The organism is Salinispora pacifica CNR114 (assembly GCF_000514775.1).
GTDB lineage: Bacteria > Actinomycetota > Actinomycetes > Mycobacteriales > Micromonosporaceae > Micromonospora > Micromonospora pacifica.
The window spans coordinates 1-40,558 of record NZ_AZWO01000042.1; the positions used below are offsets into that span (position 1 = coordinate 1).

Annotated in this window: 39 protein-coding genes and 3 pseudogenes; 21 read left to right on the forward strand and 21 right to left on the reverse strand. The window is 67.7% G+C overall.

The window, feature by feature from the left end; translation table 11 throughout:
• Positions 1-255: hypothetical protein (locus B118_RS0121190; protein WP_028193380.1), on the forward strand; the 255-nt coding region annotated here is incomplete at its 5' end.
• 39 nt (positions 256-294) lie between these two features.
• Here the strand turns inward: B118_RS0121190 and B118_RS33725 are convergent.
• Entirely contained in the window at positions 295-498 is a 204-nt protein-coding gene (locus B118_RS33725) for a hypothetical protein (protein ID WP_028193381.1), read from the reverse strand.
• 783 nt (positions 499-1,281) lie between these two features.
• Between B118_RS33725 and B118_RS28805 the strand changes: the two genes are divergently transcribed.
• The 7 genes from B118_RS28805 (at position 1,282) to B118_RS0121230 (ending at position 12,097) form a co-directional block, all read left to right on the forward strand.
• The gene (locus B118_RS28805) at positions 1,282-2,784 is read left to right on the forward strand and encodes a TIGR02677 family protein (RefSeq protein ID WP_238324070.1); all 1,503 of its coding nucleotides are present in this window, start codon (positions 1,282-1,284) and stop codon (positions 2,782-2,784) included.
• Positions 2,762-4,120: a DUF2398 family protein gene (locus B118_RS0121205; RefSeq protein WP_028193382.1), complete on the forward strand. Its 1,359-nt coding sequence runs from the start codon at positions 2,762-2,764 to the stop codon at positions 4,118-4,120. The genes B118_RS28805 and B118_RS0121205 overlap by 23 nt, the downstream gene beginning before the upstream one ends.
• A 74-nt stretch (positions 4,121-4,194) precedes the next feature.
• Positions 4,195-8,550 (forward strand): TIGR02680 family protein, encoded by a 4,356-nt coding sequence (locus B118_RS0121210; RefSeq protein ID WP_028193383.1) that lies wholly within the window; start codon positions 4,195-4,197, stop codon positions 8,548-8,550.
• Complete coding sequence (locus B118_RS0121215; RefSeq protein WP_028189006.1) at positions 8,547-9,821, forward strand: TIGR02679 family protein; 1,275 nt, start codon at positions 8,547-8,549, stop codon at positions 9,819-9,821. Before B118_RS0121210 ends, B118_RS0121215 begins: the two co-directional genes overlap by 4 nt.
• An 89-nt stretch (positions 9,822-9,910) precedes the next feature.
• Positions 9,911-10,408 carry a hypothetical protein gene (locus B118_RS0121220; RefSeq protein WP_028189005.1) on the forward strand — a complete coding sequence of 166 codons (498 nt, stop codon included), beginning with the start codon at positions 9,911-9,913 and terminating at the stop codon, positions 10,406-10,408.
• Between the two features lie 194 nt (positions 10,409-10,602).
• Positions 10,603-11,445 (forward strand): hypothetical protein, encoded by an 843-nt coding sequence (locus B118_RS0121225; protein WP_028189004.1) that lies wholly within the window; start codon positions 10,603-10,605, stop codon positions 11,443-11,445.
• A 148-nt stretch (positions 11,446-11,593) separates the two neighbouring features.
• Complete coding sequence (locus B118_RS0121230; protein WP_028189003.1) at positions 11,594-12,097, forward strand: hypothetical protein; 504 nt, start codon at positions 11,594-11,596, stop codon at positions 12,095-12,097.
• Between the two features lie 193 nt (positions 12,098-12,290).
• Here the strand turns inward: B118_RS0121230 and B118_RS29620 are convergent, their stop codons facing one another.
• Both B118_RS29620 and B118_RS0121240 read right to left on the reverse strand, forming a co-directional pair.
• Positions 12,291-12,857, reverse strand: a complete 567-nt coding sequence (locus B118_RS29620; RefSeq protein ID WP_050592283.1) for a hypothetical protein — start codon at positions 12,855-12,857, stop codon at positions 12,291-12,293.
• A gap of 115 nt (positions 12,858-12,972) precedes the next feature.
• Positions 12,973-13,542, reverse strand: coding sequence for a hypothetical protein (locus B118_RS0121240; RefSeq protein ID WP_028189002.1), 570 nt, complete (start codon positions 13,540-13,542; stop codon positions 12,973-12,975).
• A gap of 325 nt (positions 13,543-13,867) precedes the next feature.
• On the opposite strand from B118_RS0121240, the gene fxlM reads away from it, so the two are divergent.
• Positions 13,868-15,118, forward strand: a complete 1,251-nt coding sequence (gene fxlM / locus B118_RS28815; RefSeq protein ID WP_043541735.1) for a methyltransferase, FxLD system — start codon at positions 13,868-13,870, stop codon at positions 15,116-15,118.
• Positions 15,119-15,154: 36 nt separating this feature from the next.
• Here the strand turns inward: fxlM and B118_RS0121250 are convergent, their stop codons facing one another.
• Positions 15,155-16,165, reverse strand: a complete 1,011-nt coding sequence (locus B118_RS0121250; RefSeq protein WP_238324071.1) for an ATP-dependent DNA ligase — start codon at positions 16,163-16,165, stop codon at positions 15,155-15,157.
• A gap of 520 nt (positions 16,166-16,685) precedes the next feature.
• On the opposite strand from B118_RS0121250, the gene B118_RS0121255 reads away from it, so the two are divergent.
• The 4 genes from B118_RS0121255 (at position 16,686) to B118_RS32525 (ending at position 19,432) form a co-directional block, all read left to right on the forward strand.
• Positions 16,686-17,696 (forward strand): glycoside hydrolase family protein, encoded by a 1,011-nt coding sequence (locus B118_RS0121255; RefSeq protein ID WP_028193385.1) that lies wholly within the window; start codon positions 16,686-16,688, stop codon positions 17,694-17,696.
• A gap of 383 nt (positions 17,697-18,079) precedes the next feature.
• Entirely contained in the window at positions 18,080-18,568 is a 489-nt protein-coding gene (locus B118_RS33140) for a transposase family protein (protein WP_238324072.1), read from the forward strand.
• 52 nt (positions 18,569-18,620) lie between these two features.
• Positions 18,621-19,211, forward strand: coding sequence for a group II intron reverse transcriptase/maturase (locus B118_RS28825; RefSeq protein ID WP_028188998.1), 591 nt, complete (start codon positions 18,621-18,623; stop codon positions 19,209-19,211).
• Complete coding sequence (locus B118_RS32525) at positions 19,184-19,432, forward strand: HNH endonuclease (protein ID WP_202902353.1); 249 nt, start codon at positions 19,184-19,186, stop codon at positions 19,430-19,432. Before B118_RS28825 ends, B118_RS32525 begins: the two co-directional genes overlap by 28 nt.
• A 500-nt stretch (positions 19,433-19,932) precedes the next feature.
• Here the strand turns inward: B118_RS32525 and B118_RS0121275 are convergent, their stop codons facing one another.
• From B118_RS0121275 to B118_RS0121300, 6 genes are all read right to left on the reverse strand, one after another.
• Positions 19,933-21,147 carry an acyl-CoA dehydrogenase family protein gene (locus B118_RS0121275; RefSeq protein WP_028193386.1) on the reverse strand — a complete coding sequence of 405 codons (1,215 nt, stop codon included), beginning with the start codon at positions 21,145-21,147 and terminating at the stop codon, positions 19,933-19,935.
• Positions 21,148-21,344: 197 nt separating this feature from the next.
• Positions 21,345-21,905: a GAF domain-containing protein gene (locus B118_RS0121280; RefSeq protein ID WP_028193387.1), complete on the reverse strand. Its 561-nt coding sequence runs from the start codon at positions 21,903-21,905 to the stop codon at positions 21,345-21,347.
• The gene (locus B118_RS0121285; RefSeq protein ID WP_028188994.1) at positions 21,902-22,519 is read right to left on the reverse strand and encodes a GTP-binding protein; all 618 of its coding nucleotides are present in this window, start codon (positions 22,517-22,519) and stop codon (positions 21,902-21,904) included. Before B118_RS0121285 ends, B118_RS0121280 begins: the two co-directional genes overlap by 4 nt.
• On the reverse strand, positions 22,494-22,874 hold the full coding sequence (locus tag B118_RS0121290; RefSeq protein WP_028188993.1) for a DUF742 domain-containing protein: 381 nt from the start codon (positions 22,872-22,874) through the stop codon (positions 22,494-22,496). Before B118_RS0121290 ends, B118_RS0121285 begins: the two co-directional genes overlap by 26 nt.
• Complete coding sequence (locus B118_RS0121295; RefSeq protein ID WP_028193388.1) at positions 22,871-23,293, reverse strand: roadblock/LC7 domain-containing protein; 423 nt, start codon at positions 23,291-23,293, stop codon at positions 22,871-22,873. Before B118_RS0121295 ends, B118_RS0121290 begins: the two co-directional genes overlap by 4 nt.
• 20 nt (positions 23,294-23,313) lie before the next feature.
• On the reverse strand, positions 23,314-24,609 hold the full coding sequence (locus B118_RS0121300) for an ATP-binding protein (RefSeq protein WP_028188991.1): 1,296 nt from the start codon (positions 24,607-24,609) through the stop codon (positions 23,314-23,316).
• Between the two features lie 521 nt (positions 24,610-25,130).
• Between B118_RS0121300 and B118_RS33145 the strand changes: the two genes are divergently transcribed.
• The 3 genes from B118_RS33145 to B118_RS33150 are packed head-to-tail and all read left to right on the forward strand — an operon-like array spanning position 25,131 to position 27,665.
• Entirely contained in the window at positions 25,131-26,234 is a 1,104-nt protein-coding gene (locus tag B118_RS33145) for a radical SAM protein (protein WP_028193389.1), read from the forward strand.
• A 6-nt stretch (positions 26,235-26,240) separates the two neighbouring features.
• The gene (gene tmk / locus B118_RS28835; protein ID WP_050592282.1) at positions 26,241-26,849 is read left to right on the forward strand and encodes a dTMP kinase; all 609 of its coding nucleotides are present in this window, start codon (positions 26,241-26,243) and stop codon (positions 26,847-26,849) included.
• Between the two features lie 12 nt (positions 26,850-26,861).
• Complete coding sequence (locus B118_RS33150; protein ID WP_050592281.1) at positions 26,862-27,665, forward strand: endonuclease/exonuclease/phosphatase family protein; 804 nt, start codon at positions 26,862-26,864, stop codon at positions 27,663-27,665.
• On the opposite strand, the gene B118_RS0121320 is transcribed toward B118_RS33150, so the two are convergent.
• Positions 27,662-28,249, reverse strand: a complete 588-nt coding sequence (locus B118_RS0121320) for a class IV adenylate cyclase (protein WP_238324074.1) — start codon at positions 28,247-28,249, stop codon at positions 27,662-27,664. The genes B118_RS33150 and B118_RS0121320 overlap by 4 nt on opposite strands.
• Positions 28,250-29,377: 1,128 nt before the next feature.
• Between B118_RS0121320 and B118_RS28845 the strand changes: the two genes are divergently transcribed.
• Genes B118_RS28845 through B118_RS0121335 form a run of 3 tightly spaced genes read left to right on the forward strand, consistent with a single transcriptional unit; the run spans position 29,378 to position 31,720 of the window.
• Positions 29,378-30,346, forward strand: coding sequence for an SDR family oxidoreductase (locus tag B118_RS28845; RefSeq protein WP_050592280.1), 969 nt, complete (start codon positions 29,378-29,380; stop codon positions 30,344-30,346).
• A complete protein-coding gene (locus tag B118_RS0121330) occupies positions 30,343-30,726 on the forward strand; it encodes a hypothetical protein (RefSeq protein ID WP_028188989.1) in 384 nt (127 codons plus the stop codon). Before B118_RS28845 ends, B118_RS0121330 begins: the two co-directional genes overlap by 4 nt.
• Complete coding sequence (locus tag B118_RS0121335) at positions 30,719-31,720, forward strand: pyridoxal phosphate-dependent aminotransferase (RefSeq protein WP_028188988.1); 1,002 nt, start codon at positions 30,719-30,721, stop codon at positions 31,718-31,720. Before B118_RS0121330 ends, B118_RS0121335 begins: the two co-directional genes overlap by 8 nt.
• Before the next feature lie 172 nt (positions 31,721-31,892).
• Here the strand turns inward: B118_RS0121335 and B118_RS0121340 are convergent, their stop codons facing one another.
• From B118_RS0121340 to B118_RS0121380, 9 genes are all read right to left on the reverse strand, one after another.
• A complete protein-coding gene (locus B118_RS0121340; RefSeq protein WP_028193390.1) occupies positions 31,893-33,359 on the reverse strand; it encodes a tyrosine-type recombinase/integrase in 1,467 nt (488 codons plus the stop codon).
• 93 nt (positions 33,360-33,452) lie between these two features.
• Complete coding sequence (locus tag B118_RS0121345; protein ID WP_028193391.1) at positions 33,453-33,728, reverse strand: helix-turn-helix domain-containing protein; 276 nt, start codon at positions 33,726-33,728, stop codon at positions 33,453-33,455.
• Between the two features lie 82 nt (positions 33,729-33,810).
• Positions 33,811-34,260: an XF1762 family protein gene (locus B118_RS0121350; protein ID WP_028193392.1), complete on the reverse strand. Its 450-nt coding sequence runs from the start codon at positions 34,258-34,260 to the stop codon at positions 33,811-33,813.
• Complete coding sequence (locus B118_RS33155; RefSeq protein ID WP_080678127.1) at positions 34,257-34,913, reverse strand: DNA methyltransferase; 657 nt, start codon at positions 34,911-34,913, stop codon at positions 34,257-34,259. The genes B118_RS0121350 and B118_RS33155 overlap by 4 nt, the downstream gene beginning before the upstream one ends.
• Positions 34,910-35,695 (reverse strand): hypothetical protein, encoded by a 786-nt coding sequence (locus B118_RS0121360; protein ID WP_155256589.1) that lies wholly within the window; start codon positions 35,693-35,695, stop codon positions 34,910-34,912. Before B118_RS0121360 ends, B118_RS33155 begins: the two co-directional genes overlap by 4 nt.
• Positions 35,664-36,209, reverse strand: coding sequence for a DNA cytosine methyltransferase (locus B118_RS0121365; RefSeq protein WP_028188985.1), 546 nt, complete (start codon positions 36,207-36,209; stop codon positions 35,664-35,666). The genes B118_RS0121360 and B118_RS0121365 overlap by 32 nt, the downstream gene beginning before the upstream one ends.
• Positions 36,206-37,072, reverse strand: coding sequence for an adenine nucleotide alpha hydrolase family protein (locus tag B118_RS0121370; RefSeq protein WP_028188984.1), 867 nt, complete (start codon positions 37,070-37,072; stop codon positions 36,206-36,208). Before B118_RS0121370 ends, B118_RS0121365 begins: the two co-directional genes overlap by 4 nt.
• Positions 37,069-38,061 (reverse strand): TRM11 family SAM-dependent methyltransferase, encoded by a 993-nt coding sequence (locus tag B118_RS0121375; RefSeq protein WP_028193395.1) that lies wholly within the window; start codon positions 38,059-38,061, stop codon positions 37,069-37,071. The genes B118_RS0121370 and B118_RS0121375 overlap by 4 nt, the downstream gene beginning before the upstream one ends.
• Complete coding sequence (locus tag B118_RS0121380) at positions 38,045-38,977, reverse strand: hypothetical protein (RefSeq protein ID WP_028193396.1); 933 nt, start codon at positions 38,975-38,977, stop codon at positions 38,045-38,047. The genes B118_RS0121375 and B118_RS0121380 overlap by 17 nt, the downstream gene beginning before the upstream one ends.
• Before the next feature lie 464 nt (positions 38,978-39,441).
• On the opposite strand from B118_RS0121380, the pseudogene B118_RS30925 reads away from it, so the two are divergent.
• Positions 39,442-39,666: pseudogene (locus tag B118_RS30925) on the forward strand (IS5 family transposase); the annotation flags it as partial.
• Between the two features lie 139 nt (positions 39,667-39,805).
• Here B118_RS30925 and B118_RS0121385 read toward each other — a convergent pair.
• Positions 39,806-40,219 (reverse strand): annotated as a pseudogene (locus B118_RS0121385) (IS110 family transposase); the annotation flags it as partial.
• A gap of 147 nt (positions 40,220-40,366) precedes the next feature.
• On the opposite strand from B118_RS0121385, the pseudogene B118_RS0121390 reads away from it, so the two are divergent.
• Positions 40,367-40,558 (forward strand): annotated as a pseudogene (locus B118_RS0121390) (hypothetical protein); the annotation flags it as partial.

Below are 40,558 nucleotides of genomic sequence, written 5' to 3' on the forward strand. Positions count from 1 at the left end.
AACAGGACAGGCGTGCGATGGAAACTGCATCGCGGACCCACCCGCGACAAGTCAGCGGCCTGGATCGTCTGCACCACCACAGACCGCGAGGCCCAGCTGACCGTCTGGACCAGCGGCGAAGCCGAGCTTGACCTCGCCCAGATCTCCACAGGCACCGTCATCAGTATCCANTACGAAATGTCCACCGCCGCCGATCTCACCGCCTGCCTCAACGACCTCACCCACCGGTTAACCTCAGCCCCTTCCGAGGCTTGACCAAACCCATAGGGACACCCCCCAGGCGCACTCAACCGGCTACCCGGGTACGACCTCGTGACGATATGCCTGTATCCGTACGCCATCGGCCAGCACGACCTCGACCCGACCGCCGTCGTCGGCTTTCTTACCCACCGCTCGGACGAGCTTGCCGGCGTGCTCATCAACCGGGTCTCGACCACTATCACCGCAGTCGGGCCGGTAGATCCATCCAAGATTCACAGGCTGGCTGGACACAAGCACCCTTCGCAAGTTGGCACAAATGTTCGAGCCGCGAGTCTAACCAGATCCAGGCACCGGCGATCGCGACACGTACGGTTCTGGGTCCGACAGCATCAGCAACCATGCGAGCTGGACCGGCCGCGTGGCAAAGCTCTGTTCCCTCACGTTCGCCCAGGACGCCTCGGTCAACCGGTGTTGGGCTCGACGCCCGCGGCGGCGTCAACTGGCGTGTGACGACTGCAGGGCGAGTGTGGGTTGAGCGCAGGCTTGTCGTCGCGCCCGGTCGGATAGCGTGCCGCGCCGCCGACGTCCAAAGCCGTGTACCCGTGGAGCTTCGGGCGACATTTGTCCCTGTCCGCCGCACGCACGACTTCGCTGCCCTTTTTATCCGTTGCGTATTTTGGGCTGGAAACGCTCTCCCTGGGCCTTTGACGGCTCGTCTGTCTACCCCTATATCGGACGTGCCGACGAAGTGCGAGCATCAGCACGAGCCGGGTGTTGATCACCACAGCCTGATCCAAGAGGGCCTCAAAGTGTCATTCAGGCTGCCTACCATCTGCGCTCATGCTGACCTGTGAAAATCCACCCGGCCGACCATCGATCGGCACCATATTGAAGGCGTCATCGCCGGAGTGGCAGTCTCAACAGGGCCGCAGCGCCTGCATCCGGGCCGCTGTATCCGAGGCTCTGGTTTCCCCAAGTTGCCCTCATCCCGGGTGAGGTGCCGTGTCTCTGGGCGCAGCCGATAGGGCGGCGGGTGGCAGCTTGGCGCTCGATGCCTTCGCGCTTGCCGATCGTCTCAAATTGTTCAACTTCACTCGCCGGGACGAGGGATACCTGTGGGTGTTACGTGCGGTGGAACTGCGTCGGGCATCTCATCGTCCTCGCCTGCACGTTGACGATGTCGCGGATGCCCTTGCGGAACTCGCGGCGACCCATCGAGAGATGCCGGGCAATCTCAATTTGCGGTACATGCTCGACGAATTGGTGGACGATCACGTTCTGGCGCCGAGCGACGATGCATCGCGTGCCGGAAGCCTCGCGCTCTACCGACGGCGGCATACGACCTATCAGTTCACCGAGTTGGGATACCGCGCGTACACGGCCGTAGAGGACGTGTTATCTACCCGGCTGGACGAGGTCAGCCTGTCTCGGTTGGTGTTCGCTGATGTCCTTGCCGATTTCCGCGCTCTTATTGAGGCGAACCTCGCCGGGGACGGGGAAGAGGTGTACCGCAAGCTGTCACGGCTTGACTCCGTCGTGGCGGATATGACCCGGCGAGCCGCCAGGTTCTACCTGATGCTTGATGACCTCGCCCGCGGCACCGACTCATCTCCGGAGACGTTTCTCCGGTACAAGGACGCGCTGCTGGCTCATATGGCTGATTTCGCCTCCGACCTGGCGCGGTACGCGCCGAGGCTGGCTGAGACGGTCCACCGGGTGGAGGAGAGCGGCGTAGAGGTGATGCTCGCGCGGGCGGCCGAGGCGGACGAGCGGGTCCTGGCATCACCGCAGGCTCGCCACGACGACTGGCGGCGGCGATGGCAGGGCCTGCGTGACTGGTTCCGCGCCAGCCCTGTCCAACCGAGCGATGCCGATCAGCTTCAAGCCGCCACCGTGTCCGCGATTGGCGGCGTCGTGGGGCTACTGCGACAGGTTCTGGAGGGACGCCGTGGCGGGGTGAGCCGGCAGGCACAGCTGCGCCACCTTGCCCGATGGGTCATGGCGGCGCCGGATGACGGTGCTGCCCACGCCATCGTCGCCGCCGGGTTCAACTGGCGGTCGGTGCGCCACCTCGGCGGCCGTCACGACGACCCAGAGCTGATATCGACCAGGTTGCCCTGGTGGGAGGCGCCGGGCGTGCCGGTGAACGTGAGCATGCTGGAGCACGGGCGCCGTCCCAGCCCCGGCCGCCCGGCACCCCTACGGCGAGGCGAGGGCGCCAAGGCGATGCTGCACAGGCGGCAGGCTGCGGCGCGGGCACGTGCCGCGGCGGCGGAGGCCGCTCTTGCCGATAGCGGTGCCACCGGCCGAGTACTTGGCCAGGATGAGGTGGCCGTCCTTCTTCGTCTCCTGACCCTGGCGTTGGAGACCCGCACGGTCGTGTCGGGGCGGCTGCTCGTGGCGCACGCCGGGACGGCCTCGTTGCGAATCACGCTGACGCCAAGCGCCGAAGGCTGCGTAGTCCGTACCGAGTACGGCCGTCTGCATCTGCCCGGGGTCGCCGTCGCCGTTGAAGCCGTAGTGCCGGCGGATCGTCGTGATCGGCTTGAGGGGAGTGTCGGTGAAGTCTCATCACGTCGCTGAAGGGGTATCCCCCACAGATCTGCCCGCCTATCAACGAGCCGCACGGCTCGTCTTGCGGTTTCCGCTCGTCACCGACATCTACCCGACGACCGGGGCACTGGAGTTGATTCACCGCTGGGAGGATCCCCTGGCGCGTGATCTCCGATACCTGTTCGACTACCGGCTGGACGTCAGGACGTCCCACGCCCGACTGATTCGCCAGTTCGACCGGCTCGACGCAGTCGCCCAGTTCCGCCACAATAACCGGCCCTTCGATCGCCGGCGCTACGCCTACCTCTGCCTCGTCTTGGCGGGTCTCCGTCGCTCCTACACCGAGGTTTCACTCAGCGTCATCGCCCGGCTCCTCGTACCGCAAGCCAACGCCATCGACGGACTCGGCTTCGAGCCGACCATCACCCCGCACAAGAACGCCCTCGCGGACGTACTCATGTTCCTGGAACGGCTCGGCGCCCTGCGCTGCTCCGACGGCTCAGCGAGCGCGTGGCTGCGTGACCATGACAACGGCGACGCGCTCTACGACGTGGACCACGACATCTGCGCCGCCGTGTTTCGCCCGTCGCGTTCCCTGCAAGAGCTGCCTACCGCCGCCGCGCTGCTGGCCTCTGACGTCAAGGGGGAACGCGATGCCTCACGCCTCGCCGGTCAGCGAGCCCGACGACACGTCATCGAATACCCCGTCACCTACTTCGACCAGGTCGACGAACACACGGGTGCCGCGCTGCGTCATCCGCAGCTCGCTGAGGAGCTCGGACGACTCACGGGAGGGCTCGTCGAACGCCGCGCCGAGGGCATTGCCCTGATCGACAGCACAGGCGGCTTCAGTGACGAGACCTTTCCGAGGTCGAACGCGGTCGCACGCGCCGCCGCCCTGCTGCTGGGAACAATCGCGGACGCCCTCAGCGATCCCGAGGCCCCTATCTCACGGTGGGCCCTCGCCGCGGACGCCGAGGAGCAGCTCGGGCTGCTGACACGCCTCGACGTCGCTATGCCCACAACAGACCACACCAGCACGGCTGTCGTCGATGCGACCGAGGTCTCCGGCACAACCGCGGCCAGGGCGCAGGGTGAATGGCCTTTCATCAGCGACGCCCGCCTCACCGACATGATGCACGGCCTATACGCCCGGTTTCCGATGAAATCCTTCACCGACACCTGGGCCGCCGACCCCAACGGCCTACTCCGGAACGCGATCCGATTCCTGATCGAGATGAACCTCCTCGCGCCGGCCACCAACGGCGTCTTGGTACTCCCGGCAGCCGGCCGCTACCGCACCATCATTCCGGTGGTCGCGCCAGCCAATGACCAACTGCAGCTTCACATCGCGACGCAGACGTAGCCAGCAAAAGGCCAGCGGCTTCATACCTGTCGGCGACACCCCGGCGAATACTTCAGTACAGCGAAAGGACAAACATGACCAGCGGTGACCCTGTCGCCCCTCCAACGCACGCCCGCAGCGACCGATTCCGTCCTACCCGAGCAGGAATCATCAACCTCTGGGACTACGTCGACGAGGAGTTCGTCTTCGCCGACGGCCGACTCGTGCTGCGCGGAGCGAACGGCTCCGGCAAGACGAAAGCCTTGGAAGTGCTCTTCCCGTTCGTCCTCGACGGCTCCATCGACGCCCGCCGCCTCGACCCGTTCTCCGGCGAGGAGCGCACCATGAAGTCCAACCTGCTCTACCGTGGGCAGGACGCCAGCTACGGCTACGTCTGGATCGAATTCACGCGCACAGACGAAGACGGCAATGTCCTGGAAGCGGTCACCGTCGGTGTCGGCATGCTGGCACGCAAGCATGAGACCGACGTGACACGGTGGTACTTCGTCACGGACGGGCGTGTCGGCGTTGACTTCGGCCTCCTCACCCGCAACGACGAGCCAGTGAGCAAGAAGCAGCTCACTGCCATGCTCGGCGAGGAAGCAGTCATCAAGGGAGCCAAACGCTATCGGTCCGCCGTCGACACCCGGCTGTTCGGGCTCGGTCTCGAACGCTACACCCAGATGGTGGACCTACTACTCCAGCTGCGACGGCCGTTGCTCGCCAAAGACCTCGACCCCGCAAAGGTTTCCGACACACTCTCCGCAGGGCTACGGCCACTCGACGAGAATCTGATCAAACAGGCGGCCCAGTCCTTCGACGACCTCGAGGGCGTACAGCGCGAGCTGGACACCCTCGCCGCCGTCGACCTCGCCGTACAAGGCTTCCTCACCGATTACCGCACCTACCTGCAGGCGCACACTCGGGCACGGCTACACGCCATCAGTCAACGCGCCGATACCGTCGCCGGCACTGCCCGTGAACTCGCCCGGGACGCCCGGACCGTTCACGACCTCGACCGGCGAATTTCGCAGGCCGAGCAACAGATCACCAAGGCCGGACTGGAATGTAGCCGCCTAACAGGCCACCTCACCGGCCTGAAGAACCTCGACGCCTACCATCAGCACGGTGGCCTGCTCCACCTGCGTGAACGGGTAAGTGATACGACCCGCCACGTCGGCCGCGCCCGCGAAGCCCTGCACCGCCATGACCAGCAGACCACACAGATCAACAGCGAACTCACGGAGTCCCTGAACCGGCTGGACAGGCATTCGCAGGAGGCGGGAGCCGTCGCGCGTCAGCTTCTCGACGCGGTGCAACGCGCCGGCATCGTCTGGGACGGAGACCCACTCACCCTCGACGGCGACATCGTCACTCTCACCAAGTCCCGTGCCGCTACCCGTGCCGCTGACATCCGCGCCGTTCGCGCCGAACTACTCAAGGTGGCCGAGGCGAAGCAAGCCCGAAATCACGCCAGCGAGAGCCTCTCCGCCGCCGAGGCCCAGCAGCAGATCGCGGAGTCAGAACTCGCGTCCGCCCAGGACAGCCTCTCCCGCCTCCGGGCGGAAGCCCACCAGGCGCTCGCTGACTGGGCCCGACACTGGGCATCCCCCTCAGACACCGGCCCGACCGTTGTTGACGACGACCATCAAAGCCTCGCGCAGGCGATCGACCGCATCGGTGAACCGGGAGCGGCCGATCTACCCGCCACCTTCGACACCATCACCCGTGACCGCCGTGACGACCTGGGGCTACGAGCACATCAACTCGACGAGGAGTCCCAGGCCACCCGCAAGGAACTGCTCGACGAGCAGGCCCGTCGGGACAACATCGCCGCCGAACGCGACGAGGCTCCCCTTGACAACGGGCTACGGCAAGCGTCCCGAGCCGACCGTCCCGGCGGCCCCTTGTGGCGACTGGTGCGCTTCCAAGACCACGTCGACGACACCACCGCCGCCGGTATCGAAGCGGCCCTGCACAGCGCGGGACTGCTCACCGCGTGGATCCATCCCGACACGGCCACCCCCGCCGCCGATCTCGTCGCCCAGCGACACGACAACTACCTCCTGCCCCTTCCGCCCGAAGACCGCCCCACCGGCCGCACCTTGGCCGATATGTTGTCCGCAGAAGACGACATCGACGTCGACGCCAGTACCATCGAGGCGATTCTCGCCTCGATCGCGGTCGCCGAGCACCCCGACTCCGCGCTCGCGACCGCACCCGCCCCGGCGGTCACACCACACGGCGTCTACGTCCAAGGAGTCCAAGCGGGCGCACTCACCAAGCCCACCCCCGAGTACATCGGTCCCACCGCGCGCGCCGCCCGCCGCGCCGCTCGACTCGCCGAATGCGACGCCACCATCGCCCGGATAAGCGATCGGCTCCAGACGTTGGCAAACGAGCACCGTGCGGTGAACGACGCCCTGAAGAGCCTCGTCGCCGCGCGCCAAGCCCTACCGCCAACCCGTCCACTCGCGCAAGCCGCCCGCACCGTCGACACCGCCTCGGGCAAGATCGCAGGTACTCGTCAGGCCGTCGCCGGAGCCCGCGCCATTCTCGACAAAAGAACCGCGCTGGTATCCGCTGCGGATCGACGCCTCCGCCAGGTTGCCGACGAACACGCCATGCCGACCGACCCCCAACTCATCGCGACCGTCGAGCAAGGGTTGGACGACTTCCTGACCGCCGGACCCGCCCTACACAACGCGCGGCGACGGGCCGCGGACACCACCCGCGACGTGGCGGGCCGGCGTGAGGTTCTCGCGAGACACGAAGGCCAGCGAGAAGCCCTCAACCTGTCGCTGCAGCAAGAGGAAGCGACACTCACCAAGATCACCGCCGAACTCGACGCCGCCGAAGCCGCGCACGGTCCCGAAGCCGCTGCCGTCGCCGCCCAGGTCAGCCAGACAGAGAAGGACCTGCGACTGGCGGAACAAGAACACGAGAAGGCCAAGACCGAACACACCAGGCATCGATTGGAACGAGCGGCTGCCTCCCAGGCCCTTCTCGGGCAAGAAAAAACGCTGACCAGTGCCGTCGAAGAAACCTGCCGTGAACTTCTCACCCTCGGCCCGTACACGCTGGCGGAGTTCCGTCCCCTGCTCGACGTCGCCAGCACACAGACCTGGCCCGTGCAAGACGAGTGGCCCGACCCGGCGCTCATCGCGGCGCAGGTACGCGAGCGTATCGAAGAACTCGTCTCCCGTAGCCCCGGCAGTGACACCGCCGACAGCGACGCACCCACCGTCGACATCAACAGCTATCTCCCAGACCCCGCGCGCAGCCTGCTTGCCACCTACGACACCACGCTGACCGACCGGATTCCCTCACCAACCTTCCTGCAGCAGAGCGCGTCGCGCCTCTCCACGGCCCTTCACGATCTCTCCGACCACCTCACCGCGTGCGAACAGGACTATCGACTCGAATGGGATCAGATCGAGGGCCTCATCACGGTGCGCGTGGCCGACACGGACGGCCTCGCCCCCATCGCGGTGTTCGCCGGACGCCTCGCCACTCGCCTCGCCGAGCAGGAAATCCTCCTCAACGAACGTGAACGGGCAGTACTCGAAGACGGCATCCTGACGGGTATCGCCGCCCAGATCCACTCCCGTACCGTCGCCGCTCGCGACCTCGTTCAGAGGATGGACGCCGCCACCACCAGCCGTCGTATGTCCTCCGGCGCCACCGTGGGCATCAGTTGGGTACTCGCCAACAACCTCAGCGACGCCCAACGTGCCGTGGCCACGATCCTCAAGAAGGACGCCGCTCACCTCGGCCCAGAGGATCTCGCCGCGTTGCGTGGCCACTTCCGCACCGAGATTCACGCCGCGCGAGCTCGCGACCGGGCCCAGCGGGACCGACGCAAGAGCTACCAGCAGCTACTCACCGAAGTTCTCGACTACCGCGCATGGCGAACCTTCCGACTCAAGCTCATCAGGCCCGGCGGAGCCGAGGAGGAACTCACAAAGAGTCGGCACAGTGTCCTGTCCGGTGGTGAAAAGTCGGCCTCCATCCACCTACCGCTGTTCGCTGCTGCAAACGCCCAGTACGCGTCAGCCCTGCCGACCTGCCCACGACTCATCGCCCTCGACGAGGCGTTCGCCGGGATCGACGACAAGTACAAACCCGACCTGATGGGACTCACCGTCGCGTTCGACCTGGACGTCATCGCCACCGGACACGATCTGTGGCTGACCTATCCCACCGTGCCGGCGGTCGCACACTACGACCTCCATCACGACGAGATCGCGCACGCGGTGTCCTGCATGCTCCTGCTGTGGGACGGCGGCACGCTGCACGCCGACGACGGCCACGCCAGCAGCACCGAGCTGGCCACCACCGTGCTGGGAATGCCCCCTACCCGCCATGTTCCCGCCCCGACCCTGTCCGCCCACCCACTCGGCCTCGATGACGAGGACGACTTCGACGACCCGGATGAGGCAACTTCGTGACCGGAACGGCGACAGCACGGGACCCGCTTGATCCCTATCGCGGCAGTGCCTACCAACGACTCCTCACCGCCGCTCGACGAGCCCTTGAACGAAACGGCGGCGACCTCAACACCTCGATCAGCGTCTCCTCTCCACGGGAGGACGAACGCAAAGCCATCATCGGCATCACCGGCCAGTACCGCGACGCCACCGTCAAACGTCTCACGGTCTCCCTCACCGCAGTAGACGCCGCGATGCGTCACGGGTGCGGACTCGGGCTCACCACTGTCCTCGAACGCATCCACGCACGTTCCCTCGACAACAGGCCAGCCGGACGAGCCACCGAAGCCGCCGCCCGCCAAGAGGCGCTCGACACCGCGCGCGCCAGCTTCACCGCTGACCAGCCGTGGTTCGAACAATGGCTCGACGGCATCGCCGGCGACGGCACACTCACCAAGCTCATCAGGGCCAACGAGATACACATCCTGCATCAGGCCGTACAGGTACTCGACACCCTGACCCGACGAGCCTCCGACGCGCCACCCATCCCCATCCCGTCGCTCGCCAACGACACCACCGGCTATCCCAAAACCCTCAACCAGGGCACCCTGCCCACCCTCGTGCTCCGCGCCCTCGCGCTACGCCACGACGTCCCTCGCCCACGAACCGCAGAAGAACGACGCGCCCTATGGGACCTGGCAGACGTCGTCGTTGACGACCTCGCCAGCCACGTCCTCGTCCTCAACCTACCCTGCGAAGGCAACGGCCTCGGCCAATGGCTAACCGACGCCGCCCACCACGGCATGCCGTTCCGGATAATGCTCTACCAACTGATCACCATGCCCATCACCCCCGTCGTCACCGGCCCGGTGTACATATGCGAAAACCCCGCTGTCCTTCGACGCGCGGCAGCCGAACTAGGCCGAAACGCAGCCCCGCTAATCTGCACCGAAGGCCGACCCGCCACCGCATTCCACCGCCTAGCCAACCGCGTCACCGCCGCAGGAGCAGCCCTCCGCTACCACGGCGACTTCGACCACGCCGGCATCGCGATGACCATTGCCGCAGCCGACCGCCACACCGCCACACCATGGCGCATGACGCACCAGGACTACCTGAACGGCATCACGCGCGCCGAAGACGCCAGCCCGCTCACCAAAATTCCGACCATCACCCCATGGGACCCGAACCTCGCCCGGGCCATGGCCAAATACCGCGTCGCCGTCTACGAAGAGGCGGTCGCCGACGAACTCCTCGCCGACCTCACAGCCCCCACTGCTACCAAACCCTGACCTCGCACGCCCTCGTCCGCACCAGTGACTGCACCACCAGCCGAGCAAACGCACAACCAACGACGAACCTCGGAATACGGAGGCTCCCGGTGAGCAGCGAAGCCGCCCTTTTCCCACTCGACAACCCCAGCCAGCCGCACACACCGACCTGCCGATACCCAGGATGCGATAGCAGTCCCGAACCAGCCACCGGCCCCGGTCGCCCACCCGCATACTGCGCCCGCCCAGACCACAACAGCCAAACAGCCTCCCGAGCGCGACGAGACCTCGGCCCCACCCTGTACGCCGCACCCCGAACCCTCGCCACCAGGCCAGACAATGACAGCACCGTCAACGAAGCGCTCAAGAACGCCCAGACGATCCACCAGGCGTTACTGACCGCCGCAGACGCCGCCGCCCGACTCACGGAGTACCTACAGGCCGGCGACCCTACCGTCCTGAAAGCCCAACTAAACGCCGTCACCAGGGAACTCGTCGACATCACCAGCGAGCGAGACAAGCTACGGCTGCAACTCCAAGCGCAGGACGAGGCACCGGACCAGCAGGGCGATGAGCAGGCGCCGACCGGCGAAGCCGAGCGGGACTGATCTCACTGGGGTCGTTCCGAGCCACATCAACAACGCAACCGTCCTGCCTATGCCAGGCGAAGATTTTTGATCAACAATCGCTCCGGAGATGGACGGTCGCGACCGTGCCCCCCGCGCCGGAGCTCCATATCGGTGAGAAGTAGGTGGCGTGTCGAACCACCGCCAACAGCCCTCCTGCTTCTTACGCTGCTCGCATGACCAGTCTCACCAAGCTCGCGGCCACCGCCACTGAATACGCCAAGAAGAACCAGATGACACTCGTGCCCGCCGCACCACAGCGCGACTTCGGCCCTGAAGTGTGCATCGATCCCGACCGACTGGATCTTCCCTCGTTCCTTGACCTGGCAGCCAAGATCGGGGGCGGTGTGCTGTATCTGGACGCTAACCCATTCAATCCTGAAGTCGAATCAGATCTTGGCGAGCTACCCGAGGATCTGGCCAGACGTAAAGGAGAAATTGGGCTCGTCCGACTCGCGTTCGCAGTAAACGGCATCGTTCACTTCTGGGAGCGCAGCACTCCATGGCACGAGGAGGCGGAAGAACTCAAGAACGCGGCCTCGGCGCGCCTGCCCCGTCAAGACCTCTACGCCCATGACACCGACGGCGATCAAGACGAGCGGCTCGACGAAGAGACACAGAAGCGTCTCGCCAGTGAGCTGGCGGAGAAACTCCTAGCCAACCCAGAGTTTCGGGCGGCCAAGATCGGCCATCGGCAGCGGATCGGGCAGATGGCCATCCCCGAGGGCACCCACCGCCACGTCGGCTGGGAAGCGCTACGAGTGGCCAGCGAACAAGCTGAAGACATGGCCAGGTCGCGATACGCCGAACTCGTCACCCGTCTGGACGAGCTGACCCCGCAGTTGCTCACCGACGCCACCTACCAGCAAGCCAGCTCGCCCGGCGCCCGCAAGCAGGCCGCCGAACAGTTCCTCATCCCCCACGGCGACGGCTTCCCCCCGCCAGCCTACGTACGCGACGAGCTGTACGCACGAGCCCAGAAGCTACTCAAAACCAAGGGCGCCACCAACCTGTTCTAGCCTCTGGCAGGCCCAGAGTTTGAACACGGGTTACATCGCGACCCGGATAAGGCAGGGCACGGGACCTGGCACGCCGGGTTCCCGGGGCGCCGCAACCCTCTGCATCTCCAAAACCCAGGTCGAACAGATGTTCGAGTAGAGTGTTGACGTGGATGAGCTACCGGACGACTTCCTGCCACGCGTAGAGCAGTTGCGCGACCCAACCGCGTTCGTCGATCTCATGCAGCGGCTCCTCGCCCGCCAGATGGAGATGGATCTGTGGGACGCAGCCGAACTCGACCAATCGACGCTGGCCGACGACACCCCACCCGTCGACAGTGCCCAAGCTGCGGCCTGGGCCGCCCTCGACGAGGAGACCCAGGCCCGGCTGCGCGCCTTCGTGTTCGGGCCGCCCACGGTGCCCGCGGTGGTGGCCCACCGGCACCACCTACGACTCCAGGCGCGGCAGACGCTTGTGAACGACCCGGAGTCCGCCCGGCAAGCCGCCCTGCGAGAGTACGAACGCGACGTCAACGAACTCGCAACCGAGTTGGCCGAGGCGGGGCTTCCGTTCGTCGAGGACCTGGTGCCGTTCCTGCTGCGTGGCCTCATCCGCACCCGCCGCGCCCGCGCCGATCGCCGTTGGAAGCCGCCCGCACCGCTGTACCCGTAGCCAGATTCAATCGCTACCTCCCAGCCGGACCACCGGTTCCCCGTGGGAGTACGGCCGACCCGTAGCGCGTACGGAATCAGCAACCGATGCACCCCGGGTCAGCCGACCGGTACGGGCCTCGCTCCAAACCGCCCAGACGATGCGGCCCGCCCTACCTGGACTGGAGCGGCTCAGCGCCGGAGCCCGCAGTAGCTCAGCCGACCGGGACCAACGGGATGACCCGCCAGCGTGCCCAGTCGCGCCGAGGATGCGCGTCGATGACCGTCGTCAACGACGTGGTCATGATCTCCCGCATGCGATCAGAGTTCATCTGCCCGGGAGCGCAGTCGGCGAGTTGGCGGAGCAGCGCGACGAATAGCGGTTCGGCGTGTTCGAACCTGGCGATCCCGGCGCAGCCGAGGAGCGTCGTCGGAGCGTCCAGACAGCCAGTCAGGGCGTCCACGAATGGCTGTGCGGCACCCCAGCAACAGCCGAGCACGAAGCCCGGTGCGGTCACACCCTCGCCCGCAACACGCAAGGCCGTCACCGAGAGCCGACCGACCCGCACCTCGTCGAGGTAACCATGCCCATCCAGGATGACGAGGTCGACGTCGGCTTGCGCAGCAGCGATCTGCTCGTCCTCGTCCCCGATGACGAGGTCGGCGTCCAGCCGCCCCGGTATGGCTGTCGCCTCGTGGACGGCGCGCAGGTGGCGGCCGACACGGCGTACGGAACGGGAGGCAGTGAGGCGGACCGTACGGGCGGGTGGTTGGGCCTGCATGGCAAGTGTCTTCCTGAATCGAAGTCGGGTTGGGGTTGCCGACGTGGCCCATCGGGCGCTCGGAGCACTCGCCGACGTGGAGCGCGGTGGCTACGTCCTAACGGCGTACCCGGGTTCAGTCGTCCGACCATCTGCTGCGGAACCATAGCCAGTCCGGCATGCCGACCGGCTCAAGGCCGAGCGTGGTCAGCGTGTCGACGAGGACCCGGTCCCAGTCGAGACCTGGGTCGCCGGCAATGCCGACCGCAGGGTCAAGGCCGTAGTCGTCGCCCTGGTGGTGGGCAAGGTGTTCCGCGTCGCGGTCGAACAGCGAGTCGGCGATAACGAGGACGAACTGAGCGATCGCGACCCGGTCCAGCGACCGCAGGTCCGACGTGGCCGGCAGGTTGTAGCTGGGTGTGGGCGGGGCGCTGGCCTCCCGAGTCCAGCCCGGCGGGGACACATCGAGCGTCTCCACGAACACCACCGGCAGATCCAAGCCGGCTTGGCCGTTCGAGGGCAGCCCAAGGCGGTCATGGGCGACCTCCTTGGCGCGCGCCACGAAGTCGTGCGTTGGGTCGGCCTCGTCGTACCAGGCAGTCCGCAGTTCGTCACCGGCGCCGAACCGATACAGGTTCCAGGCGCGGGGACCGCCGAGGTTGTACCCGTAGGCGCTCAACGTGCGAATCGACTGCCCCAGCGACATACCGTCACCATATCGCCACGATTGCTCGCCGCCGATGACCCGCTCACGGCCGGTACCGGGCGACTCACTCCGTCGAAACCGGCAGACCTAGAACGACCAGTGCGGCGGCCTCGAAGGCGTCAGGCGACGCCGCTCATCGCGACGGAACGAGCGGCTGCCGCAGGTCGGGCGGCATGAGCCGTTGACATCCCATCGCGCCGTCTGCGCTAAGTGGGCAGGCCAACAGCACACTGAGGCGAGTCGCTGCGTCGCCCCTCACCCCGACTTGCGGGACGGCGCGTGTCGGCCCCGCACCGAGGCAACCCCGAGCACTAGCCTCGGCCGAGTGACCGTGACTGAGGACAACGACGCCGTTACTGTCCAGCGCCTCCTGGACGGCCTGGTTGATCACCTCCTGACGGAACACGCGCTCCGGCCGGGGCGAATCGAGGCGGCAATGCGCTCGGTACCCCGGCACACCTTCGTCCCCGGTGTACCGCTGTCCGATGCCTACGCAGACGACACCGTTCGAACCAAGCATGACGACACGGGAGTCGCGATCAGCGCGGCATCGCAGCCCCGGATCGTCGCAATGATGCTCGACATGCTCGGCGTCGAGCCCGGCCACCGAGTCCTGGAAGCCGGCGCCGGCACCGGGTACAACGCCGGGCTGATGGGCTGGCTCGCCGGCGAGCACGGCCTGGTCGTCTCGATCGACGTGGACGACGACCTCGTGACCGAGGCCCGGGCGGGCCTGGCGGCGGCGGGGATCCGGAACGTGCAGGTCGTGCTCGGCGACGGAGCGGACGGCTACCCCGCCGAAGCGCCCTACGATCGGGTAATCGCCACCGTTGGTGTCTGGGATATGCCGCCGGCCTGGCTGGCGCAGCTCGCCTCGCACGGGCGGCTGGTCGCGCCGCTCCGGATCCGCGGCAGTGCGGCCCGGGCAATTGCCTTCGAACATGACGGGCAGCGCTGGCGCAGCACACGCAGCGAGCTGTGCGGGTTCATGCCCCTGCGCGGGGCGATGGCGGACCCGCGCAGGATGATCGATCTGGCCCCAGGCGGGTCGGTCCGCTTGGAGATCCACCGGGACCAGACCATCGACCCCGCCGCGCTCACCGGCGTATTGGGCCAGCCCGCCGTCAAGGTGTGGACAGGCGTACGGCTCGGCGGCATGGAGTCGATCGAGATGTTGTGGCTGTGGCTGGCCTGCACCCAGCCGAACGCGATCAGCGCCATGCCGATACAGGCCGAGGCGCTCGACAGCGGCCTCGTACAGCTCCCCTCGCGGACCTGGCGCTCGATGGCGACCACCGACAAGGGCAGCCTGGCCTACCTCACCCTCCGCCCCATCGAGTCTGAACCAGCCGAAAGCGGCGGCACCGGACGTCCCCATGAGATCGGGGTCATCGGCCACGGCCCCGCCGGTGACGAGCTGGCCCACCGCGTCGCGGGCGAGATCGCAGCATGGGATCGCGGCCCCCGGGGCCGCGCTGTCGAGTTCGTGCTCCAACCCGCCGGCACCGAGCCGCGCCTCGATGGCCAGTTCCTGATCACTACTCCCCACAACCAGCTGGCTGTCTCGTGGCTGTAGAGCCCCGGTGACTGCGCGCTGCTCTCGGCCGAGAATCTAGGTGAAGGGGGCCGGCGAAAGGTCGACGTCTTTGGGTTCGAGGTCCAGGCGTATACGGAGCAGGCGCAGGGGATGCCGCCATCGGCCGTGTTCCCAGGCGACGTCCGCGCTCACCTTAACAACGATCACCGGCTCGACCGGGATGTAGTCGAGGGGTTGTGGGCGGTGGTACTGCCCGATCCACGCGGCCGGTAATGGCTGCGGCCACGGATGCCGCTGGTCTGGCCCGCGCCAGGCGGGGATGGGGAGCAGGGTGCCGAGTTCACGGCGCTGCGCCAAGGTCAGCGGGATGGTGCGACCGACGTAGCGCAGCCGCCCGCTACTCGGGTCGAACCTGCCGAGCAAAAGCGCGATCGGGTCGGTCAGGCGACCGACGACACCCCCGGCCACCGCCTCGGCACTGACCTGCTTCTTGATCTTGATCCAATCAGCTCGCCCCAGCCGATAGGTTCCCGCCAGGACCTTGACCACCACCCCCTCGATGCCGACATCCCCGCCGTGCTCGTACCAGGTGAACGCCAGGTCTCGGTCGGTGGTCTGCGGGCATAGCGGCAGCTCCGGCGGGCCGTCGGCGAGCAGACGCGCCAGACGCGCCCGCCGGGCCGACAGCGGCGAACGAACCACCTCGATCCCTGCCTCCTGCAGGAAGTCGAAGATCACCAGGTACGCGGGATGCCGGCGAATCTCCTCGACGAGACGGCGCCCGGCGGTGATACGCCGTTGCAGCAGCGCGAATGAGGTCCGCTGCCGGCCGGTCTCCCAGGCAACCAGCTCACCGTCGACGACGGTCCCGGGCGGCAGGGTCGAGGCGAGGTGCTGGGACACGTCTGGGAAGTAGGGGTGGAGCGGGCGTCCCGCGCGGGACTGTAGGAAGACGTCCTCTGCCTCGATGAACGCCACCGCCCGCCACCCGTCCCACTTCGGCTCGACAATGACGTCTGGCCGGTTCAGGTCCGGCAGGTGGGTTATCGGCCGAGCGCGCATCGGCTCGATCGGCGGACGCAGCATGATCCCCCAACGGCGTCGTTGCGGCCGGGGGTCGCTCTCACCTTACGCAGCTCTGCCAGGCCGCAGGGCGGGTTTACGGCGATCGGGCTCGACCCGTTCAGGCCCGTCGGACCTGAAGATCCCGTCGAGATCGACATCCCCGATGTCGAGATCCGTTGTCGGACCTATCCGACAGCGGGCCCAGCGACTGCACTGGAGAGGGGCTCGGCCGAACCCGGGGGGGAAGGTGTCTGGGATGGTTGTCGAACCGCTCGGCGTTCGACGTTGGGCGCAGTCGCTGCTGGGGACGGCAGGCGGGTTAGCTGACCGGCAGGTGTCGGCCCAGGGAACCGTAGGGCCGCACCTGGACATCGTGGGGCGCCGGGGGCGAGCAGTTGCCGTCGGGGGTTGGAGCCCGGTCGCGGCGGGCGCGGCTCGCCATCGTGGTCGCATCCTGCTGGTGGTCACCCGGGCCGCCGTTGACGCGCCTAACGGAGGTAGTTGTCCCGGTCGCGGGGACGGCCGACCCGGCCTATGGATCATGACCTTGACGACCTTCACGGCCAGCGCCGTCGACAGCGGTGTGCGGGTACCGGCGCCGCCGGGTGTGGATGAGGTGCTCGGCGCGAGTCTCGCCAGCGAGGGCGAGCACCTGCACCTGTGGTTCAGCGCGGGCACCGCTGACGGGCGCTGGGGGATCTATCACACGGTCAGTGCCGACGGTGCCGCGTGGTCCCCGCCCGCAGTGGTCGCCGGTCTGACCGCGGCAGGCGGGAACGACCGGGTGCTCTTGGCATCGGTGCTGCGGCGGGGCAACGAGTGGTGGATGTGGTACGCCGGCCACGACAGGCGAGGGCGGGGTCTGCACGTCGCCCGCTCCGTTGACGGGCGGGCGTGGCAGCACGGCGGGATGGCCGTGGATCGCGGAGAACCGGGCAGCGCGGACGCCGACGGCGTCGACTGCCCAGCCGTTGTCGAGGCCGCCGACGGGACCCTGGTCATGGCCTACGGCGCCGCCGACTCGCGCAGCATCGCGGCGGCGGTCTCCCGCGACGGCATCGTCTGGCGAAAGCTCGGTCCGATCCTGCACCGCAGGCTCGACGGTCCGGACTCCCGCCGTGTCTGGTACCCGGTGTGGCTGTCCACCGGGCCGGGCATCGCTGACCTGTTCTACGCCGGGCAGGACGATCACAGCCGCTGGAGCATCCTCACCGCCGGCCGGGTCGACCTGACACTGCTGGCCGCACTGCCCACTCCGCTGCCGATGACCAGCGCCGTTGACGCCGCGCTCACCCACATCCGTACCGCCGTCCCCGCCGATTACCTGGTCGAGCCGGACTATCACCGGCCCGCGCCGGTCTACCGCTCGCCGGACGGCCGGGTCGAGCAGCTCCGCCCCAGCACCAGCCCGGTGTTCGCCGTCCGGGACGGGCACGGCCGGCCGGCGGGCGTGCTGAAGCTCGGCCGGAACCGAGCGAGCGTCGAGCGACTCGGTCGACACCCATGGATGTCACGTCGAGTGAGGTTCGAGGGTGCCCGTGACCCGGGTTGACTGTCCGGAGTAGACGCAGCGGCTGGGATCTGATAGATCAGCTTTGTGTGGAAGTTGATCGAGGGTCAGCCGCTGCGCTGTGAAAGTATGACAGGACTCCCGACCGACCGGCTCGCTGACCTGATTGGCCGGGTTCGCGAGATCGTGGGCGATGAGTGGGAGAAGCCGCCGGTCGGGCGTCCGCACGTGTTGCCGCTGGCCACGGCGGTGATCGCGGTGCTGTTCGGACTCCGGCACAACATGCCCGACGAGGTCCTCGGCGAGGTGTTCGGCTGTTCGCAGGCCACGATCACCCGCTATCACCAGATCCTGCAGCCGATCCTGCGCTGGGTCACCCGTCCTGAGGTCGACCAGCGCGCCTGGAGCAGACCCGCCGTGACGGTGTGCTGGTTGACGGGTTCGTCGCCCCGGTCGGCGAACGCGAGTCCTACCACGGACTGTTCTCCGGCAAGAAACACCTGTCCGGGCAGAACGTGCAGGTCATCGCCAATCTCGATGGCCGCGTCGCCGACGTCGGCGAACCCGTCAACGGCGCCCGCCACGACGCGGCGGCGTTCTTCATCTCCGGCATCGCCGAACGCTGGGCCAGCCACCTCACCGACGGACCAGGCATGATCGGCGACGGCGGCTACCAGGGCACCGGCCCGATCACCCCGCACAAGAAACCACCCGGTGGGGAACTGACCGCCCAGCAAAAGGCGTACAACTACAGCGTCAACCGGCTCCGCGCCGCCGTCGAACGCGCCATCAGTCATCTGAAGAACTGGAAGATCCTCAAGACCGGCTACCACCGGATCATGACCGACTTCCCCGACGTGTTACGCACCGCCACCGCCCTGGAGATCTTCAGAACCGCCGCACCCGGGTTTTGAATGACCCTCCGAGCAGATCAAGTCGCGGATCGCGACGTTCCTGCGCGAGGATATGAAGCTGGAACTGTCCCAGTCCAAAACGTTGATCACCCACGCCGCCAGCCAGGCGGCGCGGTTTCTCGGCTACGAAATCCGAACCCAACGAGCCGACAACAAGCTCGACCGTCGCGGTCAACGGTCAGTCAACGCCGCGATCGGGTTGTTCGTGCCCAGGGACGTCATCAGGCAGAAGTGCGTGAACTATATGCGCGAAGGTAAACCGGCTCAACGCGGTTCGCTACTTCACGATCAGGACTTCACCATCATCGCGAAGTATCAGGCCGAGTACCGGGGGCTGGTCCAGTACTACCTCCTCGCCCAAGACGTGTTCCGCCTGGACACCCTGCGCTGGGTCATGGAGACCTCGATGCTCAAAACCCTCGCAGGTAAACACAAGTCCACCGTCACCAAGATGGCCAGAAAGTACAAGACGGTCATCGAAACCCATGACGGAAACGAACCTGTTTCCAGGTCACCGTCGATCGGGACCGGGGCAGGAAACCACTGGTCGCCCGCTTCGGCGGGATCCCGCTCAAACGCCAACGCACAGCCGTCCTTACCGACCTGTCACCGATCATGGCCAGCACAAAGCGAAACGAGTTGATCCACCGGCTCCTCGCCGACTGCTGCGAGATCTGCGAATCCCGGACGAACATCGAGGTTCACCATGTCCGCAAACTCGCCGACCTCAACCGCCACGACCGACCCGACAAACCAGCATGGGTGCACCTCATGGCCAAACGGCGCCGCAAAACCCTCGTTATCTGCCGGGCCTGCCACGAGAACATCCACGCCGGAAGGACAACCGCACCCACCCGGAACTGACCACTGGAGAGCCGTGTGACGAGAAATCGTCCAGCACGGTTCGGGAAGGGGCCGACGGAAAAGGACCCACACCACGGGCACCTCGCCGGCGGCCTACTTCACTCGGCGAGCGGCCCGGGGAAACGGGCCGGTGGCAACACCGGAACCGCGCCCCGGGCCGACTCAACAGGCTGTAGGTGCCCGTGTCGGCGGGATGTTCCCAGAAGACGCCGAACGCGGCGTGGTAGGCGTCGGTGAGTTCGTCCGGGTCGACCCGCGAGGTGAGGCTGGCCGCGAGCTGGCTGCCCACCCTGACGCCGTGAGCCAGGCTCGTCTTGGTGTCGACCAGGGTGTCGTCCACGTCGAAGCTGATGGCGACGGGTGGCCTCAGCGGAAGCGGGCCGAGCCGCGCGTGGAGGTACTGCGCCAGCACGGGCAGCGTGTCTGTTGGCTGTTCGCTGGCCATGGTGGGGGTCAGCATGCGACGCCCGCTCCTCTCGTTCCGGGCCGGCACATGGGTTTCACCGCGCTACGCTCTTCTCAAGGCGGCTGGGCGAGGCGGCTTTGAACCGGGTGGACCAGGGTTGTTTGGTGGCGTCGAGGGCGTGTTCGGCCAGTCGGAGGCGTTGGATGTCGGAGGTGCCGGCGGGGGCGAAGATGTGCAGGGCGTCGCGGAGGTAGCGCTCGATGGGTGATCGCTGCGGGTGGAGGCCGTGTGCGGCGTGGATCTCCATCGCGGTGCGGGCAGAGTCGATCGCGTATTCGGCGTTGATCAGCTTGGCGTTGATGAGTTCGGCGTCGCAGGGCTGCCCTCTGTCGAGCAGGTGCACCGCGTGGTAGGCGGCCAGCCGGGCGGTCATCAGCCGGGACTGGATGTGACCGAGCTGCTGCATCACCGTCGGCAGGTCGGCCAGCGGCTCACCGTAGCGGCGCTGGCCGGCCGCGTAGGCGACCGTGGTGTCGAGGATCGCCTGGTGGATGCCGAGGGCGACGGCGGCCAGATTGGGCCGGCCGTACAGGATGCTGGAGGAGTAGGCGACGTCGAGGCCGTCTCCTTCGCCGCCGAGCCGGTTGGCCGCGGGGACGCGGCAGTCGCTGAAGGTAATTTCGCCGAAGCTGAAGCCGTGCAGGCCCATGGCTGGCTGGTGCGGCGTGAGGTGTACGCCGGGCCGGTCGGCCTCCACCAGGAAGGCGGATAGTCCGCGGTTGCCGGGTCCGGTGCGGGCGACGACGCCGTGCAGGTCGGCGATGTGGCTGTTGCCGACCATGGTCTTCGTGCCGGTGATGAAGTAGTCGTCGCCGTCGCGGACAGCGGTGGTGGTCATGCCGAGGACGTGGCTGCCGGAGCCGGGTTCGGTGACGGCGATGGTGGGCAGGCAGGTGCCGGCGGCGATAGGGGGTAGCCAGGTCTGCTTCTGCTCGTCGCTGCCAAAGTGGATGATCTTCGCGACGCCGAGTTGGGATGCCTGAATCATGGCGCCCATGGCGGCCGATACCCGGGACAGTTCCTCGATGATGATGGTCTTGGCGAGGTGGCCCAGTCCGAGTCCGCCGTGGCCGGGGTCGATCGTGACGCCGAGCCAACCTTGGCGGGCGATCTGCCGGGACAGGTTGTGCGCCACGGTCCGGGATGCCTCCAGTTCCGGGATGTGGGGTCGGACTTCGGTCTCGGCGAACGCGCGGACCGTGTCCCGCAGGTGTGTGTGACGGGGGGTGAGGTGGTAGCCGTTGACCATCTGCCGATCTCCTCGTGAGTCGCCCACGGTGCCCTCCGGCGGCGGTGGGTTACGCCGCCGGGTGGGACCGTGGTGGGGGTGCTGTCACAAGCAGTTCCTGGAACTTGAGCTGCCGACCGGCCGGAGCGACGGGTGTGTCCCATGTCCGCTGGATGAGGTCGGTAGCGCGATCGGAGGTTGTCGGGCCTTCCAGGGAGTTACCGGGGAGGGCGTTCTCGCTGGTTGATGAGCTCGGACAGTTCGGCGGCCAGGTTCTTGATGGTGGTGAGCCCTTCCTGGCCCCAGGCGCGGGGCTCGGTGCCGACGACGCAGATCGTTCCCAGGGTGGTGCCGGTGTGGTCGATCAACGGGGCGCCCAGGTAGGTGCGGATGCCGAGCTGGTCGACAACGGGGTTGCCGGCGAACCGTGGGTAGGAGCAGACGTCGTCGAGCACGAGCGCCTTGCGCCGGGCGACGACGTGCGGGCAGAACCCCTGGTCGCGAGACATACGGCGGCCCGGTTCGAGTGGGGTGACCGGTGCCGATATCCCCGGCTGGGTGGTCCGGGCGGTGTACAAGCCGGCGAAGAACTGGCCGTGCTCGTCGAGGAAGTTCACCATCGCCCACGGCATGGCGGTGGTCTGTGCCAGCCTGCGGGCGAAGTCGTCGAACTCCCGTTCGGGCCTGCCGAGTCCGAGCGCCCGCAGCCGGTGCAGCCGCTGCGGCGCCTCCCGGTCGGGCGGGGTCAGGGGTTGCGGCTCGAAACTGTCGCTGGTCATGCTCGGCTGCCTGCCTCTATCGACGGATTAGCGGATACGGGCGGGGGGTCGGTGAGCATCAGGTGCCGCAGGAGCGCCACCAGGACGGCGGTCGCGGACCGTGGGTGGCGGGCGTCGCACATCACGAGCGGCACCTCGGGCCGCAAGCTCAGAGCCGCCCGCACCTCAGGAGGGTCGTAGCGGTGGGTACCGTCGAACTCGTTGACGGCGACCAGGAACCGCATGTGCCGGGATTCGAAGAAGTCCACGGCGGCGAAGCAGTCCGGCAGGCGGCGGGTGTCGACCAGCACCACCGCGCCAAGCGCGCCGTGGCACAGCTCGTCCCACATGAACCAGAATCGGTCCTGTCCTGGCGTGCCGAACAGGTACAGCATGTTTTCGGAGTCGATGGTGATGCGGCCGAAGTCCAACGCCACGGTGGTGGTCGTTTTGCCCTCCACCCCGGTGAGGTCGTCGGTGCCAACGCCGGCCTCGGTGAGTAGTTCTTCAGTGGACAGCGGTGGGATCTCGCTCGTCGCGGCGATGAAGGTGGTCTTCCCGACGCCGAACCCGCCGGCGATCAACACCTTGAACGCGTTCGGTGTCCAGTCAGAGTCGTTGCTGTAGTCCGGCAAGAAGCTTCTCCAGGATCGGTCGGTCAGTCGGGTCGGCGACCGGGCTGGGTGGGCGGGTGCGTACCGCGCCGACCGCCACCAAATCCGCCAGCACCACCTTGGCGATCGCCGCCGGTAGCCTCATCCGGGCGGCCACCTCGGCGACGGTGGTCGCGACACCGCACAGGCGCAGGGCCACGTCGTGGTCCGGCTCCAGCCGTCCTCGAGGTGGCGCGCCGGTGGCGACAACCCACGACAGCAGTTCCATCGGGTGCGTGGGCCGGGTCCGCCCCGCGCTGACGGTGTAGGGGCGCACCAGGCGTCCGGCCGCGTCGTCGAGCCAGGTTTCCTGATGTGCACCGCCGGCGGTGGTCATCGAACGGCGGGGACCGGTGCACCGGCGCCGCGGGCAGGTGTCGCCAGATAGGGCCGGACGCTTTTGACCATCTGCGACATCTCGTAGCCGAGTACGCTGACATCCGCCTGGCGGCCCGCCAGCACCGCCAAAACCGCGCCTTCACCCGCCGCTGTGACGAACAGCAGCGTCTCGTCGAGTTCGGCCAGCACCTGTCGCACGCCGTTGCTACGGTCGAACCTCTCGCCGGCGCTGCGGGCCAGGGAGAACAACCCGGAGGCGATCGCCGCCAAGTGGTCCGCGGCGTCATTGTCCAGTCCGTGGGCGGCCCGAGGCAGCCCGTCGGACGACAGCAGAAGTGCGCTGCGGGTGTGTGGCACGCGTTCCGCCAGGCCGGACAGCAACCAGGCCAGTTCCTGGCCAGGCGTCTTGGTCGTCACAGCACAACTCCTTCTCACGATCAACGGGGGTCGCCGCTCGCGGCGGCGCCGCGCAGGAAACTGGCCATCATGGTCGGGTCGTGGTCGCCGGCCGGGCGGTTCACCGACGCCGGACGGCTCTGTCGTAGCGGGGCGGCCAGGTGTGCTTGCCGCTGACGGCGCGGCAGCGCGGGGCGGGCAGCCCCGCCGTTCCCGCCCGTTTGACCGGTGGCCACAGCAGGAACGGGGCCTACCGGGAACGCCTCGGATGGCGCGGCTTGCGTCTCCTCGGGTGGCGGCGCGGGTAGGCGGTTACGCGCGCTGGCCGGCGATGGCGGGGTACCGATCAGTGGCGATGGCACCGTCGGGGTTCCTGTTGGCCCGCCCGACGATGGCGTTTGGCCTAGGTCCACGGCCGTCGGTTGCTCGGCCGTTCGGTCTCCGAGCAACGCCGCCGGCAGGACTACCACCGCCTGCATGCCGCCGTAGACGTTGCTTTGTAATAGGACTTCGATGCCGTGCCGGTGGGCCAGCGCGGAGACGACCCACGCCCCGATCCGGCCGTCGCGCAGTAAGTTCCCGACATCCACCCGGCTCGGGTCCGCCAGCAGAGCGTTCACGCGATCCTGCTCAGGATGTGGCATCCCCAGACCGCGGTCATCAACCTCGACCGCCACCCCGGCCGCCACCCGGCGAGCACGCACCGTTACCTCCGTGTGAGGAGGTGCGAAGGCGGTCGCATTTTCGATCAATTCGGCGAGCAGGTGCACGACGTCGGCTCCCGCATGCCCCTGCATTGTTCCCTCGACCGGTGGTACGACCCGTACTCGCGCGTACTGCTCCACCTCGGCGATCGCCGAGCGGAGTACCTCGACCAGCGGCAGCGGGCGGCTCCACTGCCGCCGCGGCACGGCCCCTCCGACCACCGCTAGGTTCTCCGCATAGCGGCGCATGCGGGTCGCGAGGTGATCGACCTGGAACAACCCCTTGAGCAAGTCCGGGTCCTCGACCTGCGCCTCCAGGACATCCAGCAACTGGATCTCCCGATGCACTAAGCCCTGCAACCGCCGTGCAAGGCCGACATACACCTCTTGCTGCCCCGCCACCGGCTGCCCCGCAGCGGGCGGGATGGCCACTGCGGCGCGGGCAACGGACCGGGCGATTGCACGACCGTAAACGAAAGCGCTGGTGACAATCGCGAGGCACGCCACCGCAGCGCACAGGACCACCAGTGTGGCAGTCATCGGGACTGGACCCGGCGCCAGTGCCAGAACCGAGACCGCCGTCCCCACGCCGATCACCGCTACCGCAGCCGCCGGCGCCACACACACCCGCATCAGTTGGACGTGCAGGCCAGTCCTGTGCGGCCCTCCGGCCGCCGCGTCGAATCGGACTTGCACCCTGCCTCCCCAGTCGCAGGTGGCGCGAGCCGCAGGCTCGCTCCACCGGCTGCGACGCCGGCCGGCCTCGGACGGTGGCGCGCTACCTGCCGTACCCGGTCGGTTCCTGTGTCGCAGCGATCGATGTCAGAACTCAGTTATGGCGAATGTGTTTGGCGTCGAACACCGTCGACACGAAGAATCGACATGAGATCCGTGCCGCCTGTCAGCCACGCAACTGCCCAAGCCGTCCTCGAATCGAACATTCGCGCCGTTCAGATCGACGAGCGGACCATGGCTACTACCGCGAATCGAGATGGCATGCGAGACGAACGTGTCCGGACGTCTGGCCGTGTCGGATTTCGGTGTCGAGGGTGTTCGACACGAACAGATTCCCCGTTAACTAGATCGAAAGTCCCGTGAGCCCGGCCAGGCGATGCCAACGCCGCCCTGGGAGCGGGCGGGTACCGGGAGGGCTTATGAGTAAGCGGTTGGTCGTCGATACTCACGCTAGCTCCTGCTATTTCCGGACCTCCGTGGAGGACGGCGAACGCAAGGCGCTGGTGCAGATCACCGAGCGGTGCAACCTGCACTGCGCTCACTGCTTTGTCTCATCGACACAGGCCGGGATGGACATCACGCTCGACGATATGGTCGAGGCGGTCCTGCCCCGGCTCCGGCGAGCCCGGGTCGCGCGGTTGACGCTTACGGGCGGGGAGCCCTTCGTCCATCCTCATCTACTGGAAATCTGCGCTGCTGCATCTGGAATGGGGCTGGCCATCAAGATCTGCACTAACGCCACCCAGACGAGCGACAGACAGATCGCCGCGCTCGCCGCGCTGGGCAAGGTGCGGGTCAACGTCAGCTTCGACGGGTTCCGCTCCGCCTCGCATGGCCGGTTTCGGGGTAACCGGGACTCCTTCACCGTCACCCGGGAAACGACGCGTAAGTTTGCCGAGGCCGGGCTGCTGCACGGCATCTTGTCGACGCCCAACGTGCTTACCCAGCCGGAGGAGTTCGCCGAGCTGTGCACGTTCGCCGCAGACTTGGGAGCCGAGTATGTGTTGATGAACCCGCTGTCGAGCTTCGGCCGGGGCGTGAAGTCTCACCGGCGGCTCGCCGCGCCGGAGCAGACGATGCGGGCGATCGCCGCCGCCACCACGCCCCTAGCCAGCCGCGTCGAGTTGGTGCCAATCCGGTTTCCGAACGACAGCCGGCCCCTATCCGGCTGCGACGCCGGCACCCTGATCTACGTCTTCGCTAACGGCGACACGGCGGTCTGCCCGTACCTGGTCTTCGCCGCCCGGACACCGCAGTCCCAACACACCGACCGGGAGTTTCTGATCGGCAACATCCTCAACGGGGAGATCTCCGACACCCTCGATCAGTACCGTTTTCACGACCGCTACCAGGTCGGGGCCAACGCAACCTGTGGCGCATGCACGTTAAGCGGTTCCTGCGGCAATGGCTGCCCGGCAGCGGTGGTCGCCGCCGGGAAGCGCATCGGTGAACCGGACGCCGAACAGTGCCCGCCCGAGGCCGTCCGGCTCCCGCTGGTGTCGATCCAACCTGTCAGAGCCTGACGCGTCGTGTTGATCGTGATCGAGGGACCCAACGGCGTTGGGAAGACAACCATCGCGAGGCTACTGGCCGAGCGACTGCGCCATCGCGCCGATCAATCCGTGCACCTGACGACCGAGCCCACCAGGACCCGCCTGGGCGAGCTGCTTCGCGAGGCCGAGGCCATCATCCACGGCCGCGCTCTCGCGCTCGCCATCGCGGCCGACCGCACCATGCACGTCGAGGACGAGATCATCCCTACGCTCGACGCCGGCAACATCGTGATCAGTGACCGGTACGTGCAGTCCTCGCTGGTGCTGCAACGGGTTGACGCGGTCGACCTACGGGAGATCTGGAGCTACAACCGGTACGTCCTGCAACCCGCCATCTCGATCTATCTGGTCGACGACTCGCGTACCATCGCCAGGCGACTCGCCGCACGTCGGCGCTTGACGAGGTTGGAGGCCACCGGCACTCCCGAACGCGAGTTGCAGCTCTACGACCAGGCGTTCGACTTCCTTGGCCGCCAGTCATGGCATCAGGCGAAGATCGATTGCCGGGAGCGGGACCCGGACCAGGTGGTCTCCGCCATCCTCGATATTCTCAGCCCCTTGCTCGCCCGCCGCCCGGCGGCCTGACAGTCTCGCCTCGTGCTATCGATCCTGACCTTGAACATCCAGGCCACCTCCCGGCGGCGTGCCGAGCCGCTGGTGCGGTGGCTCGCCGGCCGCCCGGAACAGGTCCTCCTGCTGACCGAAACCAGCGGCGGTGACGGTACTGCCTATCTGCTCGACCAGTTCCGCCGTGCCGGCTGCCAGGTGCAGCATCCGCCCCTGCCCGGCGACCGCGGCGCGGCGATGATCAGCCGCGTGCCGGTCACCGCCCGGCCGGATATCACCGCTGGGCTGAGTATCCCCGGGCGAGCCGTCGCCGCCACTGTTCACACCGATCCACCGATGACGGTGCTCGGCATCTACGTTCCGTCTAGCAACCGTGCCCCCGGCAGGGTCGAGCGCAAGCGGACGTTCCTCGCCTCCCTCGTCGACACGCTCGATCGCATGCCCGACGACGAGCGGACACACCTGGTGCTCGGCGGGGACTACAACGCCGTCACTCGCGACCACCAACCGGCCTATTCCGGTGTGTGGCTGCCGTTCGAGTACGCCCTGTTCGACGCCCTCACCGCTGCCGGCCTCACCGACGTACACCACTATCTCGCGCCAGGCGTCCAGCAGCACAGCTGGTACGGCCGGGCCGGCAACGGCTACCGCTTCGACTACCTGCACGTCGGCGCCGCCTTGCGCGACCGGCTCTGCGGTGGCCGCTACCTGCAGGAGCCCCGCGAGCAGCGCCTCACCGACCACGCGGCCGTCACCCTGGACCTGGACCTGCTGGTCGACACGATCGACATTCGCCCCCTGCCGGCGGTGGCCGAGCCGGCGACCCTGTTCTAGGTCATCGCCATCCGCGCACGGATCAGCGAATCGTAGGTGTCCATCGTGCGTTGCAGTGGCACCCCCAGCGTGACGGCGAACCGATCCAACTCGGCCTGGACCCGCTCACCGTGGTCGCCGACGGCGATGCGCTCGATCTCCAGGAATGCACCAAGCCCGTCTACCTCGTCCAAGCAGAGCGACATCGGCCCGATGGTGGCCGTGCGGCGCGTCTTGCGAATCCTCACCGTCGGGTAAAAGCCTAGCTGCTGAATCGCGGCGTGCATTTGCTCCCGATCTGCCACCTCGGTCTCGTGCTCAACACACGACTGCTCATTGGCCACCGGCGTCTTGACCGTCAGCAGATGTCGACCTCGCTCGGTACGCAGACGCGCAAACGGTACCCCGATCTTGGACTGGCCGTACGCCCAACCGACCCTCGCGTACGCCTGATCATCCTGAACGATCGGCGCTGACAGGACCCCACCACGCATCCTGAGAGCCCCCTCCAACGCCGAGAGGTCGCCGATGCGGTACTTGACCTCCACCTCGTACGTGGACAGCTCGGTCGTACTTATCGTCTGGAGTGTGTCGATGCCCGTCACGTCGTCGTACCCTACGGCGCGACCACCCAGGCCGGTGTATCACCGCGCCCAAGGGCACTGTCACATTGGCTACTCCCGCGAATCGAGATGGCATGCGAGACGAACGTGTCCGGACGCCCTGGGACGAAGCCATCGCTGATGTAGAGGCAAGCGCGCCCGATGAAATTCGACCTATGTATAACGACCGACCAGCACGAACCTGCGCAAGCAGTCACCCTAACCGATGTCGCCCTAATGGTCGTTCACAGACAGAGCGGCGAGCGAGGCGGGGACAAGGAGAATGCAGGCACCTGACAGAGCGGGAAAATTTCGTGAGTGGCAGGCGCGTGCGGTCTACCACCGCTCACTGCCCCTTCTCCGTAGCGGATCGGGCTTTTCGTTCTCGACAGGGTGAAGCCGGGGTCAGCGGTCAGGATGGCGCCGGTCAGATACGTCGGCCGGCGCCACCGCCTCGCCGATGCCTCGCGAGGGTCCGGTGACTAAGTGGCGCGGCCGGCCAACAACTTCCGCCGGCACCTGCTGCGATTGCGGTGGAATGGCTCACGGTTGTCACGCTTTCCGGGCGAGCGCAGCGTACTGGGGCAGCATTGCGCCGTCGGTTGTCTTGTTGCGCCACAGCGAGCAGGACACGAGCCCGGGATCGATCAATTACAGGCCGTTGATGAGGTGTCGGATTTCGCCGCTGCTGCGGACGCGGATCGGCGGCCTAGCGTGTTTGTTCCAATACTCCATGGCCGTGCGGTTGACCTCACCGCTGAGTTCGTAGGTCGCCGGTGTCGGAAACCCTCGACACGGATTTTCGACTCGGGATAGGGCCACCTGCCCTGGCCGGTTTAGATGTCACGGGAAGGCCCCGAAATAAGAAATTTTCACCTCAATGTCGCTGTCCATCGAGATTCTCGGAGATGAGTTTTCACACTGCGTCCAGCCCTGACTGGGAAACGAGGTACCTCTTCACTTCGAGTCACCGACGACTCGATGTCGAAAATCCGTGTCGAGCGTGGCCGACATGAACTCCGCTGCGTGAGGGTCGTACTACGGGTCTCCGCCGGCGAACGCGGGCGAACCCGAGGCATACGAGACGTGCTCAATTCCTGACAGCCCGCGAACGGTCCTCTGGAGGTACTCATGACTTCCCAGCCGGCAAAGGTCGCCGCCAGCGGCCGTCGTGACGGCCCGCAACGGGTCATGGTGACCGGTGCCGCGGGCATGCTGGGATCCGCAGTGCTAGCGGCGCTGGACGAGACGGGTGCTCAACTGGTCCGGACCGACATCAAGCCGGGGTGGCTCCAGCTCGACGTCCGCGACCGGGCCGCTGTCAATCACATGATGGGGGTCTTCAGCCCCGATCTGGTCATCCACCTTGCCGCTGCGACCGATCCGGAGGCGTGCGAGACAGACCCGCAGCTCGGCTGGTCAACGAACGCCACCGGTACGGAGAACGTCGCGCTCGCCGCCGCAGTCATGGGCGCGACGCTGGTGTACGTGAGCACGGCGCGGGTGTTTGACGGTGCCACCGACCGGCCGTACGTCGAGTCCGACGAGCCAAACCCGGTCAATGAGTATGCGCGGTCCACGCGTTGCGGCGAAGGACTGGTCACCGAGCTCTGCGAGCGCTCGTTCGTGGTGCGGGCGGGTTGGCTGATGGGTGGGGGCCGGGACCGGGATCGCACGTTCCTCGGTGCGGTCCTCGGGCAGCTTCGCGACGGCGCCGACACGATCTTCGCCGTCGGTGACCAGTTCGGCTCGCTCACCTACACCGTCGACTTCGCCCGCCGCCCGCTGCGCCTGGTCGACACTGACCGGTACGGGCTGTATCACATGGTCGGCTGCGGCGGGCCGACCCGGGCGGAGATCGCGGCGCACATTCTGCATGAACTCGGCCTCGCTGGGCGGGTGCGGCTGGTGACAGTCGATTCGGACCACTTCGCCGACCGGTACCCGGTGGCCCGGCCTCGCTTTGAGGTGCTACGCAATGCCGCCTTGGAAGATCTGGGCCTTAACGACATGCGTCCATGGGAGTTCGCGCTTAGTCACTACCTGCGGACCGAGTGGTCGGATCTCGACCAGACCCTTGCCTCGCAGGTGACGCGATGAACCCCACCAGCAGCGACGATCCGCTCAAGCCTCGGGTTGACGATGGCATCCGGATCCGGCTCAAGAGTAGCTACCGCGGCGAGCAGCGCACACGCTGTGCCGTGTACCGCCAGGAGAGCCTCTACGGGCTCAAGCATTCGGTAGAGGGCTGGGTCACGCGATGCCCGAGCAGCGCCGAGGAACTCGGCGTGCACCTGCCCGCCACCCTTACGGACTACGGCGCCCGGGCCCGGCTGCGCCCACTGCTGGACGAGCTGACCTTCACCCGTCGGATCGAGAACTTGTTTGCCGAGTTCCTCAGCCGCCGCGGCCTCAATCCAGCAGAACACCGGACGATCCCGCTGGCCCCGGTAGCCGTTCCGGAGGGCGGCAATGTTTGAACCCCGCGCGACGAGTACTTACGGCCCGTCGCCTGTCGGCCTCGCGGGCATCACCGCACCACCCGATTTCACCACCGCACCAGAACCGCACTCCGCCAGTCTGCGGCACGCCCTCGCTGGCCGGTACTCGCTGCCGCCCGAGGCGTTCGTCGTCGGCGCGGACACGGCAATCCTGCTGCACCACCTGGTCGCTCGTGCCGCCGCCTCCGGTGGCGGCGAAACCGTCTACTCGGAGCCGTCGTGCCACCTGTACCGCTCACTCACCGTCGACTACGGGCTGATCGGCCGAGCGGTGCCGCTACGCGACTACCGCCACGACCTATCCGGCCTCGTCGGCGCGGTGTCCGAGCGGACCCGGATCGTCCTGGTCGACAGTCCGCATAACATCACCGGCACCACCACGCCGCTGTCCGACCTGGTCGCCCTCGCCCAGGTTGTGCCCGACCGCGCGGTGGTCGTGCTCGACAACGTCAACGGCGAGTTCCAGGACGACGACGAGTTCGACAGGTGGTTCCGCGACCTCGTCGAGCGCAGGGTGCCGATCATCGTCTGCCGCAGCCTTTCGAAGACACGCCGGCTGTTCGGGCTGCGTGCCGGCTACATGATCGGGGCTCCTGCCGTGCTGGGCGCGCTCGGGCCGATCCTCCTGCATTACGACATCGGCACGCTGACCCAGGTCGCCGCGCAGGCCAGCCTCGCCGACCATGCAACGTTCGAGGCGAACCGGCACGTGGTCGTTGAGGGCCGGCATCGGCTCGCCGCAGTGCTCGACGAGGCTGGGATCCCGTTCGCGCCCAGTGAGTCCACCTCGATCCTGCTCCACGCCGGCCCTGCGGCCAGCCAGCTCGCCTACCGGCTGTCCAGCGCGGGCTGCGGCCTGCGCAGCCCATCAACCGGTGGAGTACCGGCGGGTCACATCCAACTCTTCATTGACAGCGCCGACACTCCGGCACGCGTGGCGAGAGTGCTAACTGAGTGGCAGGAGCCGCAATGAAGATCACGGTCTCGTCATCTACACGGGTGGAGCCGTGGGTGCGCTCTCCCGGTATGCCCGGGGCAGCGGCCGGTTGTCGGTGCACCGGCTAGACACGATCGAAACCATGCCGCACGGGAAGGCACGGTGCTGGGTCGCCGCGACCTTCCCCGACGCCGTGTTCGCGTTCGCGCTACGCCGTCTTCGGGCGGTTCCTGCGCGGGATCAGCTTGGTCGTCGCCGCGGCCGTGGCCTTCTTCAACTCCGCTAACACCGAGGTGTAGGTGTCGGCGGTCAGGTTGTAGGAGGAGTGGCCGAGGGTGTCCTGGATCTCCTTGATGGTTGCTCCGGTAGCGAGCATCAGGGTCGCGGCAACGTGCCGGAGATCGTGGAACCGTACCGGTGGCAGCCCGCTGCGTTCGACGAGCCGGTCGAACCGGCCCGTGACCGTCTCCGGGTGCCACGGCTGGCCGTCCCGCTGTCTCACGAAGAAGATGTCGCTGTCGACCCAGGCGTCACCGGCGGCGACCTTCCACGCCGCGCGGCGGAACAGGTACCGGCGTAGGCTCGTTACGCTCTCGTCGCTGATTTCGACGACCCGGTCCCCGGCCGCCGACTTCACCGCCTTCTCGACGATCTTGTAGCCGACGCTCGTGCGCTGGGTGGTGATGGTGATCGCGGAGGCTTCCAGGTCGACGTCGTAATCGTGCAGGCCGCACAACTCACCCCGCCGTGGCCCACAGTGAACAGCCAGATCGAACAGGGCATACAACTCGCGATCCTCGGACTCCGCGAAGTCCAGAAACTCGCCCACCTGCGCCGGTGTCCAGACCATAACCGGGCTGGGCCGCTGGCCGGTGTGTCGCCACCGGTTGACCGCCACATCCGTCCACAACCGAGGCCTCGGCGGCCTGCCGGACTCCAGCTCGACCGACTCGGCCGGGTTGTACTCGACTAATTTATGGCGGTAGAGCCGGCGTGCGTCGTTGAGCGCCTTGCGTAGCGTCGCGAGGATCCGCTGCTGGCTGGCATCGCCGACGGTGCGGATCCCCTTGACCGCGTCGCGAATCTCTTTGACGGGGCTGGCTTTGGCGGCGAGGATCTCGGCGTTGCGGGCGTCGATCGTCGCGAACACCGACTCGATGTGCGCGACGCCGAGTTCCTGCAACGCCACCTGCCCCAGATGCGGCGTCCAGTACTTGTCGATGTGGTCCTGGTAGCTGCGCCTAGTCGCCGGTGCCAACTTGGTCCGACCCTTGATCCACTCGGCGAGGTACTCGCCGAGGGTGAGCCGGTTGTCGGCGGGCACGTCGGCGCGGATGCGGCGGGCGACGTGATCAGTGTCGGGAAGCGGCTGGTTTGGCTTGCACGCCTGCAGCAGGTCGGCGATCTGCCGGCGCAGCACCTCGTCGCGGCCAGCGAGGTCGAGCAGCGTGCGGGCGTGGTCGCGTTCCTGTGCGGCCTCCTCGCGGGTGTCGAAAGCGGTGCGGCGTAGCTGCCGCCGCTTTCCGGCGGCGTCGACCGGGAGTTCGAGTTGGTACCGCCACGAGCCGTGGTGGGGGTTCCAGCCGTTGCCCCGGCGTAGCTTGGGGCACCTGGCGCCGAGGCGCGTGCCGCCCTCACGGCAGCCGCAGCGTTTGGTGATGGATCCGTCTGCCATGACGAGTTCTCTCCTCGCCGATGTCGCCGTTGGCGACCATCGGATTGTCGGGTGTCCGTTGGGTGGTGATCACCGCTCGTCTCGGCCGCGTGATCAAGTCGTGGACGGCGGGGTGGGGTGTTCGGTGGGGACGCTGAGGGCGGTGAGGATCGCGGCGACGGAGACCCGGTAGCGGGATCCGACCCGCAGCACCGGCACCGGTAGCCGGTTCCCACGTGCCAGCTCGTAGGCGCTGTTGCGGGACAGGCCGAAGATCTCGCCGACGGTGGCGACGTCGGTGACCGTCCCGAGCGCGCGGATGCGCTCGACGGTCCACACCGAAGCGGGTACGGGGGCGTCGTCTGCGGCAGTGCTGGCCGTGCTGTCCATGAGGTTTCGTCCTTTGGGAGAGGGGGAAGGGCCCGCCACCGTGGTGGCGGGCCCTTGGATGGATGGTTCGCTGGTGTGGTGGTCAGCTCGATGGTTCCCAGCGGCTCCGCGCGATATCGGCGGTGCCGTGGTCGATGCGGGGGCGGCTGGGTCGTGACCAGCCCGGTTGCGGTGGTCGGGAGGCGACGATTCGCCACCCGCTCGCTCGGAGGCTGGCTCCGCTTTCCCCGTCTTGGGTGTAGGTGACCAGGCGCCGGTAGCCCAATGCCCGGGCTGCCTGCCACGCCGCCGCGTACAGCAGCGAGTTCGCGTGACGGGTGCCGTCGGTGGCGACCCTGGTGACCTCGAGCGTCAGGCCGTCGTCGAGCATCCGGGCGACCGGACGCCCGACGACGGCGACGCCGACCAGGACATCATGTTGGGCCGCACCTACGCTGAACTTGTGACCGCGCGGCGGCCGGTGATGCCTGTGCCACTCCGCGACGAAGCGGCAGGCTTCGGCGAAGGTGACTGGAACGGTTCGCAGGCTCACCCGCCGTCCTCCCCAAGCGTCTTCTCGGGCAGGTGCGGGGCGAGTCGGATCAGGGCCTCGTCGTGGAACGCGGCGCTGATGTCGATGCCCACGTAGCGGTGGCCAAGCTGGAGTGCGGCGAGCGCCGTCGTCGCCGCTCCGGAGAACGGATCCAGGACGCGGCCACCAGGCTGGCAGCCGGCCGCGATCGCCCGCAGCGGCAGATCGATGGGGATCGGCGCCACGTGCGAGCCCCTGTAGGGGCGGGTCGCGATCCGCCACACATCGCCCGGGTTACGACCGCAGGGATGGGCGGCGGTGTGGGCGTGGCCGAGCGGGACAAGGTTGCCCGCACCGGCCCGAGGCCGGTCGACATACTCCTCGACGGTCGGCTCCAGCCCGTACTGCGGGTCGACCCACGTCGCCCCGCACCGACCGCATGACGCTCCGCCAATCCGCCGATCCGCTCGCAGCGGGTGCGGACAAGCGGGGTTGCCGCCGCGCCACGTGCCGGTGCCGTAGTCGCGCAGCGACCAGAACGGAGGGCTGGTGACGATGGAGTCGACGCTCGCATCCGGCATGGCGGTGAGCACCTGGCGGGCGTCGCCGAGGTGCAGCTCGACCGGGCCGACCTTCCGGTACCGGTAGGCGTCGAGCAAGGTGGGATCGGTCATTCCGGCACCGCCCACCGGTACGGGCACAGCAGCAGCCGCAACGCAGCCGCGGCCTGTTGCGGGACAACGCCGTTGCCGAGTACGCGCAGCGCGCCGGTGCGCGGCAACCCAAGCGTCGGCTCGGTCACCCACTGCCAGTCGCGGCCCATGAGCCATTCCACGAACGGCGGGGCCAGGACCGGCCTGCCGTGCCGCCCTTGTTGGGTCGGCTCCGGCACGGGCCGGCCGAGCAACAGCTCCCACCGCGCTACCGCTTCGGCGTAGACGCCCCACCGGTCGGCGTCTGGCTGGCCCAGCCCGGCAACGGTGGTGCGTAGGTCGGCGCCACCGTCGCCGTGCCGGCCGGGCCCGCGAGCGTCGGAGGCGCGCGGGGTGGGCAGGGTCCGGGCCGGTACCCGTACGGCCGCCGACGGGAGGGTGAGGTCCCCGCGTGACCCGCGTTGCGCCGGGCAGCCCTTGGTTCCGTCGGTTGCCCTCGGTGTGGGCAGCAGCACCTGCGACAGTGGGGGCCGCCACCCCGCGCCGGCCCGCCGGCCCAGGGTGCCGGTGTCGCTGGCTCTCGGCGTCGGCAGCAGCCGAGCGGCGTCGGTCAGAGTCCGTCCCGCATGTCCGCTGGGTGTGGTTCGTCCGGGGGCGGCATTGGCCGACGATCTGCTGTCGGCCACGGTCGGGGTGGGCAGTAGGCCATGGCGAGTACCGCCCGGCTCGACCAAATCCGGCAACCCGTATTGGTGGCCGGGGCCCTTGCCGTCACGGGCGCACGGCGTCGGCAGCCTCGGCACCCCCTCCCTCCGCGGGAGTGGCCAGCAGGAACAGCCGGTCTCTGCGGTGTGCTGCGCCGATGTCGGATGCGCGTAGGCACGTCCAGCTCGTGTCGTACCCGATCTCGGCCAGGTCGGCTTGGACGACGTCGAGTCCTCGTCTGAGGAGGGCGGCGACGTTCTCCACCGCGACGAGGCGGGGTCGAAGTACGCGAACGGCTGTGGCGACGTGCTTCCAGAGGCTGGAGTGTTCCCCTGTGATTCCTTGCCGTCGCCCTGCGTTGGAGATGTCTTGGCAGGGAAATCCGGCGGTGAGGATGTCGACTGGCGCGACCTGGGCCCATTCGACGACGCTGATGTCACCGAGGTTGGGGACCTCTGGCCAGTGGTGGGCGAGGACGGCGTTGGCGTGCCGGTTGGTTTCGGCGTACCAGGCGAGTTGGCCGCCGAGCACCAGCTCGACGGCCAGGTCGAGTCCGCCGTACCCGGTGCAGACGGATCCGATCCGTGGGCGGGTGGTGTGATCAATGCTCACGCCACCTCCCCGCGTCCGGTGTCCGCGACTGTCGGCTCGTCGTGCGGGCAGGTCCACGGCCCGCAGCCCGGCATGTCCGTCGGCTGCGGGCGTGGACGCAGAACCACCTCGTCGAGCGGCACCCGTGCCCTGTGCAAGAAGAACTGGCCCCGCAGCGGATGCCCATCGGCGTTGGCTCGCGCGGAGCCGTTGCGGATGGAGTGGTCGAACGCGACCGCGTCCGCCCACTCCTGTGGGCTGTGCTCGTGCAGCATGACCCAGAAGCCGTCGTCGTGGTACGGACAGCCCACGCACGATGACTTCGGGGTGTCCCCAAGTCCCTGCTGGTGCAGGTAACGGAGGCAGTCGGTCCGCCGCCAACCGAGGTCGAGCAGTGGGTGTACGTTTCGCATGTAGCCGACGTCGGAGTCGCGGGCTCGGCCGATCTCGTCCAGGCTGATGCCGATCGCCATCTCCGCCCGGACTCCGGCCGGTACCCGAGCGGGGTGCGGGTAGCCAAGCCGGCGCCGCACCTCGGCCTTGATCGGTTTGATCTTGTACTCGGAGGTGCATTGCCGTCTCGCCATGCCCCGCTCGCCGTTCGGGCCGAGCGTGAACAAGGGCATCGAGGCGAAGCGGTGCCTTGGGTCGAGCGCGTCGGCCCGGATGTCTCCGGTGCTGACGCGCACGACCTCGATCCCGGCCCGCTCGGCGATACCGGTCAGCCGGTTCAGATGCTGGTAGACCGTTGAGGGTTCCCAGCGCGTGTCGGCGAAGATCGCCGCGTCGAATCGTGGGATCCTGCCCTGTGCGGCCAGCAGCAGGAGCGTGGAGCTCTGCACGCCGGCACCCAGGGACAGGTAGCGGTGGGTGGGTGCGGTCACGCAACCACCTCGGTTCCGTCTTCTGGCGACGTCCCCTTGGCGAAGACCAGGACGTCTTCGTGGGCGATGAGGTGCATCGGCACCCCGCCGGCCCTGGCCTTTCGCACCTGCTGGAGCTGGAAGAAGCTGGGGCGGGCGACGAGGTGCCCGTCGCGGACGGCCGCGAGCAGCGCGATGCACCGCTCGATCGGGACGAGGCCAGCGCGGAGACCGGCGGCGATGACGGCGCTGGGCAGGTCGACCAGCTCTCCTCGCTTGCGCCACGGCCTCGCGGTGACTATGACGACGCCGCCCGGCCGCAGCAGGGTGGCGCAGCCGCCCAGGATCTGCGCGAACCCGTCGGCGAGGCCGGTGAGGTCGCGGTAGGCGAGGTTGCCCTTGTCCTCGCCGTCGTTGTACCGGTCGTCGTACTTGACGACCCCGCCCTCGCCTGGGCGGACCAGTCCGTGCACCGTCGGCCCGTACGGCGGTGAGGTGACCACGAGCGCCACCTGGCCGGTGAGTGCCTTCGGTACGAGCGACATCAGTCGGGTGGCGTCGCCGCGGATCACCGACGCGCGTCCGCTGGCACCCTGGTCGTGGGCGTGGCGGATGTTGGCATCGGCGATGTTGCTCCACTGCGGCTCGTACTCGATGCCGAAGGCGTCACGGCCGGCGTGGACCGCCTCGACGAGGGTGGTGCCGATCCCGCACATCGGGTCTAGGACCAGGTCACCGGACTGGGTATAGGCGCCGATCGCGTGGGCGGCGATCGCCGGCAGCATCCTGGCGGGGTGCTTGACCGACTCCGGCACGTACCGGCCGCGCCGTTGCACTGGGCCGGTCGACTGGGCGGTGGCCCAGACAGACAGGCCCTCGGGGTCGGCGCGGTGGCGACCCTCGTACTCCCGATGCCGGTCCGCGTAGTCCTCGCCAGCGGCGGGGCTGGTGTTGTCTGGCTCCTGCGGGCCGGGCCCTTCGGCTGCGGTGCGCTTAGGCACGGCGACCACCGCCGTTGCCGCGTCGTCCCGACTCGGGCGCCGGGGCTGTGCGCGGTGTAAACACCAGCAGGTCGGCATGCACCCGCAGGTGAGCCACCGCCCACTGTTCGGGGTTGGCGTGGGCCAGGGTGAGCAGTTCCTCGTCGGTGACGACGTGGTAGACGAACTGGTCCCCGTCGGTGTCGGCTTCCACCGCGACGATGTGCTGCAGGTAGCCGAGCCCCGCGCTGGAGGCAGCGGCCACGAGGGGACCGAAGTCCTCCGGCGTGGGCTGGGTGCCAGCGGGCACGCCAACCACGAGGACGAGGCAGCCGCCGGGACGCAGGAGCCGCGCGCAGGCGGCCAACAGCCAGGCGAGCCGGACCCGTGCGGTCGTGTCCGCGTCGTGTAGCGGCCAGTAGGCGACCACCAGGCTGGTGGCTGCGTCGAGGGGGCCATCCTCGGGCGGCCGGACGGCCGCGGTGTCGGTGCCGGACAGGTCGGAGTCGGTGAGGTCGTCTCCGAACCACTCGGTCAACTCGGGCGGCTCCTCGCCGTCGCCGTCGTCGGCCTCCGGCTCGTGCGAGGTGGGGAGCGGGTTGGTCTCGGTCGCCGTCTGCAGGCCGGTGGTGGCCGGACCGATGAGCAGGCCGGAGCCGTCGGTGAACCAGGCGCGGTGGTGTTGGCGTTCGCCCCGGCTGCAGATCGCAGCCAGGGCGTGGTCGTTGGTGAGGTCGACGACCGCCTCTCCGCGCCGGCTGTAGGCGGCGACGAGGCGGTAGGCGAGACGGGTGGGCAAGCTGGTGTGGGTTTCGGCGTCGGTACGGGCCGTGCGCCAGACCGTGATCGGTACCGGCGGGTCGCCGGCGATCAGGTCGATCAGGGTGGAGTCGGCCGGCTCGATGTGGTCGGCCGGGTTGTGCTGGTGCGGCGTGTGCTCGCTCATGTGTTGTCGGCTCCGCGCCGCGCCGTGAAGCGCTGACACCCCCAAACCGGGGTTTGTGAGTCCTGGCGAACACTTGCCGCGCTCACAGCCGCTCACAGGGGCGGGCTCGGCGGCGTCTCGTCCCGGTTGGTAGGTGTTTCTCCGGCCTGCTCGGCGTGGCGGACGAGCAGCCGCAGGTGCGGGCTGTCCGCTAGGTGTCCCTAGCTCCGGCACTTCTGTCAGTCACGGTGTGTTACTGACAGAAGTGGCGAGCGTGGGCGGTCGCGACCTGTTGCGAGATATGGATCGCCGCGTTGACCAGCACTGTGAGAGATGTCTGCGTGTCAAAGGTTCGAGCCGATGGCGCCGGCACACGTGTCTGTCACAGCTTTGTCGTGTCAGCGGATCCGCGACTGTCACAGGTGCGCGGCGAACTGGCACGGGTGGGCGGGTGGCGACCTGTGACACGACCGCTGTGAGAGGACCTTGGCGTTGACGTCGAGACCGTCACCAAAGGCCCCCAGGTCAAGGGCTTCAGCGTGGTCAAACGGCGATGGGTTGTCGAACGCACCCTGGGCTGGCCCATGCACCACCGCCGACTTGTCCGCGACTACGAAGCCCGACCCGACAACTCCGCCAGCGTGATCACCGTCGCCATGATCGACAACCTCACTAAACGCCTCACCGCCGAAAGCACCCCAACCTGGCGAGAACCCCTACAACCACAACACACAAAATACGTGAATCAGACGTCCTCTCAGATCGCGGTGATCTGTCAAGGCCCGGTGAGTAGTTGTCTTTGAACAACGCCCAGCCTCTGACAGTGCAGACATCCCGTGTGAATTGGTGTCAAGCTGCGGCGTGTTCGAGGCGTTCTGTGAGGTTGGGCCAGGCGGTCTCTTCGTCGTAGATGGTCTTGGTTTTTAGGCAGCCGTGGAGCACGCCGACGAGTCGGTTACCGAGCTGGCGCAGCGCGGCGCGGTGGCCGACGCCGCGGGCGCGGAGTTGGTCGTAGTAGCGGCGGGCACCGGGGGAGGCACGTATGGCCGTGAGCGCTTGCAGGCCAACTGCGTCGATGAGCCGGTTGTTGTGTACGTGGCGGGCCAGCACGACCTTCCTCTTGCCGGACTGCCGCGTGATCGGGCTGGTGCCGGCGTAGTTCTTGCGGGCCTTGGCGCTGGCGTAACGGGTCTTGTCGTCTCCGAACTCGGCGAGCACCCGGGCGCCGAGCACAGCGCTCAGCCCGGGCTGGCTGACGTAGATTGCCGGTCCGCGTCAGCAGGAGCCGCCCCTGGCCGGGGCTTCCGTGTCCGAACCGCGCGCCACCGATGTGCGTAGAAGGACCCGACATGATCCCAAACCCAGAATCCACCGCACCTGCCGTACGGCGCACGGGGCGGTGACCGCCTCATGGACGACACCTTCCTGCGGCGCGCCGCAGGCGCCGCCGGCTACCGCCTCGCGACCGACCGGCTGACCGAGGCCGCGATCGAGCAGCCCGAGCATGTCGCGAACTGGATCGCCGCCGCCGCCCGCTACACCGCCACAAGCAGGATTCAGCGCCTGCTGACCGACGCCGCACAGCAGCTACGCGACCGGCTC

Bases quoted from the DNA above. Each gene is read 5' to 3' on its own strand.
- B118_RS0121250 (WP_238324071.1), bottom strand. From the start codon at position 16,165: ATGCTGCGTCCGCCGATCGAGCCGATGCGCGCTCGGCCGATAACCCAC.
- B118_RS0121225 (WP_028189004.1), top strand. From the start codon at position 10,603: ATGACCAGTCTCACCAAGCTCGCGGCCACCGCCACTGAATACGCCAAG.
- B118_RS0121335 (WP_028188988.1), top strand. From the start codon at position 30,719: ATGTTTGAACCCCGCGCGACGAGTACTTACGGCCCGTCGCCTGTCGGC.
- B118_RS0121210 (WP_028193383.1), top strand. From the start codon at position 4,195: ATGACCAGCGGTGACCCTGTCGCCCCTCCAACGCACGCCCGCAGCGAC.
- B118_RS0121340 (WP_028193390.1), bottom strand. From the start codon at position 33,359: ATGGCAGACGGATCCATCACCAAACGCTGCGGCTGCCGTGAGGGCGGC.
- B118_RS0121240 (WP_028189002.1), bottom strand. From the start codon at position 13,542: ATGTCGCTGGGGCAGTCGATTCGCACGTTGAGCGCCTACGGGTACAAC.
- B118_RS28845 (WP_050592280.1), top strand. From the start codon at position 29,378: ATGACTTCCCAGCCGGCAAAGGTCGCCGCCAGCGGCCGTCGTGACGGC.
- B118_RS0121255 (WP_028193385.1), top strand. From the start codon at position 16,686: ATGACCTTGACGACCTTCACGGCCAGCGCCGTCGACAGCGGTGTGCGG.
- B118_RS0121330 (WP_028188989.1), top strand. From the start codon at position 30,343: ATGAACCCCACCAGCAGCGACGATCCGCTCAAGCCTCGGGTTGACGAT.
- B118_RS33155 (WP_080678127.1), bottom strand. From the start codon at position 34,913: ATGACCGATCCCACCTTGCTCGACGCCTACCGGTACCGGAAGGTCGGC.
- B118_RS29620 (WP_050592283.1), bottom strand. From the start codon at position 12,857: ATGCAGGCCCAACCACCCGCCCGTACGGTCCGCCTCACTGCCTCCCGT.
- B118_RS33145 (WP_028193389.1), top strand. From the start codon at position 25,131: ATGAGTAAGCGGTTGGTCGTCGATACTCACGCTAGCTCCTGCTATTTC.
- B118_RS0121275 (WP_028193386.1), bottom strand. From the start codon at position 21,147: ATGGTCAACGGCTACCACCTCACCCCCCGTCACACACACCTGCGGGAC.
- B118_RS28825 (WP_028188998.1), top strand. From the start codon at position 18,621: ATGAAGCTGGAACTGTCCCAGTCCAAAACGTTGATCACCCACGCCGCC.
- B118_RS0121345 (WP_028193391.1), bottom strand. From the start codon at position 33,728: ATGGACAGCACGGCCAGCACTGCCGCAGACGACGCCCCCGTACCCGCT.
- B118_RS0121380 (WP_028193396.1), bottom strand. From the start codon at position 38,977: ATGAGCGAGCACACGCCGCACCAGCACAACCCGGCCGACCACATCGAG.
- B118_RS0121280 (WP_028193387.1), bottom strand. From the start codon at position 21,905: ATGACCAGCGACAGTTTCGAGCCGCAACCCCTGACCCCGCCCGACCGG.
- B118_RS0121300 (WP_028188991.1), bottom strand. From the start codon at position 24,609: ATGCGGGTGTGTGTGGCGCCGGCGGCTGCGGTAGCGGTGATCGGCGTG.
- B118_RS0121290 (WP_028188993.1), bottom strand. From the start codon at position 22,874: ATGACCACCGCCGGCGGTGCACATCAGGAAACCTGGCTCGACGACGCG.
- B118_RS32525 (WP_202902353.1), top strand. From the start codon at position 19,184: ATGGCCAGCACAAAGCGAAACGAGTTGATCCACCGGCTCCTCGCCGAC.